The sequence below is a fragment of the Prolixibacteraceae bacterium genome (genome assembly GCA_019856515.1).
In the GTDB taxonomy this organism is placed as follows: domain Bacteria; phylum Bacteroidota; class Bacteroidia; order Bacteroidales; family Prolixibacteraceae; genus Halosquirtibacter; species Halosquirtibacter xylanolyticus.
Genome location: CP082230.1, coordinates 1,384,117 through 1,441,787, shown reverse-complemented (window position 1 = coordinate 1,441,787; position 57,671 = coordinate 1,384,117). Strand labels below are relative to the sequence as shown.

Annotated in this window: 46 protein-coding genes (2 of these 46 only partly in view); 18 read left to right on the top strand and 28 right to left on the bottom strand. The window is 36.4% G+C overall.

Annotated features, from left to right (window positions below; translation table 11 throughout):
• Positions 1-112 carry the end of an IS5 family transposase gene (locus K5X82_04915; GenBank protein ID QZT38245.1) on the top strand. The gene continues 944 nt to the left of window position 1, outside the view, so 112 of the gene's 1,056 nt are visible here — the last part of the coding sequence; its start codon lies beyond the left edge, outside the window; the stop codon is at positions 110-112.
• Positions 113-269: 157 nt separating this feature from the next.
• On the opposite strand, the gene K5X82_04910 is transcribed toward K5X82_04915, so the two are convergent.
• The 6 genes from K5X82_04910 to K5X82_04885 all read right to left on the bottom strand — a co-directional run bounded on the left by K5X82_04910 (position 270) and on the right by K5X82_04885 (position 10,503).
• Entirely contained in the window at positions 270-1,691 is a 1,422-nt protein-coding gene (locus K5X82_04910; protein QZT38244.1) for a leucine-rich repeat domain-containing protein, read from the bottom strand.
• Positions 1,692-2,459: 768 nt separating this feature from the next.
• The gene (locus tag K5X82_04905; GenBank protein ID QZT38243.1) at positions 2,460-3,707 is read right to left on the bottom strand and encodes a hypothetical protein; all 1,248 of its coding nucleotides are present in this window, start codon (positions 3,705-3,707) and stop codon (positions 2,460-2,462) included.
• 1,779 nt (positions 3,708-5,486) lie between these two features.
• Positions 5,487-6,089 (bottom strand): LuxR C-terminal-related transcriptional regulator, encoded by a 603-nt coding sequence (locus tag K5X82_04900; protein ID QZT38242.1) that lies wholly within the window; start codon positions 6,087-6,089, stop codon positions 5,487-5,489.
• A complete protein-coding gene (locus K5X82_04895; protein QZT38241.1) occupies positions 6,086-6,805 on the bottom strand; it encodes a hemerythrin domain-containing protein in 720 nt (239 codons plus the stop codon). The genes K5X82_04900 and K5X82_04895 overlap by 4 nt, the downstream gene beginning before the upstream one ends.
• A 29-nt stretch (positions 6,806-6,834) precedes the next feature.
• The gene (hydG, locus tag K5X82_04890) at positions 6,835-8,325 is read right to left on the bottom strand and encodes a [FeFe] hydrogenase H-cluster radical SAM maturase HydG (GenBank protein QZT38240.1); all 1,491 of its coding nucleotides are present in this window, start codon (positions 8,323-8,325) and stop codon (positions 6,835-6,837) included.
• A 261-nt stretch (positions 8,326-8,586) separates the two neighbouring features.
• Entirely contained in the window at positions 8,587-10,503 is a 1,917-nt protein-coding gene (locus K5X82_04885) for a YgiQ family radical SAM protein (GenBank protein QZT38239.1), read from the bottom strand.
• 220 nt (positions 10,504-10,723) lie between these two features.
• Between K5X82_04885 and K5X82_04880 the strand changes: the two genes are divergently transcribed.
• Together K5X82_04880 and pyk are read left to right on the top strand one after the other, a co-directional pair.
• On the top strand, positions 10,724-11,512 hold the full coding sequence (locus K5X82_04880; GenBank protein ID QZT38238.1) for a transporter: 789 nt from the start codon (positions 10,724-10,726) through the stop codon (positions 11,510-11,512).
• 201 nt (positions 11,513-11,713) lie between these two features.
• Positions 11,714-13,153, top strand: a complete 1,440-nt coding sequence (gene pyk, locus K5X82_04875; protein ID QZT39083.1) for a pyruvate kinase — start codon at positions 11,714-11,716, stop codon at positions 13,151-13,153.
• Between the two features lie 586 nt (positions 13,154-13,739).
• Here pyk and K5X82_04870 read toward each other — a convergent pair.
• Positions 13,740-14,168, bottom strand: coding sequence for an NUDIX hydrolase (locus K5X82_04870; protein QZT38237.1), 429 nt, complete (start codon positions 14,166-14,168; stop codon positions 13,740-13,742).
• Between the two features lie 204 nt (positions 14,169-14,372).
• The gene (locus K5X82_04865; GenBank protein QZT38236.1) at positions 14,373-15,089 is read right to left on the bottom strand and encodes a C40 family peptidase; all 717 of its coding nucleotides are present in this window, start codon (positions 15,087-15,089) and stop codon (positions 14,373-14,375) included.
• A gap of 152 nt (positions 15,090-15,241) precedes the next feature.
• On the opposite strand from K5X82_04865, the gene K5X82_04860 reads away from it, so the two are divergent.
• Positions 15,242-17,308 (top strand): HDIG domain-containing protein, encoded by a 2,067-nt coding sequence (locus K5X82_04860; protein ID QZT38235.1) that lies wholly within the window; start codon positions 15,242-15,244, stop codon positions 17,306-17,308.
• 211 nt (positions 17,309-17,519) lie between these two features.
• On the top strand, positions 17,520-18,713 hold the full coding sequence (locus tag K5X82_04855) for a trans-2-enoyl-CoA reductase family protein (protein ID QZT38234.1): 1,194 nt from the start codon (positions 17,520-17,522) through the stop codon (positions 18,711-18,713).
• A 61-nt stretch (positions 18,714-18,774) separates the two neighbouring features.
• Here K5X82_04855 and K5X82_04850 read toward each other — a convergent pair whose 3' ends face one another.
• The 3 genes from K5X82_04850 to K5X82_04840 all read right to left on the bottom strand — a co-directional run bounded on the left by K5X82_04850 (position 18,775) and on the right by K5X82_04840 (position 22,747).
• Positions 18,775-20,253, bottom strand: a complete 1,479-nt coding sequence (locus K5X82_04850) for a sulfatase (protein QZT38233.1) — start codon at positions 20,251-20,253, stop codon at positions 18,775-18,777.
• A 109-nt stretch (positions 20,254-20,362) separates the two neighbouring features.
• Positions 20,363-21,223, bottom strand: coding sequence for an RNA polymerase sigma factor RpoD/SigA (locus K5X82_04845; protein QZT38232.1), 861 nt, complete (start codon positions 21,221-21,223; stop codon positions 20,363-20,365).
• A gap of 69 nt (positions 21,224-21,292) precedes the next feature.
• Positions 21,293-22,747 carry a Do family serine endopeptidase gene (locus K5X82_04840; protein ID QZT38231.1) on the bottom strand — a complete coding sequence of 485 codons (1,455 nt, stop codon included), beginning with the start codon at positions 22,745-22,747 and terminating at the stop codon, positions 21,293-21,295.
• Positions 22,748-22,876: 129 nt separating this feature from the next.
• Between K5X82_04840 and dapF the strand changes: the two genes are divergently transcribed.
• Complete coding sequence (dapF, locus tag K5X82_04835; GenBank protein ID QZT38230.1) at positions 22,877-23,659, top strand: diaminopimelate epimerase; 783 nt, start codon at positions 22,877-22,879, stop codon at positions 23,657-23,659.
• A gap of 55 nt (positions 23,660-23,714) precedes the next feature.
• Here dapF and K5X82_04830 read toward each other — a convergent pair whose 3' ends face one another.
• The 5 genes from K5X82_04830 to K5X82_04810 form a co-directional block, all read right to left on the bottom strand.
• Complete coding sequence (locus tag K5X82_04830) at positions 23,715-24,290, bottom strand: TIGR00730 family Rossman fold protein (GenBank protein QZT38229.1); 576 nt, start codon at positions 24,288-24,290, stop codon at positions 23,715-23,717.
• 5 nt (positions 24,291-24,295) lie between these two features.
• Complete coding sequence (locus K5X82_04825; protein ID QZT38228.1) at positions 24,296-24,814, bottom strand: 3'-5' exonuclease; 519 nt, start codon at positions 24,812-24,814, stop codon at positions 24,296-24,298.
• 69 nt (positions 24,815-24,883) lie between these two features.
• A complete protein-coding gene (gene nhaD, locus K5X82_04820; protein ID QZT39082.1) occupies positions 24,884-26,269 on the bottom strand; it encodes a sodium:proton antiporter NhaD in 1,386 nt (461 codons plus the stop codon).
• A 180-nt stretch (positions 26,270-26,449) separates the two neighbouring features.
• A complete protein-coding gene (locus K5X82_04815; protein QZT38227.1) occupies positions 26,450-26,587 on the bottom strand; it encodes a hypothetical protein in 138 nt (45 codons plus the stop codon).
• A 42-nt stretch (positions 26,588-26,629) separates the two neighbouring features.
• Positions 26,630-27,451, bottom strand: a complete 822-nt coding sequence (locus K5X82_04810) for a Cof-type HAD-IIB family hydrolase (GenBank protein ID QZT38226.1) — start codon at positions 27,449-27,451, stop codon at positions 26,630-26,632.
• Between the two features lie 124 nt (positions 27,452-27,575).
• On the opposite strand from K5X82_04810, the gene K5X82_04805 reads away from it, so the two are divergent.
• Both K5X82_04805 and K5X82_04800 read left to right on the top strand, forming a co-directional pair.
• Positions 27,576-28,430 carry a hypothetical protein gene (locus tag K5X82_04805; protein ID QZT38225.1) on the top strand — a complete coding sequence of 285 codons (855 nt, stop codon included), beginning with the start codon at positions 27,576-27,578 and terminating at the stop codon, positions 28,428-28,430.
• A gap of 68 nt (positions 28,431-28,498) precedes the next feature.
• Positions 28,499-29,140, top strand: a complete 642-nt coding sequence (locus K5X82_04800) for a hypothetical protein (GenBank protein QZT38224.1) — start codon at positions 28,499-28,501, stop codon at positions 29,138-29,140.
• 30 nt (positions 29,141-29,170) lie between these two features.
• On the opposite strand, the gene K5X82_04795 is transcribed toward K5X82_04800, so the two are convergent.
• Positions 29,171-29,440, bottom strand: a complete 270-nt coding sequence (locus K5X82_04795; protein ID QZT38223.1) for a DUF493 domain-containing protein — start codon at positions 29,438-29,440, stop codon at positions 29,171-29,173.
• Between the two features lie 1,587 nt (positions 29,441-31,027).
• On the opposite strand from K5X82_04795, the gene K5X82_04790 reads away from it, so the two are divergent.
• Together K5X82_04790 and K5X82_04785 are read left to right on the top strand one after the other, a co-directional pair.
• Positions 31,028-32,200, top strand: a complete 1,173-nt coding sequence (locus K5X82_04790) for an outer membrane protein assembly factor (GenBank protein QZT38222.1) — start codon at positions 31,028-31,030, stop codon at positions 32,198-32,200.
• A gap of 11 nt (positions 32,201-32,211) precedes the next feature.
• Positions 32,212-33,354, top strand: a complete 1,143-nt coding sequence (locus tag K5X82_04785; GenBank protein QZT38221.1) for a hypothetical protein — start codon at positions 32,212-32,214, stop codon at positions 33,352-33,354.
• 262 nt (positions 33,355-33,616) lie between these two features.
• Here the strand turns inward: K5X82_04785 and K5X82_04780 are convergent, their stop codons facing one another.
• Together K5X82_04780 and K5X82_04775 are read right to left on the bottom strand one after the other, a co-directional pair.
• Positions 33,617-35,830 carry a RelA/SpoT family protein gene (locus K5X82_04780; GenBank protein QZT38220.1) on the bottom strand — a complete coding sequence of 738 codons (2,214 nt, stop codon included), beginning with the start codon at positions 35,828-35,830 and terminating at the stop codon, positions 33,617-33,619.
• Positions 35,831-35,841: 11 nt separating this feature from the next.
• Positions 35,842-36,465 (bottom strand): hypothetical protein, encoded by a 624-nt coding sequence (locus tag K5X82_04775; protein QZT38219.1) that lies wholly within the window; start codon positions 36,463-36,465, stop codon positions 35,842-35,844.
• 272 nt (positions 36,466-36,737) lie between these two features.
• Here K5X82_04775 and K5X82_04770 point away from each other — a divergent pair, with 272 nt between their 5' ends.
• The 3 genes from K5X82_04770 to mnmA are packed head-to-tail and all read left to right on the top strand — an operon-like array spanning position 36,738 to position 39,113.
• Positions 36,738-37,397 carry a VTC domain-containing protein gene (locus K5X82_04770; protein ID QZT38218.1) on the top strand — a complete coding sequence of 220 codons (660 nt, stop codon included), beginning with the start codon at positions 36,738-36,740 and terminating at the stop codon, positions 37,395-37,397.
• Positions 37,398-37,402: 5 nt separating this feature from the next.
• On the top strand, positions 37,403-37,990 hold the full coding sequence (locus K5X82_04765) for a DUF4956 domain-containing protein (GenBank protein ID QZT38217.1): 588 nt from the start codon (positions 37,403-37,405) through the stop codon (positions 37,988-37,990).
• A 58-nt stretch (positions 37,991-38,048) separates the two neighbouring features.
• The gene (mnmA, locus tag K5X82_04760) at positions 38,049-39,113 is read left to right on the top strand and encodes a tRNA 2-thiouridine(34) synthase MnmA (GenBank protein QZT38216.1); all 1,065 of its coding nucleotides are present in this window, start codon (positions 38,049-38,051) and stop codon (positions 39,111-39,113) included.
• Between the two features lie 288 nt (positions 39,114-39,401).
• Here the strand turns inward: mnmA and K5X82_04755 are convergent, their stop codons facing one another.
• A complete protein-coding gene (locus K5X82_04755) occupies positions 39,402-40,217 on the bottom strand; it encodes a TonB family protein (protein ID QZT38215.1) in 816 nt (271 codons plus the stop codon).
• 75 nt (positions 40,218-40,292) lie between these two features.
• Between K5X82_04755 and K5X82_04750 the strand changes: the two genes are divergently transcribed.
• The 3 genes from K5X82_04750 to K5X82_04740 all read left to right on the top strand — a co-directional run bounded on the left by K5X82_04750 (position 40,293) and on the right by K5X82_04740 (position 44,889).
• The gene (locus K5X82_04750; protein QZT38214.1) at positions 40,293-42,353 is read left to right on the top strand and encodes a TonB-dependent receptor; all 2,061 of its coding nucleotides are present in this window, start codon (positions 40,293-40,295) and stop codon (positions 42,351-42,353) included.
• 119 nt (positions 42,354-42,472) lie between these two features.
• Positions 42,473-42,877 (top strand): DUF5606 domain-containing protein, encoded by a 405-nt coding sequence (locus K5X82_04745; GenBank protein ID QZT38213.1) that lies wholly within the window; start codon positions 42,473-42,475, stop codon positions 42,875-42,877.
• Positions 42,878-43,260: 383 nt separating this feature from the next.
• On the top strand, positions 43,261-44,889 hold the full coding sequence (locus tag K5X82_04740) for a glycoside hydrolase family 18 protein (protein QZT38212.1): 1,629 nt from the start codon (positions 43,261-43,263) through the stop codon (positions 44,887-44,889).
• Between the two features lie 148 nt (positions 44,890-45,037).
• On the opposite strand, the gene aroQ is transcribed toward K5X82_04740, so the two are convergent.
• Positions 45,038-45,472 (bottom strand): type II 3-dehydroquinate dehydratase, encoded by a 435-nt coding sequence (aroQ, locus tag K5X82_04735; protein ID QZT38211.1) that lies wholly within the window; start codon positions 45,470-45,472, stop codon positions 45,038-45,040.
• A 212-nt stretch (positions 45,473-45,684) separates the two neighbouring features.
• Between aroQ and xerD the strand changes: the two genes are divergently transcribed.
• The gene (xerD, locus tag K5X82_04730; GenBank protein ID QZT38210.1) at positions 45,685-46,584 is read left to right on the top strand and encodes a site-specific tyrosine recombinase XerD; all 900 of its coding nucleotides are present in this window, start codon (positions 45,685-45,687) and stop codon (positions 46,582-46,584) included.
• A gap of 488 nt (positions 46,585-47,072) precedes the next feature.
• Positions 47,073-48,455 carry a group II intron reverse transcriptase/maturase gene (gene ltrA, locus K5X82_04725; GenBank protein ID QZT38209.1) on the top strand — a complete coding sequence of 461 codons (1,383 nt, stop codon included), beginning with the start codon at positions 47,073-47,075 and terminating at the stop codon, positions 48,453-48,455.
• A 301-nt stretch (positions 48,456-48,756) separates the two neighbouring features.
• Here ltrA and K5X82_04720 read toward each other — a convergent pair whose 3' ends face one another.
• The 7 genes from K5X82_04720 to serC form a co-directional block, all read right to left on the bottom strand.
• On the bottom strand, positions 48,757-50,331 hold the full coding sequence (locus K5X82_04720) for an arylsulfatase (GenBank protein ID QZT38208.1): 1,575 nt from the start codon (positions 50,329-50,331) through the stop codon (positions 48,757-48,759).
• A 421-nt stretch (positions 50,332-50,752) separates the two neighbouring features.
• Positions 50,753-51,946 (bottom strand): saccharopine dehydrogenase family protein, encoded by a 1,194-nt coding sequence (locus K5X82_04715; GenBank protein QZT38207.1) that lies wholly within the window; start codon positions 51,944-51,946, stop codon positions 50,753-50,755.
• Positions 51,947-52,276: 330 nt separating this feature from the next.
• Positions 52,277-52,816: a hypothetical protein gene (locus K5X82_04710; GenBank protein ID QZT38206.1), complete on the bottom strand. Its 540-nt coding sequence runs from the start codon at positions 52,814-52,816 to the stop codon at positions 52,277-52,279.
• Positions 52,809-53,954, bottom strand: a complete 1,146-nt coding sequence (locus K5X82_04705; protein QZT38205.1) for a hypothetical protein — start codon at positions 53,952-53,954, stop codon at positions 52,809-52,811. Before K5X82_04705 ends, K5X82_04710 begins: the two co-directional genes overlap by 8 nt.
• A 321-nt stretch (positions 53,955-54,275) precedes the next feature.
• On the bottom strand, positions 54,276-55,523 hold the full coding sequence (locus tag K5X82_04700; GenBank protein ID QZT38204.1) for a DUF1015 family protein: 1,248 nt from the start codon (positions 55,521-55,523) through the stop codon (positions 54,276-54,278).
• 160 nt (positions 55,524-55,683) lie between these two features.
• Positions 55,684-56,607, bottom strand: coding sequence for a 3-phosphoglycerate dehydrogenase (locus K5X82_04695; GenBank protein QZT38203.1), 924 nt, complete (start codon positions 56,605-56,607; stop codon positions 55,684-55,686).
• 346 nt (positions 56,608-56,953) lie between these two features.
• Positions 56,954-57,671, bottom strand: the 3' portion of a protein-coding gene (serC, locus tag K5X82_04690; GenBank protein ID QZT38202.1) for a 3-phosphoserine/phosphohydroxythreonine transaminase. 356 nt of this gene lie beyond the right edge of the window; only the last 718 of its 1,074 coding nucleotides appear in the window; the start codon falls outside the window, past its right edge; the stop codon is at positions 56,954-56,956.

Below are 57,671 nucleotides of genomic sequence, written 5' to 3'. Positions count from 1 at the left end.
AATGAAGTGTATTGGATTTGAAAGATCAAGTACAATTATTGGGCTAATTAACCTCACATACAACTTGTTTAGGTATGAACAAATTATAAGATTAAAGTTAATGGTAAAATAACTGTGTCTACACTTTAAATACTGAAATGTAATACACTGATTATCAATAATTAAAAATACACACTATTATATGTGAGGTTTCCCAAATTTACCGAACATATAGGATCAAACAAAAAAACTAATTTTGAGAGGTTCCCTTAAATATTATTGTTGTTTATCTAATTCATTCTGAATTTGTCTTTGTACATGTTGCCATCATTTGTTTCAATCATCAGAATAAAAATCTTATTATTATTCGTGTTAATTTTTAGCTCGTTATCAATTTTTTCAGATTGATAGATGATGTTACCCAAAATGTCGTAAACAGAGATTCGTTTCATCGACGAAGGGTTCTTGAAAAGGATTCTATTTCCATTTGAAATGATTGAGTAGATATCATTTCGTTTAGATTTTACAGAGGTGCTTTTACTATTAATCTCTTCAATGTTATTAAACTCCTTCCATATTGTAGCTTCTTTGTATTTAGTCAATGTACCTTGTGGTACATAAAGAGTCGTGTTTCGATAGGATGATTCATCAAATGTCTTTTTCCCAGTAACTACAGGAGGCGTTAATGCATGTATATGGATTGTTTGTAAGTTGCTAGATGTCCCGCGAAAAGCACAAGATTCGATAGAATTCAATGAGCTAGGAAAAACGATTGTCTCAATCTCACGTCCGTTATCTTGATACCATTTACGATAAAATGCACTGTCAGCAATATTAATAAGTCCCTCATTGAATATTAAATTCTTCGTATAACTTTTGCTTTCAGCAAAGGCACGTCTTTCAATAAATTTTAAACTCTGTGGCATTTGAGAGCCTACGGAAATTTTACTACAGTTATCAAAAACCCCATCATTAATCTGATCTAGTTGCTTGGGTAGTGTTAGTGTCCCTTCAAGACTCGTACAGTTTTTAAAAGCATAAGAACCAATATATTCGATATTTTCATGTACTAAATGAGAGATAGATGTGATAAGATCGACACAGCCATAAAATGTCCCCAACTCTATTCTAGTGACTGTGGATGGAATGGGTGATGCATATGCAAGCTCCTTACAGTTATAGAAAGTGTATGCACCTAAATATTCTAATGATGTCGGAAAGTTAAAGTTAACAATCTCTGAACCACTAAATGCAAAAGGCATAATTTCCTTGACATTATTGGTTAAACTAATAGATGTATTTCTGTTTTGACAATAACTAAAAGTGTATGGTCCTACATGTAGGATATTTGCATTTAGTGCATTAACTTCTCTTACATTTGTGTTGGGAGTCGTTTTATTTTGACCAAATAGTCCACTTAGTGGGCTCCATAGTGCATCACTGTCACTCGATCTACCCACAAGCCTTCTCATATAGTTTGTTTTGCTCATATAGCATAGTGCAATGACAGGCTTAGAATCAATTGAGTTTGGAATATTAATATATTGATCATTTTGGTTTAACTCTCCAATATATCTGTTAAGGCTAATTCCATTTATACCGTTAATGGTTACTTCTGAGTACTCCCATTGATTTTGTGTTGCTGGGAGATTTTGTCCAATTACTCTTAGTGTTGTAATTGTTAATAAAATAAGTAAAATTTTCTTCATCATAAACAAATAAGTTGATTCTTGATTTTATATTTTCTTTTTGATTTTGTGGCAGATGTATTTTTGTTATCGAAATAATTTGTGTGTAATAAGTGCTATTGACAAATAGCTTATTGGCTTCATGTTGATACCCAGTGTGGTAGATGTGATGTGTGGATAATTAAATTCCATAAGTTTGAAATCTAATATTAAAATATAAATGTGTTATAATTAGGTGTTGTTAAAACCTGTTGTGAATAAACATAAATATATGTTTATATTAAAATAGAGGGTATTGTATTAACATAATTTAATCTTGTGTGGATGATATGGGATTGTTTATAGAATATCTAATCTATTGAGTCGATTAGAGGTTGGGTTTCAGAGGCAAACGTTGAAAGTGAAACAGATTGCATAGATGCACATAGATTAGACGAGCCAGAGATATTGATTGACGATCAAGGGACGGAATACGTATGATAATGATTCAACAGATGAACACATATTAGAAGAACTGCTAAGAGACGAAGAGATCAAACATCGTTTATCTTTCTATGCTGCTACATTCTCTGAAAAGGAAACCTAATATAGCTTAAGGGTGGGAATCTTGGGAAAGAATACACAATTTTTTTTGTTGGAGTGTAAGTTGTTGAGCTGAAGCTCAAGGATATGAGGAAGATGAGACCTTCCTCATATGCTAAAGAGATATGCAGCCGATAATATGGTGGAAGAAAAAAGGATGCTACGACTTTTTTGTAGCATCCTTTGTCCTGAATTCTAGTGAAAGTGTTGTTAGAATTTTTTAAGGATATCTTTTACTGCATCTTTATGTACAGTGAATCCCATCATCTTTAATTTGATGTAGTCTTCACGGAAGAAGTAGTATCCAAACTCTTTGACTTTAGGGTCATTGTTACGTGATCCCGAGCTTGAGTCTTTGATTAGATACCAGTTGAAACCATCCCCTTTCCAGTCCTTGATATATCCGATCATATGCATGCCATGGTCGTCAGTAGTACTTTCGTTAGAGAAACGGAATTGACGTGCATCTTCTGTGATGTATTTGGTTGGGATATCGAAATCAGGAACGATAGCACATTGAGTCTCTCTAAGGAATCCAGCTTCTGATACATCCCCTCCAATGCTGACAGTGTATCCTTTGTCGATTACACGACGAATGATCTTCATATAGTCATTTAATGGAATATTGTAGTAGTCTTTGCTGTGCCACCAGTTGTCAGGCACGGTGTATTCTACTTGCTTCCAATAAGGTTCTTGTTTGTATGAAAGGATCTCTACATAGTCTTCTGGATTGATTTTAGCATACTCTTTCATGAAGGTCATCGGGGTGTACTCTTTTCCGTCTACTTTGAAATCATTTGGAGGGGTTCCGATATAGTGATTCATGATTGATTTGATCGTCTCAATGGCTTCCTCTTTATTCCAAGCATTTGACTCCTCTAAACCTTCCAAGAATGCTTTCATCTCTCCATACATCTTTTTATGTGTATGGAATTTGCGACCGTTCAGTTTTCCTGTATACTCGTTCTCAGGAACCAATCCATATTGAGTTGCAACTCTAGCTACTGCATTTCCTTCAGATCCTTGTGCAAAAAGAGAGTTTCCTCTTTTCTCTATAAAACGAGTTGCTTTCAATACATATTCCCAATATACTACGTACATCTCTGAAAGTTTCACCTCTCTCTTCTGCATGCGATATATTTCTGATTCAAGCATAGAGACTGTCGAAAAACACCAACATGAACCTGTGTTTCCTTGCGATATTGGATCAAATGCCCATAGCTTAGTGTATAGATCCACATTGTTCGGTAGTTTCATCTTAGACTGGTCCATTACAAATCGTTTGTATGGTTCCTTCTCGTCTAATTGGTCGTTAACCTTACTGATGTCTTTAAGGATCGTTTCGTAGTAGTATCCTTTACCTCCTTCGATGACTTGTACCTTTGCAGGGTCTTTTGTCTGTGCCGAAGCCACAGAGACAAGAGCAGCACTTGCTAGTGTCAATAGTGTTTTTTTCATGGCTTGTTTATGATATGATTAAAATAATTGTTCGTTGTGTCCTCTACCCATCGTGGTAATTTGACAATCAAATATAAGAAAAGCGTAGATGAGAAAGTATGAAAATATACATGGATTTTGGGGTGAAGTGGTAAGTTGTTGAAGAAGAGGTTAGAAGGTTGGGGTGCAAGGGATGAGGTGCAAGGGGTAGAAATAAACGACGAGGACACACAGACACGAAGGGTTGAAGAGTTGAGGCGCAAGGGATGGCACACAGATGAAATAGATTAGACCGATGAAACGGATTTTTTATTGTGTTTGAGTGCAGGGAATTATGGCCACGGATTGGACGGATTTGGTTGAGGCGCAAGGGATGGCACACAGATGAAACGGATTAGACCGATGAAACGGATTTTTTATTGTGTTTGAGCGAAGGGAATTATGGCCACGGATTGGACGGATTTGGTTGAGGCGCAAGGGATGGCACACAGATGAAACAGATTAGACCGATGAAACGGATTTTTTATTGTGTTTGAGCGAAGGGAATTATGGCCACGGATTGGACGGATTTGGTTGAGGCGCAAGGGATGGCACACAGATGAAACAGATTAGATCGATGTAACGGATTTTATTTTGGTCGATGTAAAGTAACATATAGCCACGGATTTTAAAAGAACCGCTAAGGCGCAAAGACACGAAGGGTTGATGTGCACGGAATTTAGCCACGGATTTGACGGATTTTATTTTGGTTGACACATGATGCCGAGCGGAGCGCTGCGTTCCCTGTTGGATGAAGTGCACGGCGGAAAAGAACCGCGAAGACGCAAAGATAGGAAGGAAGGAGGCGCGAGCATCGCGCCTGTACGAGGTATCTCTCTTGTGCCAATGAATTGGCACAAACTTTGTCGTATTGGATGCGTTATGTCTGAGATGGGCCAGGCCTTCAGCCTTTGATGATTGGTGGTGTGTTGTACCCAAGGCTCATTCTTATGCAGCGCTACTGCGCAACATATTCATTTCACCGTTGGGCTAGTTTCGGTCACCCCGTTCGGGGCTTGGTTGAAATTGTCGGGAACGGATTTTAAAATAATCGCTAAGCCGCTAATACACATGGGGGTGAAGGGGTGAGGTGGAAGGGATGGCATACAGATGAAACAGATTTTTTATTTTGGTTGAGGTGCAAGGAATTTAGCCACGGATTGGACGGATTAGACGGATCTCCACGGATTTTGGTTGACACATGATGCCGAGCGGAGCGCTGCGTTCCCTGTTGGATGAAGTGTAGGGATAAGGGAACCGCTAAGACGCAAAGACACGAAGGGTTGAGGTGCAAGGAATTTAGCCACGGATTAGACGGATCTCCACGGATTTTGGTTGACACATGATGCCGAGCGGAGCGCTGCGTTCCCTGTTGGATGAAGTGCAGGGATAAGGGAACCGCTAAGGCTGAAAGGCACGAAGGGTTGGAGTTTACGGGATGGCACACAGATGAAATGGGTAAGGCATTCAGTTCTTAACTATTGGGATGGTGAAGAAGTTACTACTGATGTCATGGCTTGTTCATCTAGTCGTTCATTGCCCTATACAATACCAAAACTTATGCTTAAGAGCTTAGACTATAGAGTGATACTTCTTGAGGGTATAGAATGTCGCCTTCTCTTTTAACATGATAAGTTAAGGGGTGCTAAGATTTCGATAATGAGATGTGGTAGGCTTATTTTCTTTTTAGAGACGGGTATTGCTACTGCTGTTTGTAGAGATGAATATTACAAACAGCAGTATACATTTTATGTGGAGTGGTTAGGCTTCCGTTTTATATTCATCGATCTCTACTAGACCATGCAGAATAGCATAGATGGTAAGTCCCGATATGGATTTTATACCCAATTTTTGTGTAATGTTTTTACGGTGCGTAATTACGGTATGGGTGCTAATAAAGAGCTTTTCTGCAATCTCTTTATTGCTATTGCCATCAATAATTTGTCTAATTACTTCGATTTCTCTTGTGGATAGATTGCTACTATCTTCTTCAACACCTTTTTGATTTTTTGCAGTGATCGATTTGATCTTATCACAAATTGTCTCTTCTGAGTCTGTCAGGTGAAGTATCGATGTAAATAGCTTTTTTTGGCTATGGTGTTGGATGTTGTAGCCTAACATTGGAATGTTCTTCGATTTGAGAACGTCGGAGAAATATTGGATATCTCCGTTGTAGTTCCAAAGCATGTTGGCATTGACCATTACTAGATCAACTTTTGATTTGATCACTTTTTCAAGGTTTGGGGGGAACGATGAAAGCTTATTAAGAGTGATTGGAAAGAAATTCCGGTTGAGAATAACTTCTATCCCTTCTCTTATGATTGTGGCATCGTCAATGACGACAGCATGTAGTTTTTGGCTCATCTTTCATTTGAGGTTAGTGTCTCAAGTTGTTTTACAAGAGGAATCAGGATGTCATCTTCTAAACGAGAGTGATCATGAATTTCATCTTCTAGATCATAAAGGTTAAGAAGAAATTGAGTTTTCAGGAAGTTGCCATAGTCAGAGGCGAAGTGTTTGATCAAAAGATTTTTCAGATCACTCAGTTTCTCTTCTATATTGGTATGGTGCTCTTCGAACTCCTCCATGGAGAAATCAAGATGTGTGATGTCTTTTTCGACCGATAGCTTATGAAGTTTATTGATATATGGAAATACTTCACGATCCTCATAGCTCATATGTTGCTGTACTTCTTGACAGTACTCGTCAAAGAATATTTTCAATAACCCTATTTGAGGATGTTTGAATTTCTCGATAAATTGAGCAAGAATCTGATTTAAATAAGGGATCTTTTTTTCGAGGAAGTAGTTGTGTGACTCTCTAAGGTATGCTACCAAATCAGGAATGATCGAAAGATCATATTTCCCGTTGAAGTTCTCTGATTTGTCAAGAAATGATTCAATGAGAATGACAAAAAGAGTTAGGTTGGTATTGGTTTGATCACATACCTCTTTTACGGTCATCTCATGAAGTTCAAGATGGATATGTAAGCGGTCGAGCAGGGACAATACTCGTGGATATTTTAGAAGGATGTCACACATCCTTCTATTCTCCCATTTATGTATATCTAAATTGTTCATTGTGAAAATCTCTGTTATAATTATTTGGTCTAAATATAGCGATCTCTTTTGCCAATTAAAATATCATTGTACTGATGATCGAATTTTTCTACTAATTTAGGACGATCGATGAAGTATTGTTCTTGGTGTATCTCTTTCAACTCCTTGGCAATCACTGCTTCTCCAAGTCTTTTTGTCTCTTCGGAGGCGTAGTCATAAAGATACTCTCTAAAAGTAAGGACCCCATTCAGCTTACAGAATTTACCTTCTACACAGTGGCTAAGCATCCCCATGATCGTTTCTCCTGTTCGACCACATCGATAACCTGCAGTACAGAATGATGGAATAAAACCTTCTTTAAGTATCTCTTGGATCACATCATCCAGGTCTCTTGGGTCTCCAATGGTAAATTGTTGTTTGTCTTGGTTTATTTGATCGCTATAACCTCCAATACCAATTCGTGTGGATGCGTCGGTTTGTGTACAACCTAATTTAATCACTTCTCTTTTTAATTCCGGCTTTTCACGTGCAGTTATGATGAGTCCTGCAGTAGGTACAGAGAGTCGTAGTACGGCAACGATCTTTTTAAAATCTTCGTCGCTCACTTGATAAGGAAGGTTTTGACTTAGCTCAGATCCAGAAGCAGGAGTAATACGTGGGAATGATATGGTGTGAGGTCCTACACCATATCGTTTTTCAAGGTCTAAGGTGTGATAAAGCAGCCCCATGACTTCGAATTTCCAGTCGTAAAGACCGAAAAGAGCTCCAATGGCCACATCATCTAATCCAGCATCCATTGCGCGATGAAGGGCATATAATCTCCATTGGTAGTCCCCTTTAAGGGTATCTTTAGGATGAACTTGGTTGTAGGTTTCATGATGGTACGTTTCTTGGAATACTTGATAAGTACCGATACCTGTCTCTTTTAGTCGTTTTAATTTGTCAATGCTCATCGGAGCAGCATTTATATTAACACGACGTATGTTGGTCTCTTTTCCTGAATTGGGTGCTTTTTCTTGTACTTCGTAGACTGCTTTGATAGAGTCTATCATGTAGTCAATATCTGATTTTGGATGCTCTCCAAAGACTAAGATCAGTCGTTTGTGTCCTTCATTTAATACAGACTTGGTCTCACGTTTAACCTCATCGGGAGATAATATGGCACGCTTTTCTGTACAGTTTTTCTCACGGAACCCACAGTACTCGCAGTTGTTTACACAAAGATTGGAGCAGTAGAGAGGGGCAAAAAAGACAATGCGGTTGTCATAAACTTTCTTTTTCAGTTCTAAAGCTGCATCAAATATTCTGTTCCACATTTTATCCGATGTCACATTTAGTAGTGCGGCAGTTTCTTCGGGAGCTAGTGTTTTCACCGAAAGCGCTTTTTCGATAATCTGCTCGATATATTGGTCTGACGGGTTTTCGCCCTCTTTGATTTTTTTGTTGATGGTTTCTTCACAAATAAAATCTTTACCATCTACCAAATATTTATCTATTTCGGATGGTTTAATGACGTCTTTTTTCCAATCTGAGACTCTCATATTCTCTTTTTTAGGACTTTATGCCAAAGTGCTCGGAAAAGAGTATAACAGCAGTTATCTCAAGTGCAATAGTGGTTATATGGTATTGCTTTCCGTTTTTACTTTAGTATAAAAGGTCAGTTCGTTTTCGTGTTCTTATTTGAAGACAATGTAATCTAATTTGATTGGATTACTTATGTCAAAAGTTTTTCTTTTGTATAAAAAGCTGAGAAAGATCGTATTCAAGAGGTAATGATATCCGATCTTTCTCCATCAATGCATCTATCTTCTACGCTTTTTGTCTTTTTTTACGTTCTTCTTGGGCTTTGCACTACTTTTATGATTGATATTGGGTGCAGAATCACTCTTCTGCCCTAATAGTTTGGGTATCCAATCTGTTTTTTGAATCTTTCTGAGTGAACTTTCAATTTTATGTTTTTGTTTCGAATCGTACCAAAAGAAGAATTGGCGTTGTTCTAATTTATCTTTACTAGATTTCGGTGTTTTGACAGGTTTCAATGTGTATGGATGGAATCCAGAGTAGTAGATTACCGTTGCTACTGTCATTGGTGTAGGGGTGAAATCTTGTACCTGTTCTAGTTTGAAATCTAACTCTTTGGTCTGGATTGCAAGATCTGCCATGTCTTTCAGTTGACATCCTGGATGGCTAGAGATAAAATATGGAATAAGTTGTTGATTTAAACCATTTTTTTTGTTTACCTCGCGAAATAGAGGAACTAACTCATGGAACAGATCAAAAGAGGGTTTCCTCATAATATTAAGCACATCGTCAGAGGTGTGTTCTGGAGCCACTTTAAGACGTCCTGAGACATGGTGTTTAATGACCTCCTCAAGATATTTAAGATTTTTCTCTTTTACTTTAGGATCTTTCTGCTCACCCAGGATCATGTCGTAACGTATCCCACTACCAATAAAAGCGTGTTTTACTCCTTCCACATTACGTACCTTCTTATATAGGTTGGTTAGAGTGGAGTGATCATTATCGAGGTTACTACATATTTTAGGGAATATACAAGATGGCTTTTTACATTTACGACAAATGTCTAAGTTTTTCCCTTGCATTTTGTACATGTTAGCAGAAGGGCCTCCAACATCAGATATCGTTCCTTTGAAGTCTGGCATCATCGTAACCTCTTCGATCTCTTGAAGAATAGACTCTTCTGATCGAGATACTATAAATTTCCCTTGATGTGCACTGATGGTACAGAAGGCACAGCCTCCAAAACAACCACGATGGATGTTTACGGAGTGTCTAATCATATCATAAGCTGGTATGGCACCTTTCTTTTTATATCTTGGATGGGGTAGCCTTGTAAACGGAAGTTTATGTACAGCATCTAACTCTTTCCCTTTTAGCGGGGCATAAGGAGGGTTAATGACGATTTGGGTGTTGTGATTTTTTTGAATCAGCTTCTGGGCTTCCCAACTGTTTGATTGAATCTCTATGTTTTTGAAATTCTCAGCATATTTCTTCTTGTCCTCCAGGCAGGTTTGATGAGAGTTTAGTTCAAATGTTTCCCATTTTTTCTGCGTAGCATATTTTTCACCAATTGGACGTACAAAAGCCGTTTGAGGTAGGTTGGTGATCGAAGAGACAGGAACACCTCTTTTTACTAATGAGATAAATTCACGAACCGATTTTTCCCCCATCCCGTAAAAAAGCAGATCGGCAGGTGCATCCGCAAGGAATCCTGGACGTAATTTGTCACTCCAATAATCATAATGTGTAACTCGTCGTAGAGAAGCTTCAATTCCTCCAACGATAACAGGCACATCAGGATAGAGTTCTTTTAGTATATTAACATAAGTATATGCTGCATAGTCAGGACGAGCGTTGGTACGTCCATCGGGAGTATATGCGTCATTCGATCTTCTTCGTTTATTGGCAGTATAGTGGTTAACCATTGAATCCATATTTCCACCAGATACGGCAAAGAAAAGATTGGGTTTACCTAACTTCTTAAAATCTCGTAGGTCATCGGTCCAATTAGGTTGAGGAATAATGGCCACTTTTAGCCCTTCATCTTCCATGATACGACCAATTACTGCAGCAGCAAAAGAGGGATGGTCCACATAAGCATCCCCTGTAAAATAGATCACATCAATATCTTCCCATCCACGTTCTTTTATCTCTTTCAGGCTTGTGGGTAACCAGCTATTATTATTGCTCAATGTCATTTCGAAAATCAAAGATTTAATACGGGAACAAAAGTAATTTATTTCGCACTAAAAGCTCTTTTTCTTTATTGTTTTTTCACGATTGGCTGTCAATATATAACAGTTTTAATATATTACACTTCATTGTTGGTGTAATGTGTTTGATATATAGGTGTTTAGTGTGTGAACAAAGAGGGGTGTAGTCCTGTTTGAACTTTTATATAAACCAAAAATATTTGTTATGAAAAAAATAATTTTATTGGTCATTGGGATGATCTTATCATTAGGATTGATTGCACAAGAAGATTCAGGTATGTCAGCTGCAGCTGAAGCAAACAACCCATTGGCAAAGATTAAAGCTTTTAATGTACAGTTTAATTTTCTTACGGATATTGCAGGTACAGATGCAAAGATGAACATGACTAACGTGAGGTATGCACAACCGATTGGTCGTTTCTTATTAAGAGGGACCCTGCCTATCATGAATTCAACCGTTGATGGAGCACAACAATCTGGTTTGGGTGATCTGAATCTTTTTGCAACCTATTTGTTAAAAACGGGAGCTACAAATATTGGTTTTGGGCCGATGGCTACTTTCCCTACAGGAACCAATTCAATGGGAGCAGATCAATATCAAGTAGGAGCTGCTTTTATTGCATATATTGCTAAAAATCCAAGATTTCAATGGGGTGGTTTAGTGACATGGAATATTGGTGTAGGTGATCGCTCTGATGGTATGACTACATATTATGGACAGGAGATTGATAAGCAAATGAACTTTGTCGCAGTACAACCATTCTATTTCTTCCAATTGGGGAAAGGTAATTATTTAAGAGGAGCACCGATATGGACTATAGATTTACAGAAGGAGGTGTATAATTTTCCTATAGGTATAGGTATTGGTAAGATTGTTAAGATCGGTAATACGGTAGCAAACTTCTTTATCGAACCACAATATTCAGTGTATACAGAAGGTTATGGTGCACCCGTGTTTCAAATATTCTCGTCAATCAATTTGCAGTTTAATTAAATAAATATTAATTGTTGTTTGAATGAATGCGAAGAGGTCAAAGTGTTAAAATAGATCAATTATTCAAGTTGTTTTTACCTATATACGATTTAAAAATGATAAAACAATGAATAAATGATATGTTCTAGGATATGTAAATTAAAAAAAATATATATTTTTGTGCGAAATCAGATTTCTTCTAAATAACTTTTTTACATGAATATCAAGAAGCATACTAAAATTGTTGCGACAATTTCAGACAGAAAGTGCGAACCAGAATTTATTCGCGAACTACACGAAGCAGGTATGAACGTTGTGCGTATTAATACAGCACACCAAATGCCAGAGGATACTGAGCGTGTTATAAAGAACATCCGTGAGGTATCAGATAAGATTGCGATTTTGGTGGATACAAAAGGTCCTGAAATTCGCACAAAGAATGTCGAGAACCCAATTGCAGTGAAAGCTGGTGATAAGGTGATCGTAAAAGGAGGCGAAGGCGAGTCGAAAGACAACGTATTGTATCTTGACTATGCAGGTATCGCAAAAGACGTTCCTACTGGAAGTGCACTACTTATCGATGATGGTGAGCTAGAGTTGAAAGTAGAGAGCGTGACAGAAGAAGGACTTGTTACTGTTGTTTGTAATGATGGCGCGATCAAAAATCGTAAAAGTGTAAACGTACCAGGTGTAACGATTACTCTTCCAGCTATTACAGAGAAAGATAAGAAATTTATCTTGTGGTCAGCTGAGAATGATATTGATTTTATTGCACACTCTTTTGTACGTAATGCAGCAGATGTTTTAGCCGTACAAGAGATTCTTGATTCTAAAAATAGTAGCGCTAAGATTATCGCTAAGATTGAGAATCACGATGGTGTTCAAAATATCGATGAGATCCTAGACCATGCTTATGGTGTTATGGTTGCTCGTGGAGACTTGGGTATTGAAGTTCCAGCACAGAAGATTCCTGGAATCCAAAGAGACCTAGTTCGTACTTGTGTGTCAAGAAAGAAGCCTGTGATTATCGCAACGCAAATGCTTCACACAATGATCGAGAACCCACGTCCAACACGTGCAGAGGTAAGTGATGTTGCTAACGCAATTTACCAAAACACAGATGCTATCATGTTGTCAGGTGAGACTGCATACGGTGATTATCCTGTTGAGGCAGTGAAAGTGATGACTAGTATTGCACAAGAAGTTGAGGCAGCACAAGATCGTACGAATAATTTGGATGTAAATATTGCTCCTTATCAAGTTCCAGCATTTTTGGCAGAGGCTGCAGTAAATGCTGCTAATAAAGAGGAGTTGGATGTTAAGGCGATAGTAACAGATTCAATGACAGGTCGTACTGCACGTTACCTATCTGCTTTCCGTTGTGATAAGCCTGTATTGGCTAAGTGTCACACACCAAATGTAATGAGAGAGTTAGCTCTTTCTTATGGTGTTTATGCGGACGTAATCAAAGGTCGTAAGAACAAAGACAAATTGGTTAAGTCTGTACTAAAAGGATTGATTGAAGAAGGAACTCTTGTAAAAGAGGATAACGTTGTTTATGTTGGTGGTAGCTTCGGTGTAGGAGCTGGAACAACTTTCATGGAGATTGGTTCAGTGGATCATTTGACTAGCAAAAACAAAAAAGATCAAGATGCTGAGTAAGCTATAATACTCATGTGTTAATTGATTTTTTAAAATATAAAAGAGGGAGGCCTAATGGTTTTCCTCTTTTTTTTTAGTCTATATGGGCTAACAGAGCTTGCTTTTATGGGTGTTATTGTCTTCTTTCAATAGTATTACCATATATACTGAGATAAGCAATGCTTCCATCTTTTTGTCTTGTCTAAACAAAATATATTTGCAAATTTCATAGTTCAATGGTTAAGCTATTAGACTTCGCTGTTTCAATCATTTGAAATGAAAATCGATCAATGAGTTGTTTAAGGTGTACGTCTTGATTATTCAATACCTATAGATCCTATTATGAGGTGGTATTTGTATTGGGTGGATAGACATAAGAGAAGCTGGGCAACATAAAGAGTGTACTTTTACGATTGATTCAAAATTTGGTAAAAGTAGGAGAGGAATTGTCTTATTTAATGGTGCTTATTATGGCGTGTGGCGTGATTTAAAGGAGAATTGTTATGGGATAGCAGTATTGGTGGATCTGCTTTGTAATAGCGTGTGGTGACGTGTTCTAAAAGAAAACGGAGACTATCAGCATGTGATAATCTCCGTGTTATATTGTTTAAAGTTTTTCTCGTACAAACTTTTGTATGATCTCTTTATGGTCGAAGGCCATCTCCGGAAGAGATATGATTGGAAACCATTTGGCTTCAAGTGCATCGTCCATTCCTTTTACTGGTACTGGTTCTGGTAGTTCTCCATGGAACACCGCTGAGATAATACGCTGTCTAGGATCACGAAGGACAGCGTCAAAAGTGTAAAATTGATCAAGCTTAACATCTGATATACCTGTTTCTTCGCTGAGTTCACGAGCGGCAGCATCAATTAAAAGTTCGTCCATATTGATGAACCCTCCAGGAAGTGCCCAAGACCCTTGAAAAGGATAGTCCTTTCTTTTAATTAAAAGGATAAGCATCTCTTGGTTTCGTGGTGCAATCACAATTGTGTCTACTGTAATTGCAGGACGAGGATATTTGTAGACAAAGCTCATTATCGAATAAGTTAAATGGATTTAATGAATGATAAATCATTATTGTTTAAGCTCTCAAATATAGGAACTTTTTTAACAAAAAAGGCAATTAGTCAATTTCAAGCGGTATTATTTCTTTTTTTTATTAGAGCATGTACATGATAGATAGATTACTATAATAACTGCCATGCCGTAAATAATAAGATGAGTATTTTCCATAATCCGCTATTTTATTCTTTTAATCAACAGAAGGTGATGTGTTTGTGTTCCTTGGTTGTTGAATATGCCTTGCTCTGTTAAAAGCTCCTTTTGTACCACGCCTGAAGCATGTACTAACATTTGTTCACTTTCAATGAAACCAACATGTGTGATGTTTTGTTCATCTTTTCCAAAGAAGGCAAGGTCGCCAAACTTATGTTCTCCAAAAGGGACCGTCATTCCAACTTTAGCTTGATCTTTGGCATCTCTAGGCAATCTTATTCGAAGAAATTTGTAAAGTAATTGAGTGAAGCCAGAACAGTCGATCCCATAGGAACATCGGCCTCCCCATTTATAAGAAACACCAATCATATGGAGAATGATTCGTTGTAAGGAAGGTTGTTTTCTTGACGATTCATGGATCATTGCACCAAGAGGAAGATGAATGTGAATATCTTTTGTTGGGTCAATATTTGTGATTTTATGGTGAAGAGAAAAAGAGTGAACAGGGATTTGATTTTGATCTAATATATTGGCCGATTCTTTGTTGATATAGACAATATTCGGAGTTGGTATCCATCCTTCATACTGATCAAATAGAAGCTTTATTTTGGACCAAGATATATTGCTCTCAGTGATTGTAAAAGGTTCACCCCATAACACTTCGGATACGACTTCACTTTGGAAATTGTGATTTTTATAGATGGAGATATTGCTACAGTTGATTGTTCCAAATTTGTTCATGATGTAAGATCATTTTAGTTGGCTTAAATATTGGTCTCGATTGTTGGGAGAAAACATTTAGAATTGCTTATTTTTGTGTAAATTAATCATTTTCAATAAGAATTCATAATAGATATTGAAGCTGTTCATTTGTGTAACTTGAGTAATAACTTATGGAAAACAAACCACATCCTTTTGGGCATAAAGTGTATATTCTTTTGATCTGTGTGTCGACCATTGCTATGCTTTTCTTTGCTTTTCCTCGTGAAAAGAACTTTCGATATGAATATCAAGAAGGAAAGCCATGGCGTCATGAAACATTGTATGCACCTTTTAGTTTTGCCATTGCGAAAAACAAGCAAGAGCTAAAGGAGGAGGAGCGTATTGCAATGAAGGGCTATCAGCCTTATTTTACACTGAATGATAGTGTTTCTGATAAAAATATCAGGTATCTCAAGGAAGATATCCGAGGATTGATTGGTTTTAATTCCGTTGAGGAGTCATGGTTTGTTGCTGTGCTCGATTCTGTATATCGAAGAGGTGTGTTAGAGCAGGTAATCGTTAATAATGGTTTATTGGATAGTATTTCAGATGTATCGATTCTTAGAGATCGAGTGGTGCAGCCCCAGCCGGTTGGTCGTTTGTACTCATTGAAAGATGCATTTCAACATATTTCTCAGAAGTGGAAGCAGTACGATCGGCCAGGAAAACGTTCATCTCTATTGGTTTCGTCATTGAATCCTTCAAAATATATCGAGACAAATCTTTTTTATGAGAAGGAAGTTTCTAAGAAAGCTAAGATTGAGTTGCTAGCCTCAATTTCTCATACCAGAGGGATGGTTCAAGAAGGAGAGCGAATTGTTGCGCAAGGAGATTTAATAACCCCTCAGATATATAATATATTGGAGTCGATGCAGTCGAGTATCAAAGAGGTTGGAGGAATGAATGTCAATAACATGCTGGTCTCTTTGGGGATGCTCCTTTTTATAACTATTCTGGTAACCCTTCTTATTCTGTATATATATGATTTTTATCCAGAGATAAGTGAGAATATAAAACAGGTCTTATATCTTTTTGTTTTAGTGGTTATAGCAGTGGTGTCTGCTCGACTTATTAGCCAAGTTCCAGATCTTAACTTGTATCTTTTCCCAGTCTCTATTTTTGCTATTTTGGCTTACTCTTTTCTTGGGCGTAGAATAGCCATTTTTACGAACACTATTTTAGTGGTCATGATCGGTTATTTTGCTCCGAATGGATATGAGTATCTGTTTTTGCAATTTATTGCTGGTACGGCAGCTGTTATGTCTTTAAGGACATTAAAGAAAAGAGGGCATTGGGTACTGACCTCACTGGTTGTCTTTATGACGTTCTTGGTTGGATACATTGCGATCTCATTAATTCAAGATGGAAATATATCGGCGGTAAACTGGTCGATGATCAAGTGGTTTTTTCTACATGCTCTATTGGTTAATTTGGCTCAGCCCCTTGCTTATGTGTCAGAAAAAGCATTTGGTTTTATGTCTGATTTTACTCTGTTGGAGTTGTCAAATATTAACCAGCAGCCTTTATTGAGAAAGTTGTCTAATGAAGCTCCTGGTACTTTTCAGCATTCTAATCAAGTGGCGAACTTATCAGAGAGGGCAGCTATGGAGATCGAAGCAGATGCTAATTTAGCAAGGGCAGGTGCCTTGTATCATGATATTGGAAAAATGATTCATCCTACCTTTTATACCGAAAATCAAGTGGGTGGTGTGAATCCTCACGATCGATTATCTCCGGAAGAGAGTGCTAAGATCATTATTGGACATGTGACTGGTGGTATGGAGTTGGCAAAAAAACATAATCTTCCAAAGCCAATTGCTGATTTTATAACTTCACATCATGGTACGGGGGTGACAGGGTATTTTTATGTGATGAGCAAAAACAATGCAGATGATGGCGTTTTAATTGATAAATCGAAGTTCTCCTATCCTGGTCCTAATCCTGTGACAAAAGAGCAAGCTGTGGTCATGTTCTCTGATGCAATAGAGGCAGCCTCTAGGAGCTTGACAGATAAGAGTGAAGAGAATTTAAAGAAGTTGATTGATCAGATCTTCGATAGTAAGATAGAGATGGGACAGTTGGATCATGCACCCATTACTTTTGCGCAAATAACAGCTCTAAAACGATGTTATTTAGACCAACTTGTAAATGTTTATCACTCTAGGATTGCCTATCCTAAGGAGAAAAAGAAGTCTTAAGTAGAGATAAAAATAAACTATTAATCTAAGCTGTTCGATGTTTTGATGCTTTTTGTATCTAAAATCGGTTTCGATGACTTCTTTTTGAATTAAATTGCGTTGTAAACAGATATAGAGTTATTAAGTTTGTATTAGAGTTGACACGGATGCTTTGTAGTATGAGCCGTGTTGTTTGAATAAGAAATATATTCTTGAATAAAATATTTACAGTATGATTATTGAACCAAAAATGAGAGGTTTCATTTGTTTTACTTCTCACCCAAAGGGATGTGAACAAAATGTGTTGAATCAGATCAATTATGTGAAATCTAAAGGAGCCATTGAGGGTGCTAAAAAAGTACTTGTTATTGGTTCATCAACAGGTTTCGGTTTGGCTTCACGTATCACAAGTGCTTTTGGGTCAAATGCTGCAACCCTAGGAGTGTGTTTTGAAAAGCCGGGTGTCGAAGGTAAGCCTGGAACAGCAGGGTGGTATAATACTGCTGCATTTGAAAAATTTGCTGAAGAAGAGGGTCTTTATGCAAAAACAATTAATGGTGATGCTTTCTCGAATGAAGTGAAAGCGGAGGCTATTGAGGCCATTAAGAAAGACCTAGGAGAGGTAGATTTAGTGATTTACAGTTTGGCTTCTCCTCGCCGTACTAATCCAGTTGATGGTCAGACATACAGATCTGTGTTAAAGCCTATTGATGGGGAGTATTCTAATAAAACAGTGGACTTCCATACAGGAAAAGTGTCTGAAGTTTCTATTCAACCAATTAAGGATGAAGAGGAGATTGCGAATACGGTTCAGGTAATGGGTGGTGATGATTGGAGATTATGGATGGAAGCATTGGCTGAAGCTGGTGTTTTGGCTGACGGAGTAAAGACTGTGGCTTATTCATACATTGGCCCTGAGATCACTTTCCCTATCTATAGAAATGGTACTATCGGAAAAGCAAAAGATCATCTAGAGGCTACAGCTCATGAGTTGACTGAGAAGTTGTCATCAATCCATGGTGAGGCATATGTTTCAGTAAATAAAGCATTAGTTACTCAAGCAAGTTCAGCTATTCCTGTTATTCCTCTTTATATATCACTACTATTCAAAGTGATGAAAGAAGCGAATATTCATGAAGGATGTATCGAACAGATTCAACGTTTGTATAGTGAACGTCTGTATACAGGATCTGAAATTCCAGTAGATGAGAAAGGACGTATTCGCGTTGATGATTGGGAGATGAGAGATGATATCCAAGAGAAGGTCTCAAAACTGTGGGATATCGCTGATTCTGATAATCTTGCTGAGATTGGAGATTTAGAAGGATATAAGCATGATTTTATGAGTTTATTCGGATTTGATATTGAGGGGGTTGATTACACTGCGGATGTAGATGAGACTACATCTGTGAAGAGTATTCAATAAGAGATATATCACAAGATAGAAGAAGAGGGTGTTCATTTGGGTGGACACCCTCTTCATTTTTTTAGTAACCGTACAGTCCTGTGTTTCCTTTCTCTAGGATCGGAAGAAGTTGTTTGATAATATTGCTGTTTTGTTCTGCGATATTCTCATCTTCTAAGGGATCTGTTTTATGGTCATACAGTTCAATTGTAGGTTTTTCATTTCGAAAATACTTGATCAATCTATATTGTTCATTTCGAAGGGTAACACCTTTGTTAAAGTAACCATAAGCATAGTTCTTTTGGCGTGTAGTATCTCCATAAAGAAGAGGAACCATTGTCTCTCCATTGATATTTTGTGGCTTAGGGACTTCTGCTATTTCACATATCGTAGGGTAGAGGTCCACTGATTCTACAATATTTGATATTACTACTCCACTTTTTTTGCTTCGCGGGTCTTTGATGATTAACGTGCTTCGTAGTGCATTTTCAAATAAGGTGTGTTTTCCCCATACATGTTGATCTCCAAGATGCCATCCGTGATCTCCCCAAACAACAATTATGGTGTTCTTGTCTAGCCCTTGTTTTTTTAACTCGTTGATTACCTTTCCTACCTGTTGGTCTACATAGGAAATGCACGCATAATAGGCATGGTGTAGCTTTCGTGAGTATTCTTCAGATGCTTTATGGGTAAGGTCAAGATGTTCGTCACCGCAATGGTATAGATTAAACTCTTTACTTTGATGAAGAGATGCCTTATGGACTCCCTTTGGGATATTTGGATTACTTGATGCTGGAAGGTCTTCTCTGTTGTATAGGTCCCAATATTTTTTTGGTGCATTGAACGGGAGGTGAGGTTTAAAAAAACCAACAGCTAAGAAGAAGGGCTTTTTTTCATTTTTTAGTTGTCCTAATCTCTTTATTGCAAGATTTGCAGTCACACCATCAATATAACCGGTGTCGTCTACATCTGCTATCTCATAAGGTTTAACTTGCTTATTTAGTGATTGTCTGTTTTCGCCATTAGCATAGCCAAAAAATGCATTCCACCCTGTTCCCCATTTACTGTAGTCAAATAGTAGTTCATCCCAACTGTTTGGCAGCTCTCTAATTTTTGATGGTTGTTCTTTATATTTATAAATATATCCATCGGTAGAGTGGCTTATTTTCCCTATCCCAATAGTGTGATACCCTCTTTTTTTTATTCGAGCAATAAAAGTTTCAGGCATACCAGAGCTGTTCTTTTTATGAAAAGCATGTTCACTTGCTGCATTGCCAAGTTGTTTGGTGGTTTTTGGATATAAGCCTGTTAACATCGAATGCCTTGAGGCTCCACATGTAGGTATATTGGTGAAATGGTTTGTGAAGAGAGCTCCCTCTTTAGCAAGTTGATCTAGATTTGGTGATTTGACATATTTGTTGCCATAACATGCTAAGTCCGGTCTCAGATCATCTATTGCAATAAACAGAATATTGGGTGGTTGTTTTTTTTCTGCTTTTATACAACTGCTTGTGAGCATTGCAAAAAGTATGTAGCTACTTATTTTACAAGTTTGTCTCATAATGTTTGTTTTATAGGTTGTATGTCAAAGATAATATTTAGAATAGGTTCCTACAAGAAAAGGCTACCATAAAATATGGTAGCCTTTCGTAATATCTATTTCTGACAACTTAACCTAAGTAACTTTTAAGAAGTTTACTTCTAGAGGTGTGTCTCAATCTTCTGATTGCTTTTTCTTTGATCTGACGTACGCGCTCTCTTGTAAGCCCGAAACGTTCTCCAATCTCTTCAAGAGTCATTTCTTGACATCCAATACCAAAGAACATACGAATAATATCCGCTTCTCTTTCAGTAAGGGTCGCAAGAGAACGTTCAATTTCTTTTGCAAGAGATTCTCCAATCAAACTTCTATCTGCATTTGGTGAATCATCGTTTACTAGTACATCTAATAAACTGTTGTCTTCCCCGTCGACAAAAGGTGCATCTACAGAAACATGTCTACCAGAAACTCTAAGGGTATCTGATACTTTGTCTGCAGGAAGGTCAAGCGTTTCCGCTAGCTCTTCAGGAGAAGGCTTTCTTTCGTGCTCCTGCTCAAATTTAGAGAATGCTTTATTGATCTTATTTAGAGATCCTACCTGATTTAGAGGTAGACGAACGATACGTGACTGCTCAGCCAATGCTTGTAGTATAGATTGGCGAATCCACCATACTGCATAGGAGATAAATTTAAATCCACGTGTTTCGTCGAATTTTTCTGCAGCTTTAATCAAACCTAAGTTTCCTTCGTTAATAAGGTCAGGAAGTGTAAGTCCTTGATTTTGGTACTGCTTGGCAACAGATACAACGAATCTCAAGTTCGCTCTAGTCAGTTTCTCTAGTGCTGCTTGGTCTCCTTTTTTTATCCGTTGAGCCAATTCTACTTCTTCTTCAACGGTAATAAGCTCCTCTTTACCAATTTCTTGTAAATACTTGTCTAGTGAAGCACTCTCACGGTTAGTGATAGATTTTGTGATCTTAAGTTGTCTCATGCTCTCCGATTAAAAGTGCGCAAATTTAACGATTGTTTTTCATAAAAACAAACGATAGCACATGATAAATTAGTTGTTTTTGAAGATGTGGTACGCCCACTCGCCATTAGGGTAAACACCTTCAATTAATACTTGTTTATTTGTTGGGGTATTCATTACCAAATCTTGTAGTTCTTTTACGGAAGAAACTGCATAATTGTTAACACTAGTAATGATAAAACCTTTCTTTATTCCAGCATTTTTTAGTTTGCCGTCTGATAATGAGGTGACTTGTAGTCCGTATTGGATGCTAAATTTTCTCTGTTGATTAATATTTAAAGGTTTAAACTTCGCTCCAAGGAAATCGTTTGTCGCTTTAATGATGTTTGTGTTTCCTTTAAGGTTTTGAAGTTCGACAGTAAATTCTTTCTCATCCCCATCTCTATTTATCTTAACAGTAACGGTATTCCCAGGACTGTATTGTCCAACTTGCTCTCTAAGTTGTGTGGTGTTTTTTATGGCACGCTCGTTAACAGCAATAATAATATCTCCACTTTCAATTCCTGCTTTCTCAGCACCACTACCATCCGTTACTCTTGCTACATATGCACCATAAGTGATGTCAAGATCTTCTTCTTCTGCTAGCTGGCTATTGTTGTCTCTGATTTGTACACCTAATATAGCACGTTGTACGGCTCCATATTTAAGTATATCACCGACTACTTTTTTTGCAATGGTCGACGGTACAGCAAATGAATAACCAGAATAACTCCCTGTTCTAGATGCTATTGCAGTGTTTATTCCGACTAGTTGTCCAGACTGATTAACCAATGCCCCTCCTGAATTTCCTGGATTAACCGCTGCATCTGTTTGAATGAACGACTCTAATGCCATCTGTCCAGACATGATTCCTATGGACCTTGATTTGGCACTTACGATACCAGCGGTCACTGTAGAGTTAAGCGAAAAGGGGTTTCCAACAGCCAATACCCACTCTCCTAGTTTCAGCTTTTGAGCGTCTCCCCACTCTAAATATGGAAGTCCTTCTGCTTCAACTTTCAAAATAGCAATGTCTGTATTAGGGTCCGTTCCAACTAGTTTAGCATCGAATGTTTTGTTCTCTTCAAAAATGACTTTAATGTTATCGGCATCATCAATTACGTGGTTGTTTGTGACAATATACCCATCTGATGAGATGATAACTCCTGAACCACTTGCCTGTTGTACTTGAGGCTGGTTGTAACTCCCTGAGCCATTTCCATAGAATAGATCAAAAAGAGATTGAGGTTGATGAGTCATCTCCTTTTGTGTTGTAATATGTACCACTGCATGAACAGATTTCTCAGCTGCATTGGTTAAATTTGGATATTGTTGAGCTGTACTACTACTAAAACTAGATAGCTGTGTCGGTACTGGTTGCTTGTATGTATAATCAGTATGTGCTACTTGTTTGTTTGAAATGATAGTAAAAACTCCTAAAATTGTTAGTAAACTTGTAGTGAATGCTACAGATAGGTACTTGATAAGGCTTTTTAAATTTTTCATGTCAACTATTATTTTGTAGTTTTGAATTAACGTAAAATAGATAAAAAGATAGAAGGTTGTTATACGTCTTAATTATTTGTTGTAGATTAATAAATTAAAGTAGTTTCAAAGATAATTTAAATATATGTAATGAAAAGTTATAGATTTCATAAATATCAAGGTGCTGGTAATGATTTTGTAATTATTGATAATAGAGATAACAAATTTGATGCCAATAATATTGAGTTAGTTCGTCATTTATGTGATAGGCGCTTTGGTGTGGGTGCTGATGGCTTAATGTTGCTAGAGTCAGATGCCCTGTATGCTTTTCGTATGCGTTATTATAACAGTGATGGTCGAGAGGCTACAATGTGTGGTAATGGCGGGCGTTGTATCGTTGCCTTCGCACATTTTTTAGGCATTTTTGAAGATGAAGTCGAATTTATTGCTGTCGATGGAGTTCATAAAGCGAAAATGGATGAAGATCAGATTGTTGATCTAGAGATGATCGATGTCGATCGTATAGAGCGTGTTGGTGAGGATTTCTACTTGAATACAGGTTCACCACACTATGTTACTTTCTGCCAGCTAGAAGGACTCGATGTGGTTGAAGAGGGGCGAAAAATTCGTTACAATAATCGCTTTGCAAAAGAAGGAACCAATGTCAACTTTGTTCAGATGGATAAGGATGTTCTTCATGTTCTAACTTATGAAAGAGGTGTTGAAGATGAGACATTGGCTTGTGGCACTGGTGTAACAGCAGCTGCAATTTCGGCATGTGTCATGTCGAATAGTCAGTTTGATAGGTTCAAAGTATTTGCTAAAGGAGGGGAATTAGAAGTTCGCTTTGATCAGCAATCGGAACAACACTTTCGACATGTATGGCTTAAAGGTCCTGCTATAAGAGTCTTTAATGGAGAGATACATATATAGAATATATAGCCTCTATCGCTCCACTTTACTTATGTAGAGCGATAGATACTCTTTATTAATTCCACTTTGTTATGGAAGTTTTATCTGAAGTGTTTCTGTAAGTTTCAATATATTCAAATGCATCGTCAATACTTGTTGTTTCAAGATAAAGACCCAAATAGGCCTCTTTAGAAAAACCATCTTTAACAGCAGTCTTAAATTGATCAATAAGATGATCATAATAGTGGTCGATATTGAAAATAACCACTGGGATATTGATCTCTCCAAGTTGTTTCAATGTTAGCACTTCTAATAGTTCCTCTAGAGTTCCGAATCCACCTGGGAGTGCAATTACAGCATCTGATTTCTCTCTCATTAGAGCTTTTCTTTCGTGCATTGTTGGTGTGATGAATTGTTGATCGTCACTGCTTGAAGCAACATTATTGTTCTTAATAACCTGTGCCACGATACCAATGGTTTGGGCACCATGGTTTCTTGTATTCTCAGCCACAATATGCATGAGTCCGACTTTTGCTCCGCCATAAACAAGTTGGTGATTTCCTTTGGCTATTTTTTCGCCTAACTGACGTGCAGTAGTTTGATATTTTTCGTTTAGATTGTTTGCTGAAGAGCAAAAAACACAAATATTCATAGGGATTATTTTTTAGTTTGGTTTAAGTAATATTGATAAATGACAAAAAGCTTTGCTGAAGCTTCTGCATCAGAGATTGCATCGTGATGGTTTAATTGAATTCCAAAATGTTCGCAACAGTGTTTTAGTGTTGTTGGTTCTAACCCCACTTTTTTCCAGAGCCTATAGGTGCAATGCCACTTCTGTGTTAGGTCAAGTTCGGATGCGTCAATATGATAGTATTCGATAGCTTTACGAAGAACGCCACGATCAAAGCTTTCATTATGAGCTACAATTGTTTTGCCTTTGATTCGTTTGTATATCTCAGGAAAGCACACTCTAAAATCATTTGCATATTCGGTTATCTCTGGAGTGATACCATGTACTTGAATATTCTGTATGTCATAATCATTGTCTGGAGGGCGTATAAAAGTATGGAATGTTTCCAGTATTTTCCCTTTTTCAACAGTAACAATTGCAAGAGAACATGCGCTCTCTCTTTTTCTATTTGCAGTTTCAAAATCAAGTGCTACAAATGAATCCATGAAGGTTGTATATTATTTTTTCTTTGATGTATTCGATCTAGCATAGATCGAATACATCAGAGAAAAGTCTTAGTTAATTAGATAAAAAGTTAGTGCTCCTGCAAGAAATCCAATGAATGCCATCCATGATATTTTTTTAAGATACCATCCAAAAGGAATTCTGTCAATACCCATTGCTGCAACTCCTGCTGCAGATCCAATAATCATCATTGAACCTCCTGTTCCAGCACAGTATGTTAAGAATGTCCAGAAGTCACCATTCTGCACAAAGTTACTCAAATATCCTGTTGCTCCAGCTTGAGCTGTTTCGTACATTCCCATTGTAGCTGCGACAAGAGAAGAGTTGTCAACTACCGAAGACAGGGCTCCAATGGCTAAGTTGATACCATATATATTTCCAATATGTTCATCCAGATACTCTGCAATAAGGTCTAATTGCCCTGCAGATGCCAATGCTGCAACAGCAAGAAGTATTCCTGTGAAATAGAGTATGGTAGGGGTATCTAATTTTTTTATGATATAGCCAGGATTAAGTCTTCGTCTATCCTCTGCCTTCCTCTTACGGCGAGAGATAACTTCTGTAAGGGTCCACATGATCGAGAGTCCTAAAAGCATTCCCATGTAAGGTGGAAGTCCAGTCCATGTTTTTAATATCGGAACAAATAGAAGTGCAGCAACTCCAAGGAAGAATACCAGATTCCTTTCAAAAGGAGTCGTAAATACTTTGGTCTCTTCTTGGTCTAGTGTTGGTTTAACTGCTTGTCCTTTGACATAAAAACTTGCAATGATGAGAGGAACAAGTACATTCACAATACTTGGGAGCAGTACTGCTTTGATTAAACTGACTGTTGTTACTTGTTCCCCAATCCATAACATGATGGTGGTAACATCACCAATAGGAGACCATGCTCCACCAGCATTAGCCGCGATCACAACAATACCACCAATAAGCCATCTCTCTTCTTTGGCCGAAATAAGCTTGTTGAGTAGTGAAATAATAACAATTGTGGTTGTTAAGTTGTCTAAAACAGAACTCATAACAAAAGCGAGTATCCCTATGATCCATAGTAGCTTGACTCGACTTCCTTGGTGAATTTTCTGGGTAATAACCTTGAATCCCTGATATCTATCTATAATTTCCACTATAGTCATTGCTCCGAGAAGGAAGAATACAATGGAGGCTACCTCTGATAGATGTGAGTAGAGTTCGGTGTTAAGAATAAAATCTGCTGCACCAATAATCGAGTTGGCGTTGGGGTGAGTTGACAGAAATTCATGCCAGCTATGGCTATAACCAAGTGAAAGAATATCAAAACCATTTAGGGAGTATACCACCCATACTGCAACTCCCATAAACAGGGCCGATGCCGTTTTACTAATTTTGATATTCGATTCAAATATAATCGCTAGGTATCCGATTATAAAAACAATCAACATTAATGAGAACATAGTAATATGTTTTTTATAAATAAAATAATGTGTAGTTCATGTAATTTGTCGTTTAGAACGTTCTATGGTTTCTTAATTAGCTGGGCAAAGGTAGTTGCAAACTGCTCTCGTTGTTCTCTTGTTGAGTAAAAAAAAGTTAAAAGATAGTTTTGGTAAATTCTTGTGTTGGGTGTAAATGTTTGATACCTAGTCTTTATTGTCCTTCTTTTTAGGCTTACATAATGATTTTTTAACTTCACTTTCTCTTGAGCATTTTTTGCAAGAGTATTTCTCATTGCCACTTTTGTTTCCTGTCGATTCTGTTTTACACTTCTTCTTTGCCATCAATTATTTTTTCTAATTAATACAAAGTAGAGTGCTGATTGTTTATGCTATACCATGTTTTTTTAAAACATCTAAAACACCATGGTCTTGATTGCTGGCAACGACATTAAACCTGTTTTTTAAGTCAGAAGGACTATTCTCTACCACATAGGGATTTCCAATGATAGTGAGAAAATCGAGGTCGTTGTAGTCGTTTCCAACCCCAATACTGTGCTCTAAATCTATGGAGAGGGTATGACTTAAAAATCGAACAGCTTTTCCTTTTGATACCTCTCTATGAAATATCTCAATCCAACAGAATGATGCGTCAATAGGTGATGTCGCTCGAATAACTTGAAGTTCGTCCGAAATAGAGTGAATTTGTGTTGTTATCGATTGAATGAGATCTTCGTTATTTGGAATAAAAACCATGAATTGGGCAAGTTCATTATTGAGTGTGGTAAGATTTCGGTCCAAATCTCTCTCGTGTGCATAGAGGTACTGATCAAAATGTTTACACGGATAGTTTTCTTTGTAATATAAATTTTGATTGAAGGGGACTTTCTGTGTGTATATGAAATTATATTTTTGTCGATCAAGGAAATCAAATACTATACGACAAGTGTGCTTTGAAAGATTGTTAACATGAATAAGTGACTGTTTAGATGTGTCATATATGCCAGCACCTGAAGAAAAGATGATAAAATCAAAGAGTTGAATATTCGTTATTGCTCTTCTAACTTTTTCTAAATTACGACCAGTGGCAATAACCTTGATTGTATGAGAGGGAATTTTATTTATTGCATCATATAGTGATGATGGAAGCTGCTCGTTGTTGTTTAGTAGCGTCCCATCTAAATCTGTAATCCACATTTTTTTCTGCATATATGATCCGTTTTGAGTCAAATTTAGTAGTTTCTTTGAAAGAAATATTTATCACATCCCAATAATACCTATTTTTGTTTAGTTAAATCGGATTATCGAATTTTTTAAATGCTATAACTATATTATGGAACCAATTAGGGACGAAAAAGTTGTTCTTTTTAATCAATCAATGAAATTGTATGAAGATGCAATAAAGAATAGATCAAGTCGTGCTTTGCAGAAATTTCTGATGGATACGCAACCTCTTGAACTGTTGGTGGAAAATCAAGATCTTTATGCGCAACTAAGAATGGCACGTTTTGATGCTTATAAATTAATTGGAGAGTTTCAGTACGCACAAAGAGAGTATAAAGCATTTATTGCAACTTATGTTGATGCTCCGGTTATTGATTGGATTTTTAAATTATCAGATCTGTATTTTACAGCATTTGTATACTCTAAAGGTGCCGAGGCTGATAAGTGGATCGAAGCAATGGGGCAAGTGGTTGTTGCATATAAAGCTCGAAGTGAAGCGGCCAAAATAGACCGCTATCAAAGGTTAGCTTTGGCTAATATCCATGCTTTCTATTTACTAAATAAAGGAGATCACTCTTCCATTAATTCACTCTATGAGACTTTTAAGTTTCAACCTGTTGAAATAGCTCTGTGTAATGATCCCAATGCACTACCGTATCTTTATGGGAATATGATGAAGGGATTATGGTGTGCCATTTTGTTGAAAGACAAAGCCCTATTGACGAATTTATTGAAAGTTATCTCCATAGATGATGAAACTCTTTATGGTGAAAAAGACCTGTTTACTCTTTTCTATAAAACCGTAATGGATGTTGTAGATACCAAATCCTCTTTTAAAGATGAATTTAATTTGTTCTTTGTAAAAAAGGATTGGAATAAAAACACTTCTGATATTGCTTACATATTAAATTCTATTAAAGGACAACTAACTCCTGCTTTGAAAGCATATTTCGGTGTTTTTTAAATTTTTTAGTTGAACATTATTCCACTTTAGCTGTCTCAATAATATATAAGTTAAAGAGATGGCTGATTATGAATAAAGAGGAAGTATATCATATTGTAGAGCGTTTTCATCATACCGTAGTTTATGATGGGGCACAAATATCTTTTATTGATGTTGAAGAACAAAAGGGGGCTATAGGCCAACTCATTGTTTCATTACGTAGTGTCTCATTAAATGCAGTAGACTGTATGTATGACCGCTTTAGAATATGGTCGTTCATTTTTGATGGTTTACATCGAATAATAAAGAAAATTTGGTCTCCGGATGATAATTATATTCGTTATCGTTGGATGACTGACCACCACCACTGGTTTATTTCAGATCTGCCTTTTACATTAAAAGATATATATGAAGGGGTATTAGGGCATCAAATAAATAAGAGTGGGAAATACCGGATTGACTACTTCTCTTTTAATGATCCCCGCCGACAGATGATATGTCTATTTCAATGTGAAAATAGGCGAGAAGAGGGGGTCTGTTATACAAGGAGAAACAGTATAGGGGTGCTAAATAAAGCCAATCAATGTGTATATAATTTACCTCAATTAATCTCAAAAGATTATTACTATCAAATGTCACGATTTGATTCAATGTTCGATGCAGTAGTAAAAGACGTATATCAGAAACTATCTAAGGGCTATGCTAGTTTGTTCTTTATGCTCCGGTTCTAAAAGTCTCTTTAGAACCGGAATACAATCGGATTATAGTTTTATTACTCCTTCAACTTGATCCACTTTTTTATACAAGTCAAGTATCTCGTCCGCATTTTTTACCGTTGTTTTTAACGAAACGGAGACGTATTTCAGATCTTTTGAACTACGCATGACCACTTTATTTGGTTCAGGCATCATTGCTTTTACAATGTTGACTTTATCGTCCTGATTTGGCACGATAAATTTAAACATATAAGCTTTAGGCCATGAGTCATCTTCCTTTAATATCTCTTCTAGTCTTTTGTATGGATCTAACATGTCTATAAATTTTATTACAAAGATAGTGTTTCAACGGGGTAAAATTAAAACTTCATTTTACTTTTTGTAGTATGTTGATCACTATCGAATACTTAATTGATGTAATTAAAGCTCAGGGTGATCTTCTTTGTATTGTTTTAAACAATAACAAGTGAGAACTTCTTTTGATCAGCAAATGTTGAATTTGATGTTTTTTAATGGATGTGTCTCGTATAGGATCGAAGGGCAAGACAAGGTACTCCGTTTTTTTTTGACGAGTGGTTCTCCCCTAAATTGTAATGTTCATTCTCCCTTTAGGTCTAGTCCCTCAATTTTTTGGCGCTTTCCGAAACTTGGTGTGTGGACCATATTAAATAGAACAATGCTCATATACCATTATCACATCCGACCTCATCAATATCACCTTACTCTGACCAACAAGCTACTATCACCTGCTTTTCCCCTGAGATGGCTCGAAGTTCATTCCAAGTTCACTCGAAGTTCATTCATCGATTTCCCTTTTTGGGTGAGGGAATTTCGAATATACTTGGAATGACACCCAAGAAAAAACAGGTGATAGTAGCATGTTAGTCAGGTGATGACGGCTTTAAGGGTTCTTTATGAATCTCTATTTATCTAAAACATCTTAAACTCACAGGTTGTATCCTTTAGGACAATATTTCAATGATTCGTTATCCTCTTCCATCTTGAATGTGTTGTCCAATAATCACCCTGCCTTAATAGGCATCTAAACTCTTCTATGTTACTAGTTTTGATGAAGGCGATATGTGGCATGGAGAATACAGGAGTGTGATTGCAATCAATTCTGTCTCCGAGCTGGAGCTGTACGTTCCTCTGAGGGGGCATAAAGAGCATGAATTACCTCATTAAGGTGGTTCATGGTTCTTATGATAACTTGGATAGAAAAAGTGCTTCTACTTTAGGAAATAACAGACATCTTAGATAGGGTTTCCTTCGTAGTTTATTGATACTTCAAGGATACTTCATTGATACTTCATTCATCAAAAATGTTAAATAGATGAATATTCTATGGTGATGCTATAGGTTTGGAGATGCAAAAGAGTTAACAAGCCATAACGATATGTGTTCGTGATGTTTTTGATGAAATTATTATAGTAACGGGTTCAAAAAGCCTAAACCTACTAAAACGATGGTCTGTTTGTCGTAATTTGATTGGAGAATATAGCTTTGCCTTGATGATTTGATTGCAACGATAAGTGGTTACCCATCAAATCTCGGAAAAAGCCAAATAGACTAGGTCAATCGTAACTTGATGTATATTCTCAATTGCTATGTGTGGCATAGATGTAGTGATTGTTGTTGCACCTTTGTGACGATTCAAATTTCAACTTATTCATATTGTATTTTTTCGTGTTTTATGAGAAACCAGATATCCATAATTGAAAATATTTGATTTAAATGTCCTTAAACTGATCTGTTTGTTGAAAAAGTTCAGATAAAATGATCTATTATGGCACTTTTGTTGTTATACAAGTAGAAAGTGCTTGGTTCAATGGTGTGGCTCTGCCTGACCAATGAGTGTTTTGAATAAGGAATAGAAACTCTATGTGTAATTAATTTTTTTTGATGAATAGAATACGATTATTATTTATCATGTGTGTAGCAACATTATCATCATTTGCTCAACAACAAGATACTTTGGTCAATAAAAATTTAATTGACCATACGACTGAACTTGTGAGTAAAACGTTAGATAAAGTTACTTTTACTCATGATAAATACTCTTTCTCTTTATATCCAATGTTAGGTTTTGGTCCTCAGACTGGTTTTCAAGTTGGAATAATGCCTGTCTTTCGTTTTATCCCCAAGGACACACTAAAGGCAAACGAATTTTACCGACCTACAACATTGATCCCTTCCTTTATGGTTTCGGCCCAAGGACAGTTTAGCTTTGAGGTCGACTTCTTAATGTATACTAAGTCTAGATGGATCTTGATGTCCAATATTAAGATCAATGAAACGCCTAATGATTTTTATGGTATAGGTAATAATGACAGTAGTGTGGTTCCTACGGATTATACTTATTACAACCGGATGTGGTCTGGCGAAGTTTCCAAAGGGGTGACCGAAGAGTTTTTTATAGGTTTTCGGTTTTTAATATCTCATACGAAAAATGAACTTGATTTGGATTCAGAGCCTGATGCAGTTCCTTTAGATGAATCGGTGTATGGTTTTGATGGGGGATATGCAATGGGAATAGGTCCTGTTGTGAGGTATGACACAAGGGATGATATTTTATTTCCTCGAGACGGTTTCTTTGGGACTAGTTACTATTTGAATTTTCCTAAGGCTTCGTTTAATGATTATTCATTCCAAAAATGGGTAGTTGATTTAAGATATTATAAGAGTTTAAAAGATCCCAATAGGGTCCTTGCGTTTCAGGTGTTTGCAGATTTGAATTTTGGGGAAGTTCCATTTTATTTGATGAGTAAATTAGGGGGGAAGAAAGCATTACGAGGGATTGAACATCCGTTTCGTTACATTGATGAAAAGGTGTGGTTTACAAGAGCAGAATATCGAAGGATGTTTAAAAATAGATTTGGTTATGCTGTTTTTGCAGGATTGGGTAATGAATTTGGTTCGAATGACAATAGAGCTTTTAAAGATATTAAAGTAGTTTATGGAGCAGGTCTGAGGTTTAAAATCCTTCCCGAGGATAATCTAAACTTTAGAGCAGACGTTGGTTTTGGTCCCCATGGTCAAAATTCAATATATTTGACAGTATTAGAAGCATTTTGAAAAAACGATAGATGAAGAAATATTTATTAGGAGTCTTATTATTGATTTTAAGTGGCCGTGTTTTGGGTAGCAATCAAGATAGTACTTCTGTCACGTCCCCTGAGACAACCCCTACAGTTCAGCGATGGCTTGAGGCGTTTGTCGATTTTGTTACAATTGATAAAGAGACTTACTCTTTGAGTATGTATCCCGTGGCTGGATATGATCCTCAGTCTGGTCTTATATTGGGAATCAAACCTCTATGGACATTATATGGTGACGGAGGTAAAACAACTACCATCGCAACAGAGTTTTCGTATTCTACAGAGGGTTTTGTTGTTGCAGAGGCAGATCTAAATGGATATACAAAAAGCAATTGGAATATTATTACTTCAGTAGGGTATTATCGAAAAGAGAATCAGTGGTATGGAATTGGTTTAGAAGGAGATGTTGAAGATTATTCGATGTTTACAAGTAATGAGTTTCTGCTATCTGGAGGTGTTTCAAAAGGTTTTGGGAATGTCTATATTGGATTATTTTTTGATATTCAAACCATGGGAATTGCTTCAATCGAAGGAGATCTTTTTACTCCGGATGTTCCTGGTTATGATGGAGGGTTTATTATTGGTTTGGGACCAATGTTGCGATATGATAGTCGTGATAATGTAGTATATCCATTTAGTGGTTTGTATGTTGATTTAAAAGCTCTTCACTATGCCTCATGGATGGGAAGTGATTATGAGTTTTCAACATTATCATTAGATATAAGATATTTCAATACATTTGGTTTACCAAAAAAGAATGTATTTGCTTTTCAGAGTGTTTTCAAAAATAGTAGTGATGAGACTCCCTTTTTCCGTATGCCAGTATTAGCCGACAAGAATAGCCTTAGAGGTATTTCGAATCCGAACAAATATTTGGATAATAATATGTGGTATGTGCAAGGAGAATATCGGAGAGATCTCTGGTGGAGGCTTGGAGCTGTTGCCTGGGTTGGTGTAGGAAATGACTACTCTTTATCAAATAAGGGGTTCTTTGATGATGTCAAATGTGTATATGGTATAGGTGGACGCTTTAGGATAGATAATAAAGAAAAGGTCCATTTACGAGCAGATCTTGGCTTTGGACCAAATGGAGATAGTGCACTGTTTCTGACATTTCTTGAAGCTTTTTAAGTTTTATTTCAAAATGTTATGTCTAGGGTGTTTTTCAATTACAATGATATTCCTCATCTTTGTAATCGTAAGGGAAAAGCAAATTTTTCATAGGAATTTAGGTTAGGTTAGGTTTGAGGGTGTCTATTTAGATACCCTCTTTTTTTTGTTGTATTATACCTAATATCCTAGCTCCTCTTTTGTAATAAAAATTTGCTCTGCTATTTATATGAAAAAGATAGTGTTAACATGATCTTGTCAACACCACCTTTCGTCTTGTTATCTATCCATCCGATCTTGATACAGTATTAATACCTCTAGCATTTTTAAGTTTCTGCATTAAGAACTCAAGGTGCCCTAAATCATATACGTATACCTTAATTATCCCTTCGATTTGTCCATTGCCCGAGTCAAAAGATATCGATCGCATCTGAATGCCTGCCTCTTTGGATACTAATTGCGAAATATCGCCAACGATATTTGTTTGATCTAGTCCAGTAATATGTAAGGTTGCTTGGAATGATTTTTTCGTATTGTTTTCACCTTTCCATTTTGCCTTCAACATTCGATAAGGATACCTTTCTAACATTTGAGGTGCGTTAGGACAAGTTCGACGATGTATCTTAATTCCTTCTTTGATCGTAACGAATCCAAAAATATCATCTCCTAGGATTGGGTTACAGCATTTCGATAGTTTATATACTACATTTGTTATGTTGTTGTCAATAACCAGAAAATCATCAGATCCATCTATATTAAGGTCATCGACTAAATCTTCACCAAGAAGTGCTTCTAAGTTTGTTTGCGTAGTATCGTTGTTGTTCGCCTTCTCTTCCTTTTGAGTGATAAAATTTTTGATGTCAAGGATGTCAATCTTATCTTCTGCAATCTTAGCATAAAGGTCTTTAGATAGCTTAATTTTACAATAATCTAGTACCTCTTGAATAATACGATCATTATAGTCTATCTTCCAGTTTTTAAATTTACGCTTTACAATCTCTTTTCCTTGTTCAGCTAATTTACGTTGCTCTTCATTAAGGCTAACTTTGATTCTAGATTTTGCTTTCGTAGTGACTACAAACTCTAACCAATCCATCTTTGGTTTTTGAGATTTAGAGGTCTCAATAGAGATATGATCTCCATTTTGTAGTTTGTGTTTAATGGATACTTTTTTCCCATTAACAAGTCCACCAACACATTGATCTCCCACTTGAGAATGTATATCGTAAGCAAAGTCAAGAAGTGTAGCATCAGCACGTAGCTTCTTTAGGTCTCCTTTGGGTGTAAAGACAAAAAGTTCATCTTCATATACATTGGTCTTAAACTCATCGATAAAATCGAATGGGTTAAGGTCAGGGTTCTCTAGGATCTCTCGAACTGATTTCAACCAATCATCAAAACTTCCAGATTCTTTCCCTCCTTTATATCTCCAGTGTGCTGCGAGTCCATTTTCTGCCGTATCATTCATTCTTGTTGTACGGATCTGTACTTCTACCCATCTACTTCCTGGACCTAAAACGGTTGTATGTAATGATTCATAACCATTTGATTTGGGAATCGAAATCCAGTCTCTCAGTCTATTGGGATTCGTTTGGTAATGTTCCGTTACAATAGAAAAAACTTGCCAACAGTTTGATTTTTCTTCGTGCTGTTCTGAATCTAGAATGACACGAATTGCAAAGACATCATGTACATCTTCAAAATCGACTTTCTTTTTTTGCATTTTATTCCATATCGAATAAATAGACTTGGTGCGGGCTTTCATTTCAAATTGAAATCCTTTCCTTTTTAGTTTATCTTCGATAGGTTTTACAAATTCAGAGACAAAATTTTCACGAAAAGAGCCTGTCTTTTCTAGATTCTTATCAATAAAATAGTAGTCTTCAGAATGAATTGTTTTTAACCATAGATCTTGAAGTTCTGAATTTATCTTATACAGACCAAGACGATGAGCAAAAGGAGCGTAGAGATAGTTTGTTTCGTGGGCGAAGGACATCTTCTTCTCTTCAGGGAAGTAGTGAAGATTTCGCATGTCTCTGAGTTGATCTGCAATTTTGACTAAGATAACACGAATATCACCTGATAAGGTCATCATTAATCGACGAAAGTTATCGCTTTGAATTGCAATATTATCTTTGTCTAATGAGTTGATCTTTGTTAAGCCTCTTAGTATTACTACAACTGTTTCGCCATAAGATTCATTAATTTGGTTTAGATATTCTTCAATATCCGTTTGTAGGGCAGTTGTGTTGTGTAGGAGTGAGGCAATAATAGAGTCTGACGCTAATCCCATCTCTTCCCCTGCAATTAACGCGACTCCAAGAGAGTGTGCATAGTAGGGTTCTCCATCTGGTAGCTTCCTGTTGGATAGGATGGATGATGCCAGTCGTCTTGCGTTATCAACTTTATCTATCTCTTCTTCTTTAAGCTTTGAGACACAATATGATTTTAATTGATCTTCAAGCTCTAATATATATAGTTCGTCTTTGTTTGTCATTCGATAAGATATTATTTATTCGGGTCTTCTCTGAAAGGGATAGGAGATGGGTACTCAGGTAGTTTGGTGTAATCAAATTGAACTGTAAACGAGAAATTATCTCTCTTATATCGGGTATATACAGATCCTCCAATTTGATGAAATGGTTTAACCATATTTTGTATCTGTCTACTGTTAGAGAATGCATAGCTTCCATGTATACCAGCTCCTACTTCAAAATGATCATTTAGTTCGTATGCTAAATAGGCACTTCCTCCAATTTGTTGAAAATTAGCATAACCATTATACATTGTTGGAAAGTCATTAGAACTAGAGAGCCATAGGTTGTGGTTGCTAACAAAAGGTTCTATGCTATATACAATTCTTTTAGAGAGTCGTCCTTGAAGTAGTGGATTTACATACATTCCTAGTTCATTGTAATTGTCAAAATCTGTTTGAAAGTATGTTCCCACTTCGATGTTGAGATCACTATATCCAATAGAATCTTTTGGGATGATAATATGGGGTGAAATGAAATATGGCCTAAACATATCATAGCTATTATATCCATAGTATCTATCATACAAATTTCGTGATATGGATCTGTTTTCTTGAGCATCAGAAGTGTGTCCTAGAAGACAAACAAATAATGTCATAAGTATTGTTTTGATATATGTAGAAAATAATTTCATTTTTTCATTTTTTATAGTAATTCAAAGCTAAAAAAAAATATGATTCTAAAATCTTAAAGCTATATTAAAGCCCTTATATTTTCCCTTTTTTAATATATGGTTTGATTAAACAAGTTTATAGGAACTATTGTTTCAAAAGTATACGTAATTAATTATGTCTCATGATGTATAATGATCTGTCTAAATATTGTTTTCGTTCTATAACTCTTGATGATTCTACTAAGAGACCATCATTTATGACACGTTATGATCAAAAGTTTATCATCCCGTCTGAGTCTTTAGATGTTATATTGGGGTATCTTCAAAAATCATACCATGTGTTGAAAGTGAATGAATCATGGTTGCAAGAGTATGAAAATCATTATTACGATACAGCGCGTTTAGATCTTGCTAGAGATCATTTAAGGGGAAAGCGTCCTCGTTATAAACTCAGAAAAAGAATTTATATTGATACAGAGGATTGTTATTGGGAAATGAAGTGTAAAGTGGTTGGTGGGCAGATGGTGAAGAAACGTATCAAAGCCTCGATGAATGGTGCTGAGAGATTTATTAATGGGTTTGAGATTCCTATTGGTATTGAAGCGTTGAGAAATTCATTAAAAAATAACTATTTTCGAGCTTCATTTTATTCATTAGAGAGTAATGAGAAAGTTACTATCGACCAATCCTTGAAAATTCTACAAGATAATCAATGGGTTGATATTTTAGAGGGGTTTGTTGTGGTTGAAGTTAAAGGGATGCACTTTAATGAAAGTAGCTTTGTCCAATTTCTAAGATCACACTCTTTTCGATCGATTAAATTTAGTAAGTATTGTTTTGGAATAGGAATGTTGCACACTCAATTTTTCCCACATAAGAGAAAAGCAGTGTTGCACTATTTAAAGAGTTTAAAATAGTCTTTATGAATGACCTTTTTTCTATAATCCCATGGGCCATAGTTAGTCCTGCACTTTTAGAGATCGTATCTGTATTTGTGATTTTTGGATTAATATTTACCCCATCAACTTACCAACGAAGGGATTTTCTGTTTTCGTATGTTACGATAAGTATTAGTGTATTTATTCTCGCGTTCTTGCTTCATCATCTTGAATTTGAGCTTTCTTTGGCGGTCGGATTATTTGCAATCTTTGGTATTCTACGATTTCGAACAGATCCGATTCCAATAAAAGAGATGGCGTATCTGTTTGTCAGTATTGCGATGTCCATTATTAATGCACTCTCTTTTGATTTCTTTTTTACACATCAAGTGTTTATTGCCAATGTGATGTTGTGGATTGTTTTGGCTTGGATGGAGAGAGTATTGTATCATAAGAAAAATGCCTCTATGCCAATGGTTTATGATCGGATTGCACTGCTTGCTCCTGATAAAGAGTCTGAGTTGTTGGAAGACCTTCACAAACGTACTGGTTTGAATGTGATTCAAGTAAAGGTGAAACAGTTTGATCTATTGAAAGAAACAGCAGATATTATTGTCTATTTTTCCTCTTAGAATGCCCTTGGAAAAGTTATCTTTGCTACGATTATAAGGAAAACTATTGATGAGCGCGATGAGTAAGAGTGTAATGTTAGCAATGAGTGGAGGAACAGATAGTAGTGTGAGTGCTATGCTTCTTCAAGAGCAAGGGTATTTAGTGAAAGGCGTAACCTTTCGTATGTATGATACGGAGGATGATGTTCCTGAATTTGTGAAGGATGCAAAAATATTGGCACTACGACTCGGAATTGAACATTATACTGTTGATATTCGCCAACATTTCAGAGATGATATAATTAAAGTGTTTACACAGCAATATAAAGATGGAATCACTCCTAATCCATGTGTGTTGTGTAACAATACCATCAAATGGCCATATCTAGTAGAGGCTGCGGATAAATATGGTTGTGAGTATATCGCAACTGGCCACTATACAAAAGTGTCGAAAGTGGATGGTCGATTCTACATTGATTCAGGTTTTGATCCTGAAAAAGAGCAATCATTCTTTTTGTGGGGATTAGATCAAAGTATACTGTCTCGAACGATATTTCCCTTGGGAGAGTTTACTAAAGATGAGATCCGTGAAATGGCCTCACAAAGAGGATTTGAAAAGGTTGCTACTAAGAAAGATTCTATGGGTGTGTGTTTCCTTCAAGGACAAGATTATCGTCACTTTATAAAGAAAGAGTATGACAATAATAAAATTGATATCTCCAAAGGAAATTTTGTTGATGAAGAGGGAGTCGTACTTGGTCGACATAATGGGGTTCCTTTTTATACTTTAGGTCAAAGGCGTGGTTTAGGGATTAACCTTAACAAGGCACTTTATGTGATTGGTATCAATGGTGATAAGGATGAGATTATACTCGGTGATAAATCAAATTTAGAAGTCCGTCGCATTGTCTTAGAGAACCATCTGATTACTGACCCTGATGTGATGAAATATAAAGAGTTGGAGGTTCGGATACGCTATCGTAAGCAATATGTGTTAGGGCATGTTGCAAGAGTTGATGGAGATGAAATGGAAATTATTCTACATGAGCCTGAAATATTAGAAGCACCTGGGCAAACGGCTACACTCTATCATGATGGTCGTATTTTAGCTGGAGGGTGGATAAAAGAGAATTATCAAGAATAAGTAAAAAAGGCTGTTTCGTAAAACAGCCTCTTTATTTTTTACAAATTGACCTTTGTATGGTCATTTGTGTTTGGATAACTAACAGAATATTACTTCTCTATCAATGTGAATGTAGATCATGTTGTTTCAACTATTTAAAATGGCACGATATATAGTCATCTTACATGTATCTAATTATTTATTGAAGGATAGGTAATCTAAAAATAGTAAACGAAACTTCTCTCTAGTGGAGAATTAAAATTGAGTCTCCTTACTAACACCAAACACATTAAAATGTTTTCGTATATCTTATTTATTTAATGAAAAGACAATGGGTAAGGTCATGGTGACATCAGAAGGTACATTTTCATATCTCCCCATATGCCATTTGTGATTTGTCTGTTTTATTAAATCTTTGGCTGCTTTATTAAATAAAATATTCGATGATTCTAAGATTCTTACACTCGAAACTTCTCCCGTTGTTCTCACTTTAAATGAGACAAGAACTTCTCCCTCTTTACCCTTCTGATATGCTTCGGATGGATAGAATAGGTTTTTTGATAAATATGTTTCAAGGTCTTCACCGTTGTGGTTAAATTTGGGCATCTCTATGGATGGAAAAAACTTAAGTTCCTTTCCAGCTTTGTCATAACATGTTCCTCTTTCCAGCTCTCCTTGTGAAAAGTACTCTTCTCTTTTTATCTCACCGGTAGAGTAATAGCTTGTTCGCTTACCATCTAATATGTTGTCATGGTAGTTGGATATATAGGCAATATTACCCCATGAGTAATACTCTTTGATTTCACCATGTTTAATTTTAGACTGCTTATCCTTAAAGCTCCCTTCACGAATAAGTACTCCAGTAATGGTGTAGTCTTTAATGTGGTATGCTTTATTATCACTATTGGATATCTCTCTATAGTAAGCGGCCTTACCTTTGCTTGTCTTCTTGAAGTCATTATTCAAATAGATGCGATTGGCAAAACTTATGGATGAAATGAGGAGTGTGATAAATAGAGTAAAGATTCTCATGACTCGGCCCTCCTTATATTTTGGTTTGTAATACTTAATGTAAAGATATGGATAATATTTAATTAACAAATAGTTTACATATAAAGTTTTCATTTCTACCCATTTATTAAGAATAACGTTATATTTTTGTTTTCTGAACATTAATGTATTATGTCTAATAATAAGATTATGAAATCAACATTTTTAAATTCATCAAACCTAATCCATTTTAAACGATGGAATGGGAAAGCCTACAGTGCTTTCAATACCCTAAAGAGGGTTGTGCATATTGCTACTTTGGTTTGTAGTTATGTCATCGTAACACCAGTCCTAGATGTGGCAGCGCAGGAGGTAATTAAAACCAATAGAGAATCAGAAGATTTGCTTCATGAGGATATTGAGGAGGTAATGGTATCCGCCAAGAGGGTTCCTGTTCTTTTATCCGATGTAAACCGGTCCGTAACAATTATCGATCGAAAAGAGATTGAATTGGCACCCGTTCAAAGTATACAAGATCTTCTTGAATATGCAATGAGTGTCGACATTAGACAACGAGGAGGCATGGGAGTACAGGCAGACATGAGTATTCGTGGAGGTACTTCAGAACAAGTTGCCATTTTGATAAATGGAATGTGCATCAATGATCCTCAAACTGGACATAATACATTAAACCTGCCAATTCCAATGGATGCCATAAAACGTATTGAAATTTTAAATGGGGCATCTAGTGTTAACTTCGGAGTAAATGCCTTTTCTGGGGCTATCAATATAATCACAGATGCTGAGGATACATCAAATTTGAATGTGCAGCTTTCAGCAGGTATGTATGGCTTTTTAAATGGGACGGCTTCAGCTACGCTCTCTACAGAAAGTGAGACCCACTTTATCTCTGCATCGCACAGAAAAAGTGATGGCTACGTAGATAATACCGATTTCACCATTACCAATCTTTACTATACCAACAAATTTAAGTTTAAGAATGCAGATTTAAGGTCACAACTGGGTTATGTTGATAACGCTTTTGGTGCAAATTCTTTTTATACTGCAGATTATCCTGATCAGTTTGAACATGTAAAAACGACTTTCGCTTCTGTTGAGTTAAAGGGTAAAGGTGCGCTTCACTTATCTCCATCTGTTTATTATAGAAATGGAGTCGATCATTTTCAGCTATTTAGAGATCCAGTAAATGCTCCAGAATGGAATAAAGATAATTATCATCGAACAAATGTTTTTGGAGGTAATTTAAATAGTTGGTTTGAATCTTCTCTGGGTAGAATTTCATGGGGCTTTAACTATCGATATGAGGGGATCTTGAGTAGCCAGCTAGGTGAAGAGAGAGATACTCCTAAAACGATTGTTGGTGTGGAAGAGGCTAAGTATACTCATAGTTATAATCGAAATAATTATAGTTTTTTCTTATCTGATGATCTGCATTGGAATAAACTAGACCTCTCGTTGTCTTTGATGTCGGTCATTAATAGTGATCTTGGGAAAGCATTTTGGGCACCTGGAGCTTCTTTTGGATATGAGTTTGTAGAAAATTTAAGATGGATGGTGTCAGCAAATAGTGCTCTTCGTATGCCAACTTTTACGGATATGTTCTATAGTTCACGAACCAATGTTGGGAATAAAGATCTACGACCAGAAAAGGCTTGGTCATATGAAACTGGATTAAAATATCATCATGGTGGTTTGAAATCAGAAACGACTGTTTTTTATCGTAAATCAGAAGATGTAATTGATTGGGTTGCCAAGAAAGCAGGAGTGGATAAGAGGTACTATGCAACAAATATTTCTGAAATAAACACTTATGGTGTAGAAGGAAGTTTTGAGTATAACTTCTTTAAATCACCATTTATCAAAAGGTTGTCTTTAAACTTCAGCTTTATTGACCAAGATAAAAAAGAGATCGAAGGATATGACTCTACTTATGCATTGGACTATTTAAAAGCAAAAATAGATTTGGGAGTGCGTCATAAAATATATGGTAACTTTATTGCCGATTGGAAGGTGACCTATCAGGATCGTAATGGTACTTATAAAACTTCAGTGGCAGGTCAAAAAGATCCAGTATATGTAAACTATGAACCTTTTATTGTAACCAATCTAAAAATCTCATACGAAAAGGAAAAATTCAATTTGTATGGCGAAGTATCGAATATGTTTGATAAAACATATGTCGATTTTGGGAACATACAACAACCAGGGGCGTGGGTGAGATTAGGCGTGAAGTATAAGCTAAGTCTATAATGGATATTTTTTGACTTTTGTGAAAACAGTTGATGCTTTTTTGAAGAATCCAATGTGTCTATTCGAAATAGTTGTTATATTCGTGGCAAATGAAATAATGTGAAATAATTTTTTGACATATGAAGAAAATATTAGCTATTGGGGGTCGTCCAGGTTTATATAAGGTAGTATCAGAAGCGAAGAATAGTATTATTGTAGAATCTGTAGTAGATGGAAAACGTCTACCTGCATATGCAACTTCTAAAATTAGTGCATTGGCAGATATCTCTATTTTTACTACAGAAGGAGATATCCCATTGGTGGATTTATTCCGTAAGGTTTCAGAGAAAGAAGACGGAGGAAAAACGATTAGCCACAAAGCTTCTGCAAATGAAATTAAAGCATATTTTGCTGAAATTCTTCCTAACTATGATGAGTTTCAGGTGTATGTTTCTGATATGAAAAAAGTATTCCAATGGTATAATATTCTTCAAGAAACAGGATTGCTTGTTTTTGACGAAGAAGAGGAAGATGGTGCAGAGTAATTGAATGCAGAGAACGGTGTGTTGGGTTATTAAAATGAAGATAACTGAATTCACTAATAGAAATGAAGCTAGTGCGATAATTCGTACTAGCTTTATTTTTATTTATTGTTAACCAAATAAAGTTTTTCCTCATTCTTGTGCCTCTTTTTTGTTTGCTATTATGTTGTTATATAGTATGTTGTTGTTTAGTTTGATGCAGATAGATATCGATTAAAAATAGTTATAGGTTTAATATAATATTTTTAAATTCGAATAGGAATGACTAACTTAGTATTGTAAAGTGATTAGTTTAAGATATTGTCACCTGATTATATTAAGTGAGACACTTGTTAATTGACTGTATATCAGAGGTGTCCGTAAAGATTGTGTAATATACGTATTGTATGAAAAGAATTAATTTTTATCTGTCCTATGCTTCGATATTCTTATTTCTAATGGGAATAGTGGCATGTTCACGCTCAACCAACAGCTTGTCTTTGTCTAAAAAGAAAGAAAAAGGGTACTCTATTAGAGAAGATATTTTTAACAAAGCATCTGCTTCGATGAAGGGGGAGGTGAAGTTTATTCGTGAAAACAGACCAAGCATCTCGTATGATGAGCATGTGGTATGGGGTTTTATCGATGTAGTACAGCCAACAAATAAGAATAGTGTGCCTCACAATGTTGTTTTTGATATTTCTCAAAAAAATGCGTCTAATTACATTCAGTCGATATCGATATATGAATCAGATGATGTCGAATTACATGCCCAAGATTATAATGTAGGTAGCTTAACAATTAAGCCTGGTCTAAAGAAAGCAAAAGTTGTTTTTGATAGACCGATAAAATATAAAAATGGACATGCTAAACTTATTGTGTCGCTTTACATGCGTAAGTCAATACCGAAAGACACTAAAGTTGAGATAAATCCAAAAGGTTTCTTTTACACTAAAGGACAATCATTGTACTCTGCAAAAATTGCTGATTCACGAGAACCAAAGTATGTTCCTCTAGTTTTTAATAGTAGTGTTCCTTTAGTTGATTACAGTTGGAACAAACCGATGTTTAATGTTGGATTTCTTAAGTTAGATAAGAAAAAGGGGTACCGTAATTCACAAATTGATCCTAGTGAATTTAGTCACGTTATTTTGTCTGATTTTAAAATTGCTACGGATAACTCTATCTTTCTTTCAGATAAGGGATCTTTTATTGTGGATCAAGCTGAGTTGATTAACTCATTGCATCGAAAAGGGGTAAAGGTGTTTATTCGATTGACTGCAATGGTGGATAATGACAACCAACAACGTTTAGATTATTTTACAAGTCTGTTGAGTGATGAGAAGCATATGAAAGCTTTTGCTAGAGAGTTAAAACAGATGTTGTTACGAAATAATCTTGATGGAGTAAATTTAAACTTTCAGATGTTTAAAGAGACTGGCTTGAATGATAAAGATCACCTGTGTCGTTTTATCGATGTGATTCATCAATCTTTTAGAGAAGAGGCAAATTATTCTCTTCAAGTTACTGCAAATGTAACTTCTAACTATAGAGCTTGGGATTATGAAGAGCTATCTAAAAGAACAGATTTCTTGACAGTGATGCTTTACGGCTTCTCTCGTAAGTTCTCTGCACCTTTGGATATAATTAAAACCAGAGTGAAGGAGTTGAAAGTAAAAGGAATTCCTGCAAAGAAGTTAATCCCTATTTTCCCATTCTATGGAAACAGATGGGTTGTAAATAAGACGAATGATCGTCACCTTATGTTGGTAGGTTATGTTCCGATGAAGCTCCATAAGATATATGAAGATGGTGATAAGAAATGGCATGAGAAAGAACAATGTTATACTTATGACTATCGTGATGATAAAGATTGGATTCGTGTATATGCAGAAGGCGAACGTTCTATTGAAGCCAAACTAAATTATGTGAAGAGTCAAGACCTTCTTGGTTTCGGATGGTACAACCTTGGTTTAGAAGCTCCAGAACAGGCTGAAATGCTAACGGCACTATTTGATAAATACAATCAGTTATAGTGAGTTTAATAAATGATAAAAAAAGCTACCTTCTTTTAGAAAGGTAGCTTTTTTTTTACTGCCTTTTTTGTCAATTTATGAGGTCGGAATACCATCGGCCTTGTTTTATGTGCTATCCTTGAATGAGTAAAATTCCAGGATATTTAACTTAAGCGTTCTCTTGAAGGCCTATTATTGCTTCTATGCCCAAACGATAGGAATCAAGACCAAAGCCCATAATGCTTCCTTTGCAAACAGGACCAATAATCGATTCATGTCGGAATGATTCTCTCGTTAATGTATTAGAAATATGTACTTCTATTACTGGGCTATTTACTCCCGCAATGGCGTCTCGAAGTGCAACAGAGGTATGGGTATATGCTCCCGCATTGATCACTATCCCGTCATCTTTAAATCCATGCTGATGAATTTGATTTATCAGCTCTCCTTCCACATTTGATTGATAATATGTAAATTCTACGTTTGGAAATTTTGTCTTTAAAGTTTCATAATATGCTTCAAATGACTGATCTCCGTAGATACTTTTCTCTCTAACACCTAGTAAATTTAGGTTGGGACCATTAATAATCAATATTTTTCTCATATGATTGAACAATAACGTTTTTAATTCCTTATACAGATATAAAGAAAGATAAAAATAATATTATCTAGTAATTTTCTTTATTAAATAAATTATTATTCTTATATTTATTTAACAATATAATAAGAAGGATTTAATTCTGAACTCATTATTATTGTAAAAGAAACGCTTAGAACAGAAACGGAATATTTACTTAGAAACTTAATTGCTTGATTATGAATTGGGATCAGTGTAAAAAAGGGTATGAGACGTATCTACGCCTCGAAAAATCTCTTTCACAAAATTCAGTTAGCGCTTATATGAATGATATTAATAAGCTAACTACTTTTCTTACTGCAGAATATCCAAATATTACTCCGAGAGAGGTAAAAATAGAGCATTTGCGTAAATTTGTTGAGTGGATGAATGGTAATAATGTGAGTCCAAGAACACAGGCTCGTACTATTTCCGGAACCAAATCATTCTTCAAATTTTTATTGATGGAGAATGTTATTGAGGCAGATCCAACAACATTGTTAGAGAGCCCTAAAATTGGACGTAAATTACCCGATATTCTTACTCCAGATGAGATCGATCAGATTATTGATGCGATTGATTTAAACAAGCCTGAAGGTGTCCGTAATAAAGCTATTATTGAGGCTTTATATAGTTGTGGATTGCGTGTTTCAGAGCTAGTGAACTTGAAAATTTCAAATTTACATTTTGAAGAGGAGTATATTGTTGTTGAAGGTAAGTCTGAAAAAGAGAGAATGGTACCTATTAGCAATAAAGCGATCAATGACATTAAAGATTATGTAGAGAAGTATCGTGTAAATCTTAATGTTAGCCCTGATAGTGAAGATATTCTATTTTTGAACCGTAGAGGACGACAGTTAAGTCGTGTTATGATATTTACTATTATTAAAGGTTTAGCGGATAAGGTGAAGTTGAATAAGAACATTAGTCCTCATACTTTCCGTCACTCATTTGCTTCTCAATTGATTGAAGGTGGTGCTGATTTGAGAGCAGTACAAGAAATGTTGGGACATGAATCTATCTTGACAACAGAGATTTATACCCATTTAGATCAAGATTACTTGAAGGACACAGTTAATCGTCACCACCCAAGATCTTAAGATAAGATACGAAATTAAATTTTCTGACCTAAAAAAAGCCATCCTAATAGGGTGGCTTTTTTGTGTGTGTGCCATGCATGGAAATTAACTAATCGGTGTAAGTCCGTAGTGGAGGTTTGTAGAGCCAACCACCTAGCAGAAGGCAAGGGTGCTTATCGTGAGGTATAACCTGAAGGAAGCCGTATGCAAAACTCTGATCCGAGGTATACGAATCGCATTAGGCGGTATATAACTGGATAAGCTTGCACAACAAAGTAAAGTCCGAATTCTACACGGAGTTTATACCGTAGATGTGGCGGATAGATGGAGTGAAAGTTAATTCCCTTACCATGGGAGATCTCACAGGTGGATAGAATGTATTTTCCCTGTCCATTCATAAAAAGTTAACTGTGAGAAGTCAGCCGAGGTCATAGTACTGTACCCACTTTACAGGAAGGACTGAATCTTAAATTGTTCATAATACAGACTGTTACCTAATGAAGGGATCAATGCAGAAAATATCGGAAGATAGCTACTTAAGTGAAGGTAGAGCGGAACTCGAGAATAACTCAAGAGCGCACACTTTCAATGGGATAACTGAAGCCATTATGGAAACGACCATTACAACAGATAATTTATTAGAACGTGTCCTAGAATCAGATAACCTAAATAAGGCTTATTTACAGGTTTATCGTAATAAAGGGAGTCATGGAGTTGATGAGATGCAAGTGGAATCCTTAAAAGATTATCTCAGACTTCATCGAGAAGTTTTAATAACAGAACTACGAGAAGGGAAATACCTTCCCAATCCTGTACGACGAGTCGAAATACCCAAAGAACCAGGTAAAACACGCCCTTTAGGTATTCCTACTGTCGTTGATCGTGTCATTCAACAAGCCATTTCACAAGTTCTTAGCCCTATTTATGAGGAACAGTTTTCCAATTATAGCTTTGGATTCCGTCCGAATAAAGGAGCACATACAGCCATTATAGCCTGTAGAGAAATGATCACATCAGGTTATCATTATGCTATCGATATGGATATGGAGAAATTTTTCGATACCGTCAATCATAGCAAATTGATAGAGATCTTATCACGAACGATAAAAGATGGACGATTAGTTTCCTTAATCCATAAATATCTAAGAGCCGGAGTTGTTGTTGAAGCGAAGTTTCAAGAAACAGAAACAGGAGTTCCTCAAGGTGGACCTTTAAGTCCCTTGCTAAGCAACATTATGCTGAATGAATTAGACCATGAACTCACAAGACGAGGTCATAAGTTTGTTCGTTATGCAGATGATATTGTCATCTTATGTAAAAGCAAGCGAGGAGCTACACGCACGATGAATTCTACAATTCGTTTTATAGAAGATACTCTATTCTTAAAAGTGAATCGAGATAAAACAGAAGTGGTGCGCTACAATCAGATTAAGTTTCTTGGCTACAGTTTTTACAAAACAAAAGGTGCCGTTCGTTTTCGATTGTCGAAAAAGACACAACGGAAAGTGAAGCGCTCTTTGGAAGGAATTGTAGCACGGAAGAATAGTATTGGTTACGATGAAATCAAATCCAAGCTTAAAAGTTATATTCAAGGATGGGTAACCTATTATCGATTGGCAGATATGAAATCATTTCTGAAACAAGTAGATGAATGGCTAAGACGACGTATCCGTATGGTAATATGGAAATGTTGGAAAAGAGTAAGAACGAAGATGAAGAATTTAATGAAACTCGGAGTTTCGAAGAACAAAGCGTATGAATATGCAAATACGAGGAAAAAGTATTGGCGCATTTCAAAGAGTCCAATTCTACAAACGACTATAACGAATAAGAATTTGGAGAAGGCAGGCTATATTACGCTAAGTGATTATTATCAGAAAGTAAAGTCGTGATTTAGGGAGTCGCCGTATACGAGACCCGTACGTACGGTGGTGTGGGAGGTGTACTGGAAGATAAAATATCTTCCAGCCATCTACCCGATCTATACTTAGCGTATTCTTTTTAAATCCACAATAATCTCTTCCAGTTTCTACCTGTTTTTGTTATATCCCAATGATTGGGTTAGAGTATTTGAAGTAATAAAAGTTTTGATGTGATAGAGGTGTTTTCTTAATAGTATTGAAGAGTTGTCTAAAACCTAAAAAAGCCATCCAAAATAGGATGGCTTTTTTATATTTATAACAGTTGTTATGCTTAAAGGACAGGTTTGAAATTTGATTTCCACTTGTACCCTTTGGTTAATTCTTCGTATCTTTTTGTCATCTTCTTTAGAAGTTCAGGTTTGTCTTCTGCTAAGTTTTTAGCTTGACCAATATCTTCTTTGATGTTATACAGTTGATACTCTTCGCTGTTCCCTGTTTCATTCATTACACCCCAGTCAATATATTTTCCTCCTTTGTGTGGTGGAATAAGAATATAATCACCCTGACGTAATCCTGTTTTGTGGTTTATTGCTTCAAAAACAAACTCTTTACGACCTACTTTGTCTTTTCCTAAGAAAGCATCCAATGTGTTTTTACTATCCTTAAGATCTATATCTTTCACTCCTAACATGTGAGCGAACGAAGCCAAGAAGTCCATTTGAGTAACCAATGCATTAGAAGTACCTGGTTTAATATGGTTAGTCCATCGGATAAAGAATGGAACTCTTGTTCCTCCATCAAGAAGGCTGTATTTACCTCCTCTAAGTGGGCCTAGTGGCTTATGATCTCCAAGAAGTTCGTCTGCTTGGTCTGCATAACCATCGTCTGTTACAGGACCGTTATCGCTAGAGAAGATAACAATTGTATTATCATCTAACCCAAGTGATTTAAGATGTTTCATGATCTCACCTACACACCAGTCTGCTTCCAAAATAGCGTCACCACGAGGACCCATCCCTGATTTACCTACAAAACGTGGGTGCGGAATACGAGGTACGTGTGGCTCATGAAGTGCATAATAAAGGAAGAAAGGTTCATCTTTGTGGTTTGTGATATACTTCTTGGTCTTGTCTAAGAATAGATCTGCCATATCCTCATCTTTCCACAATGCGCTTTTGCCACCCTTCATGTATCCGATACGAGAAATACCGTTAACGATTGATTGGTTGTGTCCTTGAGTTGTTTTCATCTTTAACATCTCAGGATTTGCCTTTCCTGTAGGTTCTCCAGGGAAATTATTCTTGTAATTAACTTCTATAGGATCATTAGGATCTAAATGATCTACATGACCGTTATTGATGAATACACACGGTACACGATCATTGGTTGCCGCCATGATATATTCATCATTAAAACCTACTGCTCTAGGACCTGGTGTTACCTCTTTGTTCCAGTTTACTGATCCATCTCCTAGTCCAAGATGCCATTTACCGATAACACTTGTGTGATATCCTTGTTGTTGTAGCATTTTTGGAAGTGTAGTCCAAGTGGTATCAATTAATAACGGAGCATCTCCAGCTAATATCTCCGCACGTTTATTTTTCCATGGATAAGCACCTGTAAGCATACTATAACGAGCTGGAGTACATGTCGCCGATGTAGCATATCCACTTGTGAAACGAATACCTTCATTGGCTAACTGATCCATGTTCGGTGTTTTGATGCTTTTGCTTCCATTACAACTAACATCTCCATACCCTAAATCATCTGCAAAGATTACCAAGATATTGGGTTTCTGAACAGGGCTCTTTGGCTCTTCTTTTTTGACCTTACATGAAGTAGAAGCTAGCATCATTAATGATAAACATGCTCCTCCCAAATGTTTGGTGAAATGTGTCTTATTCATCTGTCTGAATTTATATGTTATGATGTAAATATAGGGCATATATCAATTACATAAACCATACTGGTAGGGGTATTGAAGATTTATGCACAACTGTTGTACGATAATACTACTCCTAGCATAAAAAGGAACCTGTATTTTTCTGTTATGGTCTAGTGGCTGTTTCTGCTTGTAAGGTAGGGATGGAGATGACTTTCTATGTTAGAGATCTATTAATTGAACCCATCTATTTTTGGGTATACCCTTTATACAAAGTGTTGACGATCTGTCTAATAAATAATATGGTACTTGTGTGTGGTAAATTTTGGAATAATAAGATGGTAAAATTGAGCTTCCATATAAAAGGAAACCGTTACAATGGGGAGAAAAAAATCGCTACCATCAATGGATATGGTAGCGATACTGAAATATTATTTATCGTGGTTTAGAACTCTAAATCCACATCTGTTTGTTCAATCCAAGGAAGTCCGTTTTCACCTAAAAGATCTAAAAAAGGATCTGGGTTAAACTCCTCTACATTGTAGACTCCTGGTTTTTCCCATTTGCCTTCTAAGAACATCATTGCCCCAAGCATACATGGAACACCTGTGGTATAGCTAACACCTTGCATTCCGGTCTCATTAAATGCTTGTTGGTGGCTGCAGTTGTTATAGATGTAATATGTCTTTTCTTGACCATCTTTAACTCCTCGGATACGACAACCAATAGAAGTCTCTCCACTATAGTTCTCTCCTAGGTCTCCTGGATCCGGAAGTACTGCTTTTAAAAACTGAATTGGAACAATCTCTTTCCCTTCATAATTAATCGGTTCAATGCTTGCCATTCCAATGTTTTGAATGACACGTAGGTGTGTAAGATATTCTTGTCCAAATGTCATCCAAAATCTTGCACGTTTAATTGTTGGGTAATTTTTAACCAACGACTCCAACTCTTCGTGATAGATAAGATACGACTCTTTTTCTCCAATGTTTGGATAGTTTAGAGGTTTATGTATCTCGTGAGGTTTGGTGGTTACCCATTGTCCATCTTCCCAATACTTTCCCTCTTGTGTAATCTCTCGAATATTGATCTCTGGATTGAAGTTTGTTGCAAAAGCCTTTCCGTGGTCGCCTCCATTACAATCCACGATGTCAAGATAATGAATTTCATCAAAATGATGTTTTGCTGCATGGGCTGTGAAAATGCTCGTTACACCAGGATCAAATCCACAACCTAAGATTGCAGTAATACCCGCCTCTTCAAACCTCTTCTTGTATGCCCATTGCCAGCTATATTCATATTTTGCTTCATCAATAGGTTCATAATTTGCTGTGTCCAAATAGGATACTTTTGTCTCTAAACAAGCATCCATAATAGGAAGATCCTGATATGGCAACGCAACGTTTACAACCAATTCAGGCTTAAATGTTTCAATAAGTTTTACAACTTCTTGTACGTTGTCAGCGTCAACGGAAGCCGTAGAGATATTCACTCCTTGTATCTTCGATGCAATGGCTTTGCACTTAGATTCAGTTCTACTTGCAAGCATGATGTCTGTAAAAACAGCAGGATGTTGTGCCATCTTTTGGATCACTACCGATCCAACTCCGCCAGCACCAATTACCAAAACTCTACTCATTTTCTTTGATAAAAATTGAAGTTAATTAATGAAGATATTTAGCTCTATTATAAGTCGACAAATATATGATTTTTGTCTAATAAAATGGGGTATCCAAATAAGAAAGAAAATAAAATGCCTTATTCTGAATAGAATAAGGCATTAACGCTCTAGAATGAAATACGCAAAGAGTTGATTTTAAAATAATACAAAATGAAAACAGAACAAAATCATCTACATGATAATTATAGTAATCCTAGAGCGATTTAAACATCACTATATACTCATCTGCTCAAACAATATCTTGCCTGTAATGTTTTTATATCACTTCCCTTTTAACGTTTGTTTTGTTTATTCGAAGATATTAATAACTCCTTGATCTAATAGGTTTGCTGAGATCTCAAGCTCTTGCTCAAGAAAAGCATCCATGTCATCTTCATTTTCAAATGTTACGACCAATTGATGGCCTAAGACCATAAGTCCTTCAGGATCTTTAATAATTTTCAAACCAGAAAGTTCTGAACTAAAATCCTTAATTAAAACCCCTGGATGTCCAAATTCTCTTTCATCAAGATAAGCCAAGTAATCACCATACCATGCCTCTACTTGTTTTAAGTTCTCAATATAGTCTCCAAGTTCTTTATGCTTATCAAAGCTCATTAATTGAATACGGAAGATCTCTAAATCGCCTTCTCCATTAATATAAGCCATGTAGGTCGACATCGGTACCTCCTTTTCGCTTAACTCTTGTATCGAAATAGGGTAGATCTTAGTCGAAAAAAATGGAAAATGATTATGAAATAGAATATCATAGTCATTTTCGATATTTGATTTAGGATCAACACCTATTAAGAATTTAGGATTGATATCTTCGGGCATATTCTTACTCATCTTTTTTTCGTTTAAATAATCCTCGTTTTTTCTTTTTCTTCTTTTTCGTAGGATTTGTTGGTGCAATGTTACTACTTTTTTCCTTCTCTGGAACTCTTACAGAACGTATAACATCCATAAAGTGTTCTTGATATTTTTTAAATAGTATTTCGTTGACCTCCTCAATAACCGTGACCGCTTTCCCTTTATTAACTCGAGTAATCACTACTCCTTTGGTTGTATATGGTCCATCTTGATAGCGCCTTCCCATATATCCCATGGTCATACGTGTATTAAAATCACCTTTCTTCCAAGACAGATCACTTTCTCTTCTATAGGGCAGTTTAAGACGCATATTGGTACTGTAGTAAACCAAGTCTTGCATCCAGTCGACATCTTCTTTTATAATCGTTATCGTAGGTGTAGTGGTGCCTACTTTCTTGTGTGTTATGGGTTTAGATGCAAAGGTGAGTATCTGCCGTTTTGTGCTATCATTTCCCTCTTTATGTACCAACTTCCAATCGTTAGATGGGAACTCAATTTCCAACTCTCCCTTATGAATAGGGAATACCGTTTGATATGTCGTAGAGTTAAGTAGTTTACCAGAGGCGTCAAAAAATGACCATTTACCCTCTTTCTTTCCTCCTTTATAAAAGCCTTTTGCTTTGGTTCTTCCATTATTGTGGTACACTACAGTAGGTCCATCGAGTATTCCATTTACAACATTGGATTCGGCACGTATTCTACCATCTTTATAGTACTCTTTTATCTGTCCGCTTAAAACCCCCTCTTCGTAGGTCTCTTCTGCTTTCATTTGGCCATTATTCCAATAGTAGTTGTGGATACCATTAGGCTTACCCCCTTTAAATAACCCTTCATGTTTGGTTCTACCATTATAGTAAAACCATACAAAGCGTCCATCCCATGGTATTGCTTTCTTTCCATTTAAAAAACCTCGCATATGAACCCTATCACCATCATTATTATATACTGTAATATTGGCTTTTTTGTTGATGACCTCAATTACGGTATAATATGCACTCATCTCTTGGGGTACTCGCTCAAACCATTGGTTATAGTATAAGGTATCCTGAGCTAATAAACGCATTCCACTCATGATGATTAAGAAGAGTGTTATGCTTATGGTCTTTTGATTCATGGGCTTATAGTTTTACTCTACTCCATAGAGATATCTATATTATGGTAAATATATTGGTGCGATATTTTACCCATTGTGAGTTGAACTGAAAGGGGTCTAATTTTCTGATCATAAGTTTTACTAACCATTTAATTAAGCTTATTGCATTTTGTGTTCAATATGACTTGTAAACCAAATGGCTAAATAATCAAAATGATAGGAATCAGTTTAATTCATAATTGGTATTATATAATACATTTGCAAAAATAACAAAAAAAGCCAAGATATCATTACAAATGATTGTAATGATATCTTGGCCACAACTATGTTTATCGGCAATGCTTATTGTAGTTTATGTACTACCAAACCAGAACGAAGTTTCGGTTCAAACCACGTTGTCTTAGGTGGCATAATATTATCTGTATCCGCGATATTGACAAGCTGTTGCATAGAGACTGGATAAAGAGCAAAAGCAACTTTCATCTCATCCGAATCTACTCTTCTGCTCAACTCACCTAGTCCGCGTATTCCTCCTACAAAATCAATTCGCTTATCACGTCTTAAATCTTTAATGCCTAATACAGGATCTAAGATATGCTCCGAAAGAATTGTAACATCTAGCCCTTGAATTGGGTCATCGTCGTTACACATCTCTGGTTTAGCATCGAAGCGATACCATTTACCTTCTATATACATACAGAATTGGTGTAGCTTTTCTGGAGTTAACTCTTCTGTTGACGAATCTACAAAATCGAATTTCGTTTTCAATAGATTGATAAACTGATCCGAACTCATGCCATTTAAATCCTTTACCAATCTATTATAATCGATAATCTTCAATTGGTTGTCTGGGAAGTGTACTGCCAAGAAGAAGTTGTACTCTTCATCCCCTGTATGGTTAGGGTTTTTCTCTCTCATCTCTTTTCCCACCAATGCAGCAGCTGCAGTTCTGTGATGTCCGTCTGCAATATAGGTGTTCGAAACCTTTGCAAACTGATCTGAGATGAATCGAATGTCTTCTGGCTTGTCAATCACCCAGAAGTGATGTCCAAAACCATCTTCTGCAACAAAGTCATAAACGGGTTTATGATCTGCAACAAATTTCTCTACATAAGCATCAATAGCATCCACCGCTGGATATGAGAAAAATACAGGCTCCATATTTGCTTGTGTATTTCTCACATGCTTCATGCGATCTTCTTCTTTATCTGCTCGTGTTAACTCATGTTTCTTAATCACCCCATTAAGATAGTCATCTACGGCTGCACAACCCACAATACCATATTGTGTTCGGCCATTCATTGTCTGGGCATAGATATAAAGTTTATCTTCATTATCCTGCTCTAACCATCCTTCTTTTTGGAACTCCTTAAATTTATCTACTGCTTTATCATACACATCTGGTGCATGCTCATCCTTACCTGCCTCAAAGGCAATCTCAGGTTTGATGATATGTAGTAGAGAATATGGATTTCCTTCGGATTCTTTTCTCGCTTCCTCTGAATTTAGAACATCATATGGGCGAGATGCAACTTGTGTTGCCAAATCTGTACGTGGACGTAAACCTTTAAATGCTTTTAGAATAGCCATACTTTTCGTTTTCTATTAAATTACACTCCTAAGAGGATCGAAAGAGAGATGAACTCTCTTTCGTATCTCATTTTTATTCCATTATTTCAAAATAGTAAACCGAATGTATTTGCGTGGTAAATGTGGTAAGATATACTAATGGGGGACTTACCAACCTACATTACTTGTTTACTTGATAATCTGCAACTTTTTCGTTTAGGTATTGAGCCGATTGATTCAATGCTGCTCTACCTGCATTAAAATTCGCTTCTTCTGTTTGTGCTCCTAATTTCTTTGCTGTAAAGAACACTTGATCTCCAAACTCCTCTACAAGCTCTTGAGCATTTGCTGGAGCAATATCTGCTACATAGTATAGATCCGTTCTTTCACTTAGTGCTTTTGCTAATCCTTCTTCATCGATAACCTCTTTTCTTGCTGTATTGATAACCACAGCATTTTTAGGCATCGACATCAGTAGATCGTAACCGATACTCTTTTTTGTCTCTTCTGTTGCAGGGATATTTAGTGAGATCACCTGACAGTTTGCGAACAAATCTTTTACTGTTGGACAGTAAGCTACTTTTTCATTTCCTGTCTCTCCTGGCTTAAGAAAAATATCACAAGCTTCTACTTCCATGTTAAAACCTAAGGCGTAGTTTGCGATACGTCGACCGATATTTCCATAACCCAAAATACCCATCTTCTTTCCTGAGATCTCAAATCCTTGCTTTCCGCTATACTTCTTTCTTGTCATCATCAATAGAAGACCAAAAGTAAGCTCTGCCACAGCATTGGCATTTTGTCCTGGTGTATTCATCACCACGATACCCTTCTCTTTGGCATAAGCACAGTCAATATTATCATACCCTGCACCTCCACGAACGATAACTTCTAGTTTCGGAGCGGCATCGATAGCTTCTTGATCGATCTTGTCGCTTCTTACAATGAGTCCTTCAACATCTTTTAGTGCAGCATATAGTTCATCGCGTGAACCATACTTCTCTAATAATACGACTTCAACATTCAGCCCTTTGGCTGCATCTAAGATATAGTCAGTAGTCTCTTTAGAGAATGGTTTTTCTGTAGCAACTAAGATTTTTTTCATCACTGTCATAGCTTAAAAAATTATAGTGAAAAGTTAGAGCTATTTCTATCCTTTGATTATGATATCTATCATTTATTCAATAAAAATAAATCTTCTTTTCTCTCTGTTTTTGATGTTTTAGAACAACCCTTTTTGATACAGGAGCTGTCCTTTGAATACAAATTATTAATTATTCTCTCAATATAGTTAAGATGTCGTAATGTCTCTGTTGATGGTAAATTAAAATGTTACTCCAACACTGTGTTTAGCTGTCGAAAAACATCCTCCAAAAACAAAAAAATAAGGTCTGAAAAAGGTCGTAAAGTTAACTTTACGACCCTTCGTCTTGTTACATTACGACACGCTATTAGGCTTGCTGCTTTTCAAACTCTTGCATTGCATCTACTAATACTTGAATGCTCGATTTCGGCATAGCATTATATGTAGAAGCACGGAAGCCTCCAATAGAACGGTGTCCTTTAATACCAACAATATTCTTCGATGTAGCCAAATTAAAGAAATCAGCTTCTTTATCTTTGTAACCTTCAGTCATTACAAAAGTGATATTCATCAACGAACGATCCGCTGGATCTTTAACGACAGCTTCGAAACATTTGTTACGATCTAACTCATCATAGATAAGGGCTGCCTTCTCTTCGTTTACTTTTGCAATAGCATCAATTCCACCATTCTCTTTTAACCATCTTAGTGTTTGCAATGCTGCAAATACTGGTACACATGGTGGAGTGTTAAACATAGACTCCTTTTCAATGTGTGTGCGATAGTCGATCATTGTTGGAATTGGACGATCAACTTTTCCTAATGCATCTCTGCGTACGATAACCAAAGTTACCCCTGCAGGAGCCAAATTCTTTTGTGCCCCAGCATAAATAAGATCATACTTCGAAATATCGATAGGACGACTGAAAATATCTGACGACATATCCGCTACCAATGGCACATCTACTTCAGGATCTGTATGTATCTGTGTTCCGTAGATCGTATTATTTGTTGTATAATGAAAATAATCTGCATCACTTGGCACTGTGTAGCCTTTAGGAATGTAGCTATATGTAGTGTCTTTT

Excerpts from the sequence above, each read along its gene's own strand:
- K5X82_04910 (QZT38244.1), bottom strand. The coding sequence starts at position 1,691 with ATGATGAAGAAAATTTTACTTATTTTATTAACAATTACAACACTAAGA.
- K5X82_04905 (QZT38243.1), bottom strand. The coding sequence starts at position 3,707 with ATGAAAAAAACACTATTGACACTAGCAAGTGCTGCTCTTGTCTCTGTG.
- K5X82_04900 (QZT38242.1), bottom strand. The coding sequence starts at position 6,089 with ATGAGCCAAAAACTACATGCTGTCGTCATTGACGATGCCACAATCATA.
- K5X82_04895 (QZT38241.1), bottom strand. The coding sequence starts at position 6,805 with ATGAACAATTTAGATATACATAAATGGGAGAATAGAAGGATGTGTGAC.
- hydG (QZT38240.1), bottom strand. The coding sequence starts at position 8,325 with ATGAGAGTCTCAGATTGGAAAAAAGACGTCATTAAACCATCCGAAATA.
- K5X82_04885 (QZT38239.1), bottom strand. The coding sequence starts at position 10,503 with ATGACATTGAGCAATAATAATAGCTGGTTACCCACAAGCCTGAAAGAG.
- K5X82_04880 (QZT38238.1), top strand. The coding sequence starts at position 10,724 with ATGAAAAAAATAATTTTATTGGTCATTGGGATGATCTTATCATTAGGA.
- K5X82_04870 (QZT38237.1), bottom strand. The coding sequence starts at position 14,168 with ATGAGCTTTGTCTACAAATATCCTCGTCCTGCAATTACAGTAGACACA.
- K5X82_04865 (QZT38236.1), bottom strand. The coding sequence starts at position 15,089 with ATGAACAAATTTGGAACAATCAACTGTAGCAATATCTCCATCTATAAA.
- K5X82_04860 (QZT38235.1), top strand. The coding sequence starts at position 15,242 with ATGGAAAACAAACCACATCCTTTTGGGCATAAAGTGTATATTCTTTTG.
- K5X82_04855 (QZT38234.1), top strand. The coding sequence starts at position 17,520 with ATGATTATTGAACCAAAAATGAGAGGTTTCATTTGTTTTACTTCTCAC.
- K5X82_04850 (QZT38233.1), bottom strand. The coding sequence starts at position 20,253 with ATGAGACAAACTTGTAAAATAAGTAGCTACATACTTTTTGCAATGCTC.
- K5X82_04845 (QZT38232.1), bottom strand. The coding sequence starts at position 21,223 with ATGAGACAACTTAAGATCACAAAATCTATCACTAACCGTGAGAGTGCT.
- K5X82_04840 (QZT38231.1), bottom strand. The coding sequence starts at position 22,747 with ATGAAAAATTTAAAAAGCCTTATCAAGTACCTATCTGTAGCATTCACT.
- dapF (QZT38230.1), top strand. The coding sequence starts at position 22,877 with ATGAAAAGTTATAGATTTCATAAATATCAAGGTGCTGGTAATGATTTT.
- K5X82_04830 (QZT38229.1), bottom strand. The coding sequence starts at position 24,290 with ATGAATATTTGTGTTTTTTGCTCTTCAGCAAACAATCTAAACGAAAAA.
- K5X82_04825 (QZT38228.1), bottom strand. The coding sequence starts at position 24,814 with ATGGATTCATTTGTAGCACTTGATTTTGAAACTGCAAATAGAAAAAGA.
- K5X82_04815 (QZT38227.1), bottom strand. The coding sequence starts at position 26,587 with ATGGCAAAGAAGAAGTGTAAAACAGAATCGACAGGAAACAAAAGTGGC.
- K5X82_04810 (QZT38226.1), bottom strand. The coding sequence starts at position 27,451 with ATGCAGAAAAAAATGTGGATTACAGATTTAGATGGGACGCTACTAAAC.
- K5X82_04805 (QZT38225.1), top strand. The coding sequence starts at position 27,576 with ATGGAACCAATTAGGGACGAAAAAGTTGTTCTTTTTAATCAATCAATG.
- K5X82_04800 (QZT38224.1), top strand. The coding sequence starts at position 28,499 with ATGAATAAAGAGGAAGTATATCATATTGTAGAGCGTTTTCATCATACC.
- K5X82_04795 (QZT38223.1), bottom strand. The coding sequence starts at position 29,440 with ATGTTAGATCCATACAAAAGACTAGAAGAGATATTAAAGGAAGATGAC.
- K5X82_04790 (QZT38222.1), top strand. The coding sequence starts at position 31,028 with ATGAATAGAATACGATTATTATTTATCATGTGTGTAGCAACATTATCA.
- K5X82_04785 (QZT38221.1), top strand. The coding sequence starts at position 32,212 with ATGAAGAAATATTTATTAGGAGTCTTATTATTGATTTTAAGTGGCCGT.
- K5X82_04780 (QZT38220.1), bottom strand. The coding sequence starts at position 35,830 with ATGACAAACAAAGACGAACTATATATATTAGAGCTTGAAGATCAATTA.
- K5X82_04775 (QZT38219.1), bottom strand. The coding sequence starts at position 36,465 with ATGACATTATTTGTTTGTCTTCTAGGACACACTTCTGATGCTCAAGAA.
- K5X82_04770 (QZT38218.1), top strand. The coding sequence starts at position 36,738 with ATGACACGTTATGATCAAAAGTTTATCATCCCGTCTGAGTCTTTAGAT.
- K5X82_04765 (QZT38217.1), top strand. The coding sequence starts at position 37,403 with ATGAATGACCTTTTTTCTATAATCCCATGGGCCATAGTTAGTCCTGCA.
- mnmA (QZT38216.1), top strand. The coding sequence starts at position 38,049 with ATGAGTAAGAGTGTAATGTTAGCAATGAGTGGAGGAACAGATAGTAGT.
- K5X82_04755 (QZT38215.1), bottom strand. The coding sequence starts at position 40,217 with ATGAAAACTTTATATGTAAACTATTTGTTAATTAAATATTATCCATAT.
- K5X82_04750 (QZT38214.1), top strand. The coding sequence starts at position 40,293 with ATGAAATCAACATTTTTAAATTCATCAAACCTAATCCATTTTAAACGA.
- K5X82_04745 (QZT38213.1), top strand. The coding sequence starts at position 42,473 with ATGAAGAAAATATTAGCTATTGGGGGTCGTCCAGGTTTATATAAGGTA.
- K5X82_04740 (QZT38212.1), top strand. The coding sequence starts at position 43,261 with ATGAAAAGAATTAATTTTTATCTGTCCTATGCTTCGATATTCTTATTT.
- aroQ (QZT38211.1), bottom strand. The coding sequence starts at position 45,472 with ATGAGAAAAATATTGATTATTAATGGTCCCAACCTAAATTTACTAGGT.
- xerD (QZT38210.1), top strand. The coding sequence starts at position 45,685 with ATGAATTGGGATCAGTGTAAAAAAGGGTATGAGACGTATCTACGCCTC.
- ltrA (QZT38209.1), top strand. The coding sequence starts at position 47,073 with ATGCAGAAAATATCGGAAGATAGCTACTTAAGTGAAGGTAGAGCGGAA.
- K5X82_04720 (QZT38208.1), bottom strand. The coding sequence starts at position 50,331 with ATGAATAAGACACATTTCACCAAACATTTGGGAGGAGCATGTTTATCA.
- K5X82_04715 (QZT38207.1), bottom strand. The coding sequence starts at position 51,946 with ATGAGTAGAGTTTTGGTAATTGGTGCTGGCGGAGTTGGATCGGTAGTG.
- K5X82_04710 (QZT38206.1), bottom strand. The coding sequence starts at position 52,816 with ATGAGTAAGAATATGCCCGAAGATATCAATCCTAAATTCTTAATAGGT.
- K5X82_04705 (QZT38205.1), bottom strand. The coding sequence starts at position 53,954 with ATGAATCAAAAGACCATAAGCATAACACTCTTCTTAATCATCATGAGT.
- K5X82_04700 (QZT38204.1), bottom strand. The coding sequence starts at position 55,523 with ATGGCTATTCTAAAAGCATTTAAAGGTTTACGTCCACGTACAGATTTG.
- K5X82_04695 (QZT38203.1), bottom strand. The coding sequence starts at position 56,607 with ATGAAAAAAATCTTAGTTGCTACAGAAAAACCATTCTCTAAAGAGACT.